Origin of the sequence: Streptococcus parasanguinis, from assembly GCF_015556095.1 — a bacterium.
Lineage (GTDB): Bacteria > Bacillota > Bacilli > Lactobacillales > Streptococcaceae > Streptococcus > Streptococcus parasanguinis_Q.
This window is the reverse complement of the sequence record NZ_JADNLT010000001.1, coordinates 115,344-171,155: the sequence shown is the minus strand read 5'-3', so window position 1 is coordinate 171,155 and position 55,812 is coordinate 115,344. Positions and strand designations below refer to the sequence as shown.

Annotated in this window: 65 protein-coding genes, 1 other RNA gene and 1 pseudogene (1 of these 67 cut by a window edge); 10 read left to right on the top strand and 57 right to left on the bottom strand. The window is 41.5% G+C overall.

The window, feature by feature from the left end; genetic code table 11:
* Positions 1 to 19: 19 nt before the first annotated feature.
* From I2E70_RS00840 to I2E70_RS00760, 17 genes and pseudogenes are all read right to left on the bottom strand, one after another.
* On the bottom strand, positions 20 to 424 hold the full coding sequence (locus I2E70_RS00840) for a transcriptional regulator (protein ID WP_070594929.1): 405 nt from the start codon (positions 422 to 424) through the stop codon (positions 20 to 22).
* Positions 421 to 594: a hypothetical protein gene (locus tag I2E70_RS00835; protein WP_155167822.1), complete on the bottom strand. Its 174-nt coding sequence runs from the start codon at positions 592 to 594 to the stop codon at positions 421 to 423. The genes I2E70_RS00840 and I2E70_RS00835 overlap by 4 nt, the downstream gene beginning before the upstream one ends.
* A gap of 102 nt (positions 595 to 696) precedes the next feature.
* Entirely contained in the window at positions 697 to 978 is a 282-nt protein-coding gene (locus I2E70_RS00830) for a hypothetical protein (RefSeq protein ID WP_195422971.1), read from the bottom strand.
* A gap of 138 nt (positions 979 to 1,116) precedes the next feature.
* Positions 1,117 to 1,497 (bottom strand): hypothetical protein, encoded by a 381-nt coding sequence (locus tag I2E70_RS00825; protein ID WP_195422969.1) that lies wholly within the window; start codon positions 1,495 to 1,497, stop codon positions 1,117 to 1,119.
* The gene (locus tag I2E70_RS00820) at positions 1,494 to 2,186 is read right to left on the bottom strand and encodes a DUF1642 domain-containing protein (protein ID WP_195422967.1); all 693 of its coding nucleotides are present in this window, start codon (positions 2,184 to 2,186) and stop codon (positions 1,494 to 1,496) included. The genes I2E70_RS00825 and I2E70_RS00820 overlap by 4 nt, the downstream gene beginning before the upstream one ends.
* 25 nt (positions 2,187 to 2,211) lie before the next feature.
* Positions 2,212 to 2,622 (bottom strand): single-stranded DNA-binding protein, encoded by a 411-nt coding sequence (ssb, locus tag I2E70_RS00815; RefSeq protein WP_195422964.1) that lies wholly within the window; start codon positions 2,620 to 2,622, stop codon positions 2,212 to 2,214.
* Positions 2,623 to 2,624: 2 nt separating this feature from the next.
* The gene (locus tag I2E70_RS00810; protein ID WP_195422963.1) at positions 2,625 to 2,909 is read right to left on the bottom strand and encodes a hypothetical protein; all 285 of its coding nucleotides are present in this window, start codon (positions 2,907 to 2,909) and stop codon (positions 2,625 to 2,627) included.
* Entirely contained in the window at positions 2,899 to 3,300 is a 402-nt protein-coding gene (locus I2E70_RS00805) for a helix-turn-helix domain-containing protein (protein WP_195422961.1), read from the bottom strand. Before I2E70_RS00805 ends, I2E70_RS00810 begins: the two co-directional genes overlap by 11 nt.
* 4 nt (positions 3,301 to 3,304) lie before the next feature.
* Entirely contained in the window at positions 3,305 to 3,577 is a 273-nt protein-coding gene (locus tag I2E70_RS00800; protein ID WP_229060232.1) for a DUF3310 domain-containing protein, read from the bottom strand.
* On the bottom strand, positions 3,574 to 4,068 hold the full coding sequence (locus I2E70_RS00795; RefSeq protein WP_049483872.1) for a MazG-like family protein: 495 nt from the start codon (positions 4,066 to 4,068) through the stop codon (positions 3,574 to 3,576). The genes I2E70_RS00800 and I2E70_RS00795 overlap by 4 nt, the downstream gene beginning before the upstream one ends.
* A gap of 3 nt (positions 4,069 to 4,071) precedes the next feature.
* The gene (locus I2E70_RS00790) at positions 4,072 to 4,857 is read right to left on the bottom strand and encodes an ATP-binding protein (protein WP_195422958.1); all 786 of its coding nucleotides are present in this window, start codon (positions 4,855 to 4,857) and stop codon (positions 4,072 to 4,074) included.
* On the bottom strand, positions 4,857 to 5,612 hold the full coding sequence (locus I2E70_RS00785) for a conserved phage C-terminal domain-containing protein (RefSeq protein ID WP_195422956.1): 756 nt from the start codon (positions 5,610 to 5,612) through the stop codon (positions 4,857 to 4,859). The genes I2E70_RS00790 and I2E70_RS00785 overlap by 1 nt, the downstream gene beginning before the upstream one ends.
* A 3-nt stretch (positions 5,613 to 5,615) precedes the next feature.
* Positions 5,616 to 6,941 (bottom strand): annotated as a pseudogene (gene dnaB, locus I2E70_RS00780) (replicative DNA helicase).
* Between the two features lie 10 nt (positions 6,942 to 6,951).
* Entirely contained in the window at positions 6,952 to 7,128 is a 177-nt protein-coding gene (locus tag I2E70_RS00775) for a hypothetical protein (RefSeq protein ID WP_155167829.1), read from the bottom strand.
* Between the two features lie 92 nt (positions 7,129 to 7,220).
* Positions 7,221 to 7,523: a MerR family transcriptional regulator gene (locus I2E70_RS00770; protein WP_155168001.1), complete on the bottom strand. Its 303-nt coding sequence runs from the start codon at positions 7,521 to 7,523 to the stop codon at positions 7,221 to 7,223.
* A 15-nt stretch (positions 7,524 to 7,538) separates the two neighbouring features.
* Positions 7,539 to 8,285 (bottom strand): phage antirepressor, encoded by a 747-nt coding sequence (locus I2E70_RS00765; RefSeq protein ID WP_195422953.1) that lies wholly within the window; start codon positions 8,283 to 8,285, stop codon positions 7,539 to 7,541.
* Between the two features lies 1 nt (position 8,286).
* Complete coding sequence (locus tag I2E70_RS00760; protein WP_070594941.1) at positions 8,287 to 8,472, bottom strand: helix-turn-helix domain-containing protein; 186 nt, start codon at positions 8,470 to 8,472, stop codon at positions 8,287 to 8,289.
* 274 nt (positions 8,473 to 8,746) lie between these two features.
* On the opposite strand from I2E70_RS00760, the gene I2E70_RS00755 reads away from it, so the two are divergent.
* From I2E70_RS00755 to I2E70_RS00740, 4 genes are all read left to right on the top strand, one after another.
* Positions 8,747 to 9,091: a helix-turn-helix domain-containing protein gene (locus I2E70_RS00755; RefSeq protein WP_070594942.1), complete on the top strand. Its 345-nt coding sequence runs from the start codon at positions 8,747 to 8,749 to the stop codon at positions 9,089 to 9,091.
* Between the two features lie 11 nt (positions 9,092 to 9,102).
* On the top strand, positions 9,103 to 9,483 hold the full coding sequence (locus I2E70_RS00750) for an ImmA/IrrE family metallo-endopeptidase (RefSeq protein WP_195422951.1): 381 nt from the start codon (positions 9,103 to 9,105) through the stop codon (positions 9,481 to 9,483).
* A gap of 13 nt (positions 9,484 to 9,496) precedes the next feature.
* Complete coding sequence (locus I2E70_RS00745) at positions 9,497 to 9,991, top strand: hypothetical protein (RefSeq protein WP_195422949.1); 495 nt, start codon at positions 9,497 to 9,499, stop codon at positions 9,989 to 9,991.
* A 123-nt stretch (positions 9,992 to 10,114) separates the two neighbouring features.
* Positions 10,115 to 11,197, top strand: a complete 1,083-nt coding sequence (locus I2E70_RS00740) for a tyrosine-type recombinase/integrase (RefSeq protein ID WP_195422947.1) — start codon at positions 10,115 to 10,117, stop codon at positions 11,195 to 11,197.
* Positions 11,198 to 11,351: 154 nt separating this feature from the next.
* Here the strand turns inward: I2E70_RS00740 and ssrA are convergent.
* The 6 genes from ssrA to dnaG all read right to left on the bottom strand — a co-directional run bounded on the left by ssrA (position 11,352) and on the right by dnaG (position 16,784).
* Positions 11,352 to 11,700: a transfer-messenger RNA gene (ssrA, locus tag I2E70_RS00735) on the bottom strand.
* Positions 11,701 to 11,803: 103 nt separating this feature from the next.
* On the bottom strand, positions 11,804 to 12,598 hold the full coding sequence (locus I2E70_RS00730) for a hypothetical protein (RefSeq protein WP_049514914.1): 795 nt from the start codon (positions 12,596 to 12,598) through the stop codon (positions 11,804 to 11,806).
* Between the two features lie 9 nt (positions 12,599 to 12,607).
* Complete coding sequence (locus I2E70_RS00725; RefSeq protein WP_024054676.1) at positions 12,608 to 13,315, bottom strand: ABC transporter ATP-binding protein; 708 nt, start codon at positions 13,313 to 13,315, stop codon at positions 12,608 to 12,610.
* Positions 13,316 to 13,487: 172 nt separating this feature from the next.
* Positions 13,488 to 13,817, bottom strand: coding sequence for a metal-sulfur cluster assembly factor (locus I2E70_RS00720; protein ID WP_004220168.1), 330 nt, complete (start codon positions 13,815 to 13,817; stop codon positions 13,488 to 13,490).
* A 76-nt stretch (positions 13,818 to 13,893) separates the two neighbouring features.
* Positions 13,894 to 15,003: an RNA polymerase sigma factor RpoD gene (gene rpoD / locus I2E70_RS00715; protein ID WP_021152924.1), complete on the bottom strand. Its 1,110-nt coding sequence runs from the start codon at positions 15,001 to 15,003 to the stop codon at positions 13,894 to 13,896.
* 2 nt (positions 15,004 to 15,005) lie between these two features.
* Complete coding sequence (dnaG, locus tag I2E70_RS00710; RefSeq protein WP_195422945.1) at positions 15,006 to 16,784, bottom strand: DNA primase; 1,779 nt, start codon at positions 16,782 to 16,784, stop codon at positions 15,006 to 15,008.
* A gap of 214 nt (positions 16,785 to 16,998) precedes the next feature.
* Between dnaG and mscL the strand changes: the two genes are divergently transcribed.
* Positions 16,999 to 17,379 carry a large conductance mechanosensitive channel protein MscL gene (gene mscL / locus I2E70_RS00705; protein WP_195422943.1) on the top strand — a complete coding sequence of 127 codons (381 nt, stop codon included), beginning with the start codon at positions 16,999 to 17,001 and terminating at the stop codon, positions 17,377 to 17,379.
* A 100-nt stretch (positions 17,380 to 17,479) separates the two neighbouring features.
* Here the strand turns inward: mscL and rpsU are convergent, their stop codons facing one another.
* Positions 17,480 to 17,656 (bottom strand): 30S ribosomal protein S21, encoded by a 177-nt coding sequence (gene rpsU, locus I2E70_RS00700; RefSeq protein ID WP_000048054.1) that lies wholly within the window; start codon positions 17,654 to 17,656, stop codon positions 17,480 to 17,482.
* A gap of 178 nt (positions 17,657 to 17,834) precedes the next feature.
* On the opposite strand from rpsU, the gene I2E70_RS00695 reads away from it, so the two are divergent.
* The gene (locus I2E70_RS00695; RefSeq protein ID WP_045759270.1) at positions 17,835 to 18,803 is read left to right on the top strand and encodes an NAD(P)/FAD-dependent oxidoreductase; all 969 of its coding nucleotides are present in this window, start codon (positions 17,835 to 17,837) and stop codon (positions 18,801 to 18,803) included.
* A gap of 414 nt (positions 18,804 to 19,217) precedes the next feature.
* On the opposite strand, the gene whiA is transcribed toward I2E70_RS00695, so the two are convergent.
* From whiA to I2E70_RS10520, 8 genes are all read right to left on the bottom strand, one after another.
* A complete protein-coding gene (gene whiA / locus I2E70_RS00690; protein WP_155125115.1) occupies positions 19,218 to 20,135 on the bottom strand; it encodes a DNA-binding protein WhiA in 918 nt (305 codons plus the stop codon).
* Entirely contained in the window at positions 20,132 to 21,109 is a 978-nt protein-coding gene (locus tag I2E70_RS00685) for a YvcK family protein (protein ID WP_195422941.1), read from the bottom strand. Before I2E70_RS00685 ends, whiA begins: the two co-directional genes overlap by 4 nt.
* Positions 21,106 to 21,996, bottom strand: a complete 891-nt coding sequence (gene rapZ / locus I2E70_RS00680; RefSeq protein ID WP_155167838.1) for an RNase adapter RapZ — start codon at positions 21,994 to 21,996, stop codon at positions 21,106 to 21,108. Before rapZ ends, I2E70_RS00685 begins: the two co-directional genes overlap by 4 nt.
* Before the next feature lie 76 nt (positions 21,997 to 22,072).
* Positions 22,073 to 22,456 carry a RidA family protein gene (locus tag I2E70_RS00675; protein ID WP_003006514.1) on the bottom strand — a complete coding sequence of 128 codons (384 nt, stop codon included), beginning with the start codon at positions 22,454 to 22,456 and terminating at the stop codon, positions 22,073 to 22,075.
* An 18-nt stretch (positions 22,457 to 22,474) separates the two neighbouring features.
* A complete protein-coding gene (locus tag I2E70_RS00670; RefSeq protein WP_003006512.1) occupies positions 22,475 to 22,639 on the bottom strand; it encodes a hypothetical protein in 165 nt (54 codons plus the stop codon).
* A 51-nt stretch (positions 22,640 to 22,690) separates the two neighbouring features.
* Positions 22,691 to 24,004, bottom strand: coding sequence for a GTPase ObgE (obgE, locus tag I2E70_RS00665; RefSeq protein ID WP_013903339.1), 1,314 nt, complete (start codon positions 24,002 to 24,004; stop codon positions 22,691 to 22,693).
* A 33-nt stretch (positions 24,005 to 24,037) separates the two neighbouring features.
* Positions 24,038 to 24,169 (bottom strand): DUF4044 domain-containing protein, encoded by a 132-nt coding sequence (locus I2E70_RS00660; RefSeq protein WP_195422939.1) that lies wholly within the window; start codon positions 24,167 to 24,169, stop codon positions 24,038 to 24,040.
* A gap of 117 nt (positions 24,170 to 24,286) precedes the next feature.
* Entirely contained in the window at positions 24,287 to 24,367 is an 81-nt protein-coding gene (locus I2E70_RS10520) for a hypothetical protein (RefSeq protein WP_229060246.1), read from the bottom strand.
* On the opposite strand from I2E70_RS10520, the gene I2E70_RS10515 reads away from it, so the two are divergent.
* Complete coding sequence (locus I2E70_RS10515) at positions 24,345 to 24,734, top strand: hypothetical protein (protein ID WP_229060252.1); 390 nt, start codon at positions 24,345 to 24,347, stop codon at positions 24,732 to 24,734. The two genes, I2E70_RS10520 and I2E70_RS10515, sit on opposite strands and share 23 nt — an antisense overlap.
* On the opposite strand, the gene I2E70_RS00655 is transcribed toward I2E70_RS10515, so the two are convergent.
* From I2E70_RS00655 to cdaA, 4 genes are read right to left on the bottom strand one after another with little or no spacing between them, the layout of a single operon-like run.
* Entirely contained in the window at positions 24,684 to 25,649 is a 966-nt protein-coding gene (locus I2E70_RS00655) for an Ig-like domain-containing protein (protein WP_229060231.1), read from the bottom strand. The two genes, I2E70_RS10515 and I2E70_RS00655, sit on opposite strands and share 51 nt — an antisense overlap.
* A 47-nt stretch (positions 25,650 to 25,696) precedes the next feature.
* The gene (gene glmM, locus I2E70_RS00650; protein ID WP_049506452.1) at positions 25,697 to 27,046 is read right to left on the bottom strand and encodes a phosphoglucosamine mutase; all 1,350 of its coding nucleotides are present in this window, start codon (positions 27,044 to 27,046) and stop codon (positions 25,697 to 25,699) included.
* A gap of 22 nt (positions 27,047 to 27,068) precedes the next feature.
* The gene (locus I2E70_RS00645; protein ID WP_195422937.1) at positions 27,069 to 27,818 is read right to left on the bottom strand and encodes a YbbR-like domain-containing protein; all 750 of its coding nucleotides are present in this window, start codon (positions 27,816 to 27,818) and stop codon (positions 27,069 to 27,071) included.
* Positions 27,815 to 28,663, bottom strand: a complete 849-nt coding sequence (gene cdaA, locus I2E70_RS00640) for a diadenylate cyclase CdaA (protein WP_195422935.1) — start codon at positions 28,661 to 28,663, stop codon at positions 27,815 to 27,817. The genes I2E70_RS00645 and cdaA overlap by 4 nt, the downstream gene beginning before the upstream one ends.
* Positions 28,664 to 28,766: 103 nt before the next feature.
* On the opposite strand from cdaA, the gene murT reads away from it, so the two are divergent.
* From murT to I2E70_RS00625, 3 genes are read left to right on the top strand one after another with little or no spacing between them, the layout of a single operon-like run.
* A complete protein-coding gene (gene murT, locus I2E70_RS00635; RefSeq protein ID WP_195422933.1) occupies positions 28,767 to 30,110 on the top strand; it encodes a lipid II isoglutaminyl synthase subunit MurT in 1,344 nt (447 codons plus the stop codon).
* The gene (gene gatD, locus I2E70_RS00630; protein ID WP_045759263.1) at positions 30,110 to 30,898 is read left to right on the top strand and encodes a lipid II isoglutaminyl synthase subunit GatD; all 789 of its coding nucleotides are present in this window, start codon (positions 30,110 to 30,112) and stop codon (positions 30,896 to 30,898) included. The genes murT and gatD overlap by 1 nt, the downstream gene beginning before the upstream one ends.
* 10 nt (positions 30,899 to 30,908) lie before the next feature.
* On the top strand, positions 30,909 to 31,193 hold the full coding sequence (locus I2E70_RS00625; protein WP_195423383.1) for a lipopolysaccharide assembly protein LapA domain-containing protein: 285 nt from the start codon (positions 30,909 to 30,911) through the stop codon (positions 31,191 to 31,193).
* Positions 31,194 to 31,240: 47 nt separating this feature from the next.
* On the opposite strand, the gene I2E70_RS00620 is transcribed toward I2E70_RS00625, so the two are convergent.
* The 21 genes from I2E70_RS00620 to I2E70_RS00520 form a co-directional block, all read right to left on the bottom strand.
* Entirely contained in the window at positions 31,241 to 32,404 is a 1,164-nt protein-coding gene (locus tag I2E70_RS00620; protein ID WP_195422931.1) for an MFS transporter, read from the bottom strand.
* A 108-nt stretch (positions 32,405 to 32,512) separates the two neighbouring features.
* Complete coding sequence (locus I2E70_RS00615) at positions 32,513 to 33,691, bottom strand: MFS transporter (protein ID WP_195422929.1); 1,179 nt, start codon at positions 33,689 to 33,691, stop codon at positions 32,513 to 32,515.
* Positions 33,692 to 33,716: 25 nt separating this feature from the next.
* The gene (locus tag I2E70_RS00610; protein ID WP_195422927.1) at positions 33,717 to 34,589 is read right to left on the bottom strand and encodes an XRE/MutR family transcriptional regulator; all 873 of its coding nucleotides are present in this window, start codon (positions 34,587 to 34,589) and stop codon (positions 33,717 to 33,719) included.
* A complete protein-coding gene (locus tag I2E70_RS00605) occupies positions 34,590 to 36,497 on the bottom strand; it encodes an ABC-F family ATP-binding cassette domain-containing protein (protein WP_070450495.1) in 1,908 nt (635 codons plus the stop codon).
* Between the two features lie 104 nt (positions 36,498 to 36,601).
* On the bottom strand, positions 36,602 to 37,324 hold the full coding sequence (locus I2E70_RS00600; protein ID WP_195422925.1) for a M57 family metalloprotease: 723 nt from the start codon (positions 37,322 to 37,324) through the stop codon (positions 36,602 to 36,604).
* An 81-nt stretch (positions 37,325 to 37,405) separates the two neighbouring features.
* Positions 37,406 to 38,245, bottom strand: coding sequence for a DNA/RNA non-specific endonuclease (locus tag I2E70_RS00595; protein WP_195422923.1), 840 nt, complete (start codon positions 38,243 to 38,245; stop codon positions 37,406 to 37,408).
* 83 nt (positions 38,246 to 38,328) lie between these two features.
* Positions 38,329 to 38,517, bottom strand: a complete 189-nt coding sequence (locus I2E70_RS00590) for a DNA-directed RNA polymerase subunit beta (protein ID WP_003006464.1) — start codon at positions 38,515 to 38,517, stop codon at positions 38,329 to 38,331.
* A complete protein-coding gene (murA, locus tag I2E70_RS00585; protein WP_049474821.1) occupies positions 38,507 to 39,790 on the bottom strand; it encodes a UDP-N-acetylglucosamine 1-carboxyvinyltransferase in 1,284 nt (427 codons plus the stop codon). The genes I2E70_RS00590 and murA overlap by 11 nt, the downstream gene beginning before the upstream one ends.
* A 66-nt stretch (positions 39,791 to 39,856) precedes the next feature.
* Positions 39,857 to 40,087: a DUF1146 family protein gene (locus tag I2E70_RS00580; protein WP_003006458.1), complete on the bottom strand. Its 231-nt coding sequence runs from the start codon at positions 40,085 to 40,087 to the stop codon at positions 39,857 to 39,859.
* A gap of 97 nt (positions 40,088 to 40,184) precedes the next feature.
* Positions 40,185 to 40,604: a F0F1 ATP synthase subunit epsilon gene (locus I2E70_RS00575; protein WP_003002471.1), complete on the bottom strand. Its 420-nt coding sequence runs from the start codon at positions 40,602 to 40,604 to the stop codon at positions 40,185 to 40,187.
* A gap of 13 nt (positions 40,605 to 40,617) precedes the next feature.
* A complete protein-coding gene (gene atpD / locus I2E70_RS00570) occupies positions 40,618 to 42,024 on the bottom strand; it encodes a F0F1 ATP synthase subunit beta (RefSeq protein WP_003006453.1) in 1,407 nt (468 codons plus the stop codon).
* Positions 42,025 to 42,109: 85 nt separating this feature from the next.
* Positions 42,110 to 42,991, bottom strand: coding sequence for a F0F1 ATP synthase subunit gamma (locus I2E70_RS00565; RefSeq protein WP_013903320.1), 882 nt, complete (start codon positions 42,989 to 42,991; stop codon positions 42,110 to 42,112).
* Between the two features lie 15 nt (positions 42,992 to 43,006).
* Complete coding sequence (gene atpA / locus I2E70_RS00560; RefSeq protein WP_003006447.1) at positions 43,007 to 44,512, bottom strand: F0F1 ATP synthase subunit alpha; 1,506 nt, start codon at positions 44,510 to 44,512, stop codon at positions 43,007 to 43,009.
* A 15-nt stretch (positions 44,513 to 44,527) separates the two neighbouring features.
* Complete coding sequence (locus I2E70_RS00555) at positions 44,528 to 45,064, bottom strand: F0F1 ATP synthase subunit delta (protein ID WP_024055549.1); 537 nt, start codon at positions 45,062 to 45,064, stop codon at positions 44,528 to 44,530.
* Positions 45,064 to 45,558 carry a F0F1 ATP synthase subunit B gene (gene atpF / locus I2E70_RS00550; protein WP_155168944.1) on the bottom strand — a complete coding sequence of 165 codons (495 nt, stop codon included), beginning with the start codon at positions 45,556 to 45,558 and terminating at the stop codon, positions 45,064 to 45,066. The genes I2E70_RS00555 and atpF overlap by 1 nt, the downstream gene beginning before the upstream one ends.
* A 19-nt stretch (positions 45,559 to 45,577) precedes the next feature.
* Positions 45,578 to 46,291: a F0F1 ATP synthase subunit A gene (gene atpB, locus I2E70_RS00545; RefSeq protein WP_024055550.1), complete on the bottom strand. Its 714-nt coding sequence runs from the start codon at positions 46,289 to 46,291 to the stop codon at positions 45,578 to 45,580.
* A 33-nt stretch (positions 46,292 to 46,324) separates the two neighbouring features.
* Positions 46,325 to 46,525, bottom strand: coding sequence for a F0F1 ATP synthase subunit C (locus I2E70_RS00540; protein ID WP_003006433.1), 201 nt, complete (start codon positions 46,523 to 46,525; stop codon positions 46,325 to 46,327).
* 228 nt (positions 46,526 to 46,753) lie between these two features.
* Positions 46,754 to 52,708 carry a ZmpA/ZmpB/ZmpC family metallo-endopeptidase gene (locus I2E70_RS00535; protein WP_195422921.1) on the bottom strand — a complete coding sequence of 1,985 codons (5,955 nt, stop codon included), beginning with the start codon at positions 52,706 to 52,708 and terminating at the stop codon, positions 46,754 to 46,756.
* 234 nt (positions 52,709 to 52,942) lie between these two features.
* The gene (gene glgA, locus I2E70_RS00530; RefSeq protein ID WP_195422919.1) at positions 52,943 to 54,370 is read right to left on the bottom strand and encodes a glycogen synthase GlgA; all 1,428 of its coding nucleotides are present in this window, start codon (positions 54,368 to 54,370) and stop codon (positions 52,943 to 52,945) included.
* Positions 54,370 to 55,506, bottom strand: coding sequence for a glucose-1-phosphate adenylyltransferase subunit GlgD (gene glgD, locus I2E70_RS00525; protein WP_003006422.1), 1,137 nt, complete (start codon positions 55,504 to 55,506; stop codon positions 54,370 to 54,372). The genes glgA and glgD overlap by 1 nt, the downstream gene beginning before the upstream one ends.
* Positions 55,496 to 55,812: the 3' end of a glucose-1-phosphate adenylyltransferase gene (locus I2E70_RS00520; protein ID WP_003002477.1), read on the bottom strand. It continues 826 nt past the right edge of the window; only the last 317 of its 1,143 coding nucleotides appear in the window; its start codon lies beyond the right edge, outside the window — the gene reads right to left on this strand; the stop codon is at positions 55,496 to 55,498. Before I2E70_RS00520 ends, glgD begins: the two co-directional genes overlap by 11 nt.

Sequence of the window (55,812 nt, the reverse complement as noted above, 5' to 3'; positions counted from 1 at the left end):
AATATCTTATATTCTCAATTTATAGTACACCTTTCATTCTGGCATACGTTTCCAAGATACCAGCACGCTTGCGGTAAATTGTAGCATTGCTGACAAATTGCTTTTCTGCGATTTCTTCCCAATCAAGATTTGCTTGCCCCCATCTTAGGTAGAAGATGTCAAGCTGTTCTCCTGTCAGTTGCTTCTTGAAAGATTCAACAGTCTCTTTGAACAGCTCAAGATTCTTCAGGGTCACATCAGTAGCGAATTTCATCACTGTGTTTTCTGTGGGCTTGCTGATACCAGACTTACCACCCCCAACAAGATCATCACCGTTCTTTGCCATCAATTCTGCTTTGCGTGTCCAGATCGCCCGGTCAATTCCACGAAAATTGAATAATTCTTGATCTAGGTTAAATAATTCTCGGTTGTTTAATTTTTTCATTCAGTAACCTCTCTTTGATAGATTTCTACTATCCCTTTGCCTTTTAATTTCTCACAGTGAGCAAGTGCTTCATGTCTTGTTTCAAATTCAGCTTCAGTGTATTCAGCTAAATGCTTAGGATCAATCCAACTCGCATGACCGTGATACTTTCTCACAACATACATCTTCATTTCTTTCTCCTGTTTTTAAAAACTATCACGCTAGACCAGATCAGGCCAGAGAGCCAGACTGCTGCAAATAATAAATAGATAAAGTTTTGTAGGTCCATCTTACTACCACAAGACACCTTTCAATCTGTTGAATTCTTCCTTTGTGGTATCTGATTTAAGAGTTATCTCAAAATTTCTAAAGCCAATTTCACCAGTTGACAACTTGCTTGCGTTAACATTCCCAGAGTTAATGTTTCTAGCATCTGGAATACATTCTTCAATAATGTTTCCTATTCCAATGAATGTCTTACCGCCATCTGTACTGAATTTCAGTCCTATCGGACGGCTGTTATACATTTTACGGTACTTTCTAATAAGTCGTTTTCTCGCTTTATTTAATGACATGTCTTGTCTCCTTTGTAATTCTATTTCTTTCTGCTCTCAATTTTAAACTAGTGTTAACGCCAAAATATACCAGTGTTATTTCTTTTTCCCATTGATTCTTTGTGTAAGGGTATCGGTTTGGTCTCACTCTATTACCTCCTAAACTTCTAAATATAGGATTTCCATGTTAAATCCACTATCAATAAACTTGTGTGTCAATTCTTTGTTAATCCCATTTCCTAGACAATGATAAACTACGTCTACATTGATGTCCGCACCTAAATATTTTTCCAAACGCATACGATTGTCTACATAAAATGCAATATTCCTTTTTTGTTGCTGATATGGTCTGGCTTTAGCTATATCCCTAGTACACCACATCAACACCTTTGAGATGATATCTTTCTTTGTAAAACAGTTTTTTAAAGAAAAGTAGGTGTTAGTTTTTGGGATAAGAATTAGTTCCAGTTGTCTATTTATAAATGAATCAGGAAATAATCTCATAAGTTTTTCCAGTTCTTCATATACCTCATTGTTCATTTTCCCACCTTCTCAACTTCCATACCTTCGCAATCGAACACCCAATCTAAATCTAATTTTTCAAGATCAGATTTTGTAAAATTAGATCTAAAACTTGGATCAAAATGAGGCCCTATTTCATCATTACTTAAATACTGTTTAGTAGCTTTGATCTTAACTGTATACTTTGGTTCTTCCTTGACTATGTAGCCATTGATCCAAGCAAGGGCGAATGTTTCCATATTATTGTCTTTATAAAACCAATCAGAAAGCTTCCTATCTTCTTCGCTTGCTATAAAATCTGAATCCATAGCATCTTGCAAATCCCAATCGTTTTCTTTGGCATATTCAATATAATCTGCTATGCCTTGTGTGATCGTGACTTTTTCACGTTCAATTAAACCTTCTAGCTTGCCTTGCTTATATCCTTCATAATATTTATGCAACCCAAAACCGCTTCCCAGCTCATTTAAAATTCCATTGACCCATACTGCTTGAGTGACAAGATCAAAGTATTTAATTCGTTTGATAACATCTTTCAGTTTTATTTCATCCTTCTTGACAATTTTATCTGCACTTATAGCACACTCACTCGGTATTTCTACCCTTTCGCCACCATCAAGCCTTACAGCGATTTGTAGCGATTCAACTGTTGAACGAACGAACCCGTCATATGTTCCGTACAATACAACTCTAGTACTATCATCCATGTTTTTTCTCCTTTTTTAAAAACCCTTAGAATGGTAATTTGTCATCTGTAATGTCCATTGGGCTTGCAAAGCTTGGTGGCATCTGGTCAGTCATGCTATTTTGATTTGCGGTATTATCACGCTTCTCCAAAACTTGGAAAGTTTCTGCGACAACTTCAGTCACATATACACGTTGTCCTTGCTGATTTTCATAATTTCTTGTTTGGATTCGTCCAGTGATTGCCACAAGCATTCCTTTTCTTGTCCAATTGCAGAAGCGTTCTGCTTGTTCTCTCCACATCACACAATTGATAAAATCTGCATCATATTCATCATTTGCGTTTTTGAAGTTGCGATTGCATGCAATATTGAATTGAGCAGTTGCAATGTTGCTAGGTGTATAGCGTAGTTCTGCATCTCTGGTCAATCGACCAATAAGAGTCACATTGTTAATCATTATTATCCTCCTACATTATTCATTTCAGCAGCTTCCTTGAGCGCTTCTGCTTTCTTGCGTTCCTGCATTTGATATTCTTGGTTCAATTTATTCAAGATGACATCTTGTGCAGTGTTGTGTTCTGCCATTCTTTGAATGCTCAATTCATGCTCCTGAATAGTCCATTCCATATCTTTGATCTTATTTTCTTGATCTACTAATCTAGAATTGAGATTGATAGCAATGACTAGTGAAATAACTGCCAATGAGATCAAATTGATGATCAGCCAATTGATTTTACTTTTCATCTTCAATTACCCTTTCTATTCTATACTGGCCAGCTTCTCTTCCTTGTTCGTTCAAGTGTATATAATACTTGAGAATTGACACATCTTTGCCAGTGATCTTGCTTAGTTCTTTGAGTGGAGCAGTACAGATGTATTTTCCTTGATCGAAAAATCTATAATCTGTCAATTCTTCTGGATCTCCCATCAGTGCCTTCTCGTCAATGTTGAAGAATTTGCATAATTCTTGAACTTGAGCTGGATTTATATTATCTTTAGTGATCCATTGCTGAATTGTGTTTTGATGTCTATTCAGTTTTCTTGACAGCTCTTTCCGTGTTAGTCCTTTTACTAAAATCAATAATTGCAATTGTTGACGAAAGTGATCCATCTGATTTCTTGTGTAATCTCTCATGCTGTCACTCCTGTTCATGACTATTTTTCAAATCCTCAATGAGCCATTCAAGATATTTCTTAGCCTGATCCAAATCTTCAAGCCCGTTCTTCTTCTGGAATCTACATAGATACTTGATAGCATTCCCCCAATAGAATCCCTGAACCCCTTTCAGATTTCCTGCAAAGTTCCGGATGACATCAATGGATTCCAGACCATATTCACCGCAATAGTGATTTGGCTTATTCACTGAATCATTCATCTCTTCTAAAATTTGTTCAAATGACCGTTCTTTCATTTCAATCGTTCCTCCTTAATCCAGATGCCATCAACCAATTTTCCTTTGCGGTCCTTGATTTCTTCATAGGCTTTATTTAAGCACTCCACAAAATCATAGTTCAGCATTTGAGAAATTCGCATCAATTCATGTACTACGCTTTTAAGTTGGTAGCCTTGACGGTTGAAATAAGATGCCAGAGCCTGATCCATCATCAATACAAAATAATCTTCTGTTTTTGCAGCTTCTGAGAAAATGAATTTCTCTTGTTCTGGGAAGATTTCTTTTGTGTTGATTCCAAGTTGAAGAGTCAAGCCAATCAATACAACAGTGATGTCTCCAATACTGTCTTTGGTCACTTCTTCATCCTTTTCAGCAATTCCTCTCGATAGCTCCCCAATTTCTTCATAGAGCTTCAGAAATTGCTTATTGGGTTCTTGAGTGTGTAGGTTACGGTCATAAAACCATTTTTGAACTTTTGAAATTAAATCCTTCAGTTTATTGTTTTCCATTCGTTAATACCTCCGACTTTCCATTGTTTCAGGAAATTTAAAAATGTGTTTGCTTGCTCCCTTGAAGATTCGGTCAGCAAGTGCTTGATTGTAAATTTTCTTGATGTCATTACTTGACAGGTTAGTGTTGAAGAATGTTGTTTGACGATTGTCCAAGATTTTAAACAGCACTCGCTGTCTCCAGTCATTCGCTTCTTTGAGATTGGCGCTCATGCTACTTTCTTTACCTAAATCATCCAAGAAGAGGAAGTCAACTTTGCTGAGTAGGTCCACAGCGTAGTTCTCTGTGAAATCTCCTCGACCATTGAAGCTTTCTTCAATCTTATTGAAGAGAGCTGATGTTGAGATGAAGATCACACTTTTTGGATTCTCGCATTCTTTTGATTGCTCATTCAATGCTTTTGCTAACCCAATAGAGAGATGGCTCTTTCCAATGCCAGGCGGTCCACTTAGGATCACATTCCCTGTTTCAAATTTCATATAATCCCTCAACATCCGTTTCATGAAGTTGAGAGCTTGTTCATTAGTTGGATTATCTGCTGTATAATTCTCTAATGTTTTATCACTCAACTCTTGAGAATAGATGCTCTCTCTTTCAAATACTTTGTAAGTGTGAGACAAGAGGGCTTTGATTTTCGCTTCCTGCCTCAAGAGAGATTCCATCTTCAGGATTTCTTCTTTTTCACATTCAGGACAGATCTCAATGATCTGTTCTGATCCACTGATCTTCACTTTTACATGCTGGACCTGACAGCCATGTTTTTCACAAGATGTAATTTCTTCACTCATTAGAATCCCAACCTTTCATCTTGCTTTTGAACATTTGGCTGTTTAGGCATTTGCTGATTACGGTATTTTTCAAATTTACTAGCATTGAAGAGTGTGTCTGGTGTTAAGTATTTAGACATCTTTGTGTTGTTCTTCCACTCATTTGTCTTTACATCAATCACATATTTGAAGTCTTCAATTGTGTAGTTCTCACTTAATCTTCCATTGATTAGTCTTTGAGTTGACTTGCTAGTTGGTTTGAAATGTGAACCAGTTTTCTCATTTAGATATTTGATAATTTCTTCATAGACATCTGATTGGGGCTTCTGCCCCTTATCTATATCTATATCTATATCTATATCTCCGTTGCCTTTTGTTGCAGTGGTGTTGCATTGCAACAGTTTTTGTGTCTCTCGATGCTTACGAGATCTACGGGTGCTTGCTGTTTCACTGCCTACCATCTCAGGAACTTGTTCAAGATTGAACTGGTAATTGTCTGATGTTGTCAACAGTTTCTTCTTAGTCAAGAACATCAATGTCAATCTGATTGCTTCAGGATCTTCATCAATGATGAGTGATAATTCTTCAGCTAGATCTTCAGCTAATCCTTCAAAATACAATTTCCCTTGTTCAGCAAGACTTGCAAGCATCATCTTCAAATAGATGATTGTGATCTCTTCTCCACCGGGAAGCTTCCTCATCAACTTCATTTCCTTGGAATTGAAGAAGTCATCTTTTAGTTGTAACCAGTAATATCTACGGTTTTCAGTTACCATTCATCAGGCCTCCTTGTTTGCAAATTTTGCGTATTCTTTATGGAAGTATAGCTGGACAGTCCCAAGGCTTCCATGCCTGTTCTTCTCAAGAATGAGTTCTGTCACATTGTCTGGCTCTTCCTGTTCATCACGCTTGTAATAGGCTTCTCTGTAAAGAAAAGCTACTATATCAGCGTCCTGCTCAATTGATCCAGACTCCCTCAAATCTGACAGTATAGGTCTTTTATCATTGCGCTGGTCTACCCCACGAGATAACTGACTGAGGGCGATTACAGGGACTTTCAATTCTTTGGCTATGATCTTCAATTGTCTTGAAATTTCAGAGACTTCCTGTTGTCTGTTTTCTCTTCCTCTTCCTTCAATCAATTGAAGATAGTCAATCACAATCAATCCTAGACCGTCATTTTCTTGTGCTAATCGTTTGGCCTTTGATCTAATTTCTGAAATCCTGATTCCTGCTGTATCATCAATGAAAATCTTCCCTCTTGCTAGTCGTTCCTGTGCTGAAATCATTCAGCGCCATTCGCTCTCAGAGAGATTTCCTGTTCTGACATGATACGATGGAATCAAGCCTTCTGCTGAGAGCATACGCTCAACCAAGCTTTCTGCTCCCATTTCCAGTGAAAAGATTGCTACTGCTTTATCTGAATTCTTAGCCACGTTCTGAGCGATATTCAGAGCAAATGCTGTCTTACCCATTGCAGGCCTTGCAGCGATAATGATCAAGTTATCTTCATGAAGGCCTGTTGTGATTTGGTCAAAATCAGTGAAGCCTGTTGAAGTCCCTGTCACATCACCAACCTTCTGAGATCGTTCATCTAGAATAGACTGTGTTGAATCAATCACATCAATGATGGGCCTGAATCCTTTTTTCTGCTCATTTGAGATTGTTGACAAATTCTGCTCAGTTTGAGAAAGAATCTCATTCAAGTCTTTCTGGCCATCATAAACGCTTGAAATGCTCTGGCTCAGATCTTCAATGACTTTTCTGGCTCTTGACTTTTCAGCAACTACTTTTGAATAGTGTTCGATGTGGGCGCTTGTAGGGACTGCATTGATCAGACTTGCAAGAAATGCCATCCCTCCGACTTGTTCAAACTGTCCAATAGAATCAAGGGCAGATTTGACAGATACGGGATCAATTGGATCTCCTTTGTCTGATAGATCCTGCATGATGTTGAAGAGCATCCCATGAGATAACTTGAAGAAACTATCCTTTGTCAAATATTCGGAAGCAATGTGAATCTTATCAGGATCAAGGAAGATGGAACCTAACACAGCTTGTTCAGCTAATAGATCATGAGGCAGTACATTCATATTTTCTGCCATTTAATAGCTCCTATCTGCGATAACCGAAGCGCATTGCTTCCCGTGCTTCTTGGATGCGTTGTTGTTCTTCAATCATTTTCTTGAGTTCACGCTTTGACTCTTTGCATCGTTCACTAATTGCGCTGATGATAATCATTTGAAGTAAGATCACCATGATGAGTAAAGCAATAATAATTTCTAGTAACATTTTTAATTCCTCCAGTATTCTTTTCTAAAAATAATTCCTGTGTTATAATTAAGTTATAGTTCTTTCAAAGCGCCTTTTTCAAAGGGTGCTTTTTATTTTTGTAGTGTTCGACAGAATCGTTGAACATCTTCCAAGTTATATAGATACTTCCCACCTTTGCCGGACTGTTGAAATTGGAATTTCCCTTGATCGCGCCATTCTTCTAGCTTTGTTCTGCCCCAGCCGGTAGATGCTTGCAACTCTTTGATGGACACCCATGTAATCTGTCTACTTGTTCTGCGTTTGGCTTCTTCCATTGCTTTTATATTTAGAGACACAAGTTCTTCAAAGAGTTGATTGATGTAGTTCTCGTTATGTGTTTGAGTTATTTGATTCAGAATAGGATACTGCATCATTTTCATCACTTCCTTCTATTCCTGTTCAATTAATGGCAAAATGTCATGTTTTTTCAATAGTTCATACAAGAACAGACGGCCTTTTTGAGTCCAAACTGTCTGCATTCGGACCCTGCCAGATATTTCAATTGTCTTGCTATCCGTGTATCCTTTGGCCATGTATTTTCTGTATAAAATCCATTGATTATTAACTTTGTGTTGGATGCCTAGAGAATACAATAGTTGATTGAATTTAATGGCGCTCATTCCATAGTCAGCAGCTATTTGAGTGATAACCACAGCGGATTTGCTTTCAATAATTAAATCCAAGTAGCGTGCCTGTTCCTGAGCTTGTTCTAACTCAATTTCCAGACGGCTACTTATTTCACGTTCCTGCTTCAGATCTGTTGCTAATTTGATAATCGTGTCAGGATTTAACAAAGCTTGTTCAATCATCCTATCCGTCAAGTAACCACCGTGTTTCCGTATTGCTGGAAGAACTTCACTTGTAATCCATTTTTTGAACTCTTTCGCTTGTGGTAATTTGCTTGCTAATATTAGAGAATACAAACCTGATTCATTAATGATTATCATATTTCGATTTTGACCTGACGCACTAAATTGGTGCATTAGCTTATCATCATCATCGACATGGCTTCTTATTGCATTGTCTGCTCTTGAATATCCCAAAATATCCGCAACATCTTTCCCAACAAAGAAAGCTTCACTGTCTAAAATTATTGTTCGGACCTGTTTCCCGTTAAAATTAAAAATCTCATTCATTTTATTCCTCCATTAAGTCACTGATTGAGACACCAAGATATTTAGCGACCTTATTCAATGTTTGGGAAAGCGGAATGCTCGAATTCCATTTTCTGATGCTTCCATTGCTAAGATCCAGATCTCTTTCTATTCGATAAATAGAAATATTGTTTTCTTTTGCTATTTTTTTAATTTTGTCATATAGCATTTTTTTCTCCTTTCTTTGGAAAATTTTATAAGAAAATTATCTTTTATATTGACAAATAATAGAAAATATTCTACTATTAGGGTATAGAAAAGAACACTACTAAATAGGTTTTGATATCTACTGTCTTGGCGGACCACGTTGATATGTGTAAAACTTATTTATAGCTTTGAAATTAACTTACAAGAATAGTATAATAGAAAATTTTCCTCTTGTCAATAGACAAAATAGAAAATTTTACATTTTTTGTAAGTTTTTTTAAAAAAAGGAGGAAAAAATGAGTCTACTTGATAGAATCAAGTTGTTAGCAGCTACTCATCAGATGACTATGGCTGAACTAGAAAGAAAGCTAGATTTCAGCAATGGTAGTTTAAGGAAATGGGGAAGCTCTATGCCTAGCGGTGACAAAATAGAAAAAGTTGCTGATTATTTCAATGTCTCTACAGACTACTTATTGGGAAGAACTAATAACCCGAATATCGCAAACAATGGTGATGCTTCTGCACCATTGGATCTGCGTGATATTGCGGCTCAATCCATGCTGTTTGATGGTAAACCATTGACTGAAGAAGATATTGATTTCATCACTGCTGTTCTTGAGGCTCATTTAAAAAATAAATAGAGGTACATTATATGACAGTACAAGAGCTTTGTGCCAAAGAAGGCGTAAATCTCTGCTACTTTGATGGAAGTAATTGGCACAGCCCTGGATTTTTCAATCCTGCTCTAAATATTCTAGCCCTAGACATTAATTTGTCAGTAGAAGATCAAAAACAAGTAGCTCTTCATGAATTAGGGCATAAAGAACATACTCCAGTTCAGTATGAGTTTAATAGGGAACTTTGCGAATTACAAGCTGATAGAAGCATGATTCATCATTTGCTTGAAGAAGAATTGAAGTTAATGGATGATATTAGGGATTTTAATTATCTTTATTTTATGGAAAAATACAGTCTGAAGACCATCGCTAATGAAATGATGGTTAAAGACGAGTATAATTCACTAATTAGTTAAATAGGAGGATCTAATGAAAAAAACTAAGCCTTTTTATAAACAAGTTTGGTTTATAATATTTATTATTTTGGTTGTTATTGGCGGTATAAGCTCTCTAACTAAACCAAAATCAAAAACCGCAAATAGTGCAGAAAAATCTGCTACTATAAAAAACAACAATTTTAAAATGACGGATAAGCTTGGGGAAGAGTTTGCTGTTTATCTGCGAGAAAATGCGGAAGTCTTGGACAATGGTGATAAAATCGAATTTGTTACAGGTGGAAATGCTACTTCTGTTTCTGTCCGTGTTGGAGAATCGTGGAGTGCTGAAAGTGCAAGTCGTAAAATCTATCTTGCTAATTCATTTCTTAAACAAAAAAATGAGCTGTTTAAAAAATGGGCGGCAGAAAATAGCTATGAAGTTAACCTAAATAAAGATAACCCAGAATTAATAGTTAAAGTTTCTGATGCAGATAAAACAACAATTGCTCAAGAGTATAATGGCAAGATGAAGATATTTAATAATTAAGTAAGCAAAAAATCCCCACACTCGCCTTCGCCAAAAATTGAGTGTGAGGATTACAGTATAAGAAAAGCCATTCAAAAGGTCTTTTTCTTATGCCCATTTTATCAAGAAATGAGGTAAAACGCAATGGAGATAAAATCTTATAAAAAGAAGAATGGTGAAACGGCCTACGGATTTAGGATCTATGTAGGCAAGGAGAATGGAAAAGATAAGTATGTAAAGCGTCAAGGCTTCCCAACAAAAGCCAAAGCACGGGCGGCACTCTTACAACTTCAAGATGATTTAGAGAACGGGGAGCAAGCAAAGAAAGAAATCACGGTTGAGGAAATTGCAAAGAAATGGCTCAAAGAGTATGCTGACACTGTTCAGGATAGCACATACATCAAGACTGAAAGAAATATCAAAAATCACATCTATCCTGTCTTTGGCAGTCAAAAAATAGCTTCTATCACTCCTCTTCAGCTACAGGAACAGATCAATGAATGGTCCAGAAAATTAGTGTATGGGCGCAAGCTGAAAGGTCTGATGAATAACATTTTCAAGTATGCCATCCGTTATGGTTATGTTACAACCAATCCTGTTGATAGCGTGACCACACTTGTCAAGAAAGAGAGTGATTCTTCTAGTGATTTTTATGATAAAGATGAATTAAAATCATTCATGAAATTAGTGGATGACACGGATGATCTGAGAAAGAAAGTCATGTTCCGTCTTCTTGCGTTCACAGGGGCCAGAAAAGGGGAGATTTTGGCTCTCAAATGGACTGACTGGATAGATAATACTCTGAACATAAACAAGGCCATTACAAGAGGTTTTGAGGGCGAATCTGTGGGGGCTACTAAAAACAAGAGTAGTGTCCGACTGATTAGCCTTGATCAAAGAACAATTGATCTGCTCTCAGAATACAGAAAAATGGATCCTACTACCACTTTCATTTTTGAAAGCCCTGAAGGAAAGCCTATACCAAGTTCACTGCCACGCAAATGGCTCTTGCAGATTGTCAAAGGGACTGAGGTCAGGCCTATCAAGATCCACGGTTTTAGACATACACATGCCAGCTTGTGCTTTGAGGCAGGCATGACATTGAAGCAGGTCCAGCATCGTCTTGGTCACTCTGATTTGAAGACAACCATGAATGTGTACACACATATCACAAAGCAGGCCAAAGATGATATTGGTGAGAAATTTGCTAATTATATAGATTTTTAAAGCCATCAGCTATCAGGACAGACTCTTTTCAAAAAAAGGGTCTGTTTTTGGGTCTGTTAATTTCAAAAAGGTATGGGAAAGAATAGAAAGTATAAAAATAAAAAACGTTGAATTATCAACGTTTTAAGAAGTTTTAATAAGTTTCAAAAAGTATATATGGAGCCGGTGGGAGTCGAACCCACGTCCAAACACCTGCCAGCATATTTGTCTACAACCATAGGTTATGTTTTCTTTTAACAGCTACATGACACATAACTCAAGCCCTGTAGTTGCGAGTCTATCAATCTCTTATCTAACTCCTAGACCAAGCTAGATCGTATCTCGCTGAAATTAAGACCTGTCATCAAACACGAGCGATTCGAATCGGGTCACGCCTGCTGGTGTTTAGGCAGCTAAAGCGTAAGAATTATTATTTTTTGCAGTTATATTTAACTGGCGTTTTACATCCGCTAGATGAGTTGCAAAATATGCCTCATAATGCCTGTCGAATCCGTAACGACCCCAAAACGAATACATTTAGTATATCAAAATCTAGCTAAAAATGCAAAAGAAAAAAATTGAACAAGAAACCTTCCACTGGGGAGCTCCTTGTTCAATTAACTGTTTTTATTGAAGATTCAACTTATATTTGCTGATATAGTGAATGGTGAAGTACATAGAAACAATCTTAATGACTTCATAGATGAGACCTGGAATGAAGTTTGCTCCCAAATCATCAATATTTCCATAAACCAATGCATACCCGACAGCATATGAATCTTTAAAAGGATTGACTGCTGTACCGATGATACTTAAAACAATGCACAAGAGAAAGAAAAACAGAATAGCCTTAAATCCTCGACGATTTTGAAACAGTTGGCCAAGTGCGATCGATACATAAAATAGGAAGATCCCTGAGGCTGTGGTAAAAATCCACCAAACGATAATCCAATAAGCAATAGAATGACTAAAAGCCTCAGCGATAATACTAAATACAGGAGAGAGGTCTTGTCCAATGACAGCGCCCATCACAAGTATTGTGATAAAACCACTCAAAAATAGAAGGAATAGGCAGTAAAGACTCGCTACTAAAGCTCCCACAAATTTAGATAAAATGATCGCATGCGGGCTAGCTGGAAGGGTCCAGGTCAAGTAACCTTCGCGTCCGTATAAGTTGGAATAGAAACGACGGATAATAATATAGTAGTTACTAAGATAAAGACCAATGACTCCTCCAAAAATGAGAATCCCAAGAGTCCCCGTTATGATTTGCATACTATTGGTTTCCATATTCACAAAACCGTTTGTAGCACTTCCACCAATAACACCTGTAATCACTGACAAACCTAGTGCGATCAGGGTGATCAATAAATACCACTTAGCTGTCGATTTAAATTCATATTTTAATAATTTACCAAACATGGGTTCCTCCTAATAAACACGGAATTGATCACGGAAGATCTCATCGATTGATTTTCCGTGTTGATTGCGCATAACAGTCGTATTTTCATGCAAGAGGATTCTTCCTTGGTTGATGAAAATGGCCTCATCCAAAACTTGCTCAATATCCGCAATCAAGTGAGTAGAAATCAAGACAGAAGAGTTTGGACGTCTGTTTTGAATAATGGTCCGCAAAATATAATCACGCGCTGCTGGGTCAACCCCACCGATTGGTTCATCAAGAACATACAAGTCAGCTTCACGGCTCATCACCAAAATCAATTGCACTTTTTCCTTGTTCCCTTTTGAAAGGCTGTTCAATTTTTGATTTGGCTGCAAATGCAAATCGTTGAGCAATTGGTAAGCTCGTTGGACATTAAAATCTGCATAAAAATCTTGGAAATAGTTAATAGCATCAATAATTTTCATATTTTCATTCAGATAAGTTGTATCTGGCAAATAGGAAACCACTTTTTTAGAAGCTGGGGATGGTAATTGCCCATGAATATAGATATTTCCAAGGCTTGGTTGCAACAAACCATTAATCAATTTAATGATGGTTGTTTTCCCACTACCATTGGGACCCAAAAGGCCAATAATACGGCCAGGTTGGATGTTCAAACTAACATCCATGAGAGCAACTTCATGCCCATAATTCTTTGTCACATGGTCCAAGTAGACCAAAGGATACTGATTCATGTAAATCTCCTTTATTTTCTATTTATGCTATTATACCCTGTCCCCTTGATGATTGCAACTTTATCTGAAAATTTGCTAAGAATTTGAAAATGGTTGTTCAAAAATACAGGTGTAAACAAATCAGAGGTTAGGGAAGCCCCTAACCTCTGATTTGTTTTGATGAATAGAATTTTTAACTAATTCCAAGTGCAATCCGTGCATAGCGGCTCATTTTTTCAACCGTCCAAGCAGGATACCAGACCAACTTCACATCCACAGATGTCACTTCTTCTACTTCTGCTAAAACATCATGAATCTGATCTGTCAGAAGATCCGCTAATGGACATCCCATGGTCGTTAGCGTCATATCAATAATGGTCGCTCCAGTTTCACCATCAAAATGGATCTCGTAAACAAGACCTAAATTAACAATGTCAATCCCAAGCTCAGGATCGATTACCTCTTCCAAAGCATTTAAGATTTTATTTTTAATTTCTTCAATTTGCTCAGTTGTATATGCCATATGACACTTCCTTTTTTTGTTATGTTACTCTCGATAGAATTGCTTGGCTCGGGTTAAAAAGGTCCCCCGGACATTTTTAATCCTCAATAAAATCACGCAATGGTTTGCTTCTGCTTGGGTGGCGGAGTTTGCGGAGGGCTTTGGCTTCGATCTGACGGATCCGTTCACGGGTCACGTTGAAGACTTTACCCACATCTTCCAAGGTCCGCATTTTCCCATCATCCAAACCGAAACGTAAGCGAAGGACGTTTTCTTCACGGTCTGTCAGGGTATCGAGGACTTCATCTAATTGTTCACGTAGAACCACACGAGTGGTGTAGTCTACTGGATTTTCAATCACTTCATCTTCGATGAAATCTCCCAAATGGCTATCGTCTTCTTCCCCGATTGGCGTTTCCAAAGAAACAGGCTCTTGGGCAATCTTCAAGATTTCACGCACCTTATCAGGCGTCATATCCATGCGTTCAGCGATTTGTTCAGGCGTTGGGTCTTGTCCCAATTCTTGCAAGAGATTGCGTTGTTCACGAACCAACTTGTTAATGGTTTCCACCATGTGAACAGGGATCCGAATGGTCCGTGCTTGGTCTGCAATGGCACGAGTGATAGCCTGACGAATCCACCAAGTAGCATAGGTAGAGAACTTGAACCCTTTGGTATAGTCAAACTTATCAACGGCCTTCATCAAGCCCATATTTCCTTCTTGGATCAAATCCAAAAATTGCATTCCACGACCAACGTAACGTTTCGCAATGGATACAACCAAACGAAGGTTGGCTTCTGCAAGACGTTGCTTAGCTTCCAAATCACCTTGTTCCACTAGGATAGCCAATTCTTGTTCTTCTTCATTGGTCAAAAGAGGAACAACCCCAATTTCTTTCAAGTACATCCGTACTGGGTCGTTGACCTTGGCAGAGTTGCTTCCAAGCAATTCCTCATCTGACAATTCTGGCTCTTCTTCATTGTTCAACACACGCGCACTTGGGTTACCATCTTTATCCGTGATCGAAATTCCTGCATCTTGAATCCGTTGCAAAAGATCTTCAATTCCATCTGCATCTAGTGTGAATGGAATAACCAACTTGTCATTAATTTCATCATCTGTTGCAGTTCCACTTTTCTTGTGGCTACGAATAAACTCTGCAATTTGAACGTCCAATGTTGTAATATCTTTTTGTTCTTTAGCCATTCCTACTCCATTCTTCTTTTTTGAGCGATCAAACGCTCGAGTTCCAATAAAGCTTTTTCCGCATTCCCTGTTGAGGAAGCTTCCTTCACTTTATTTCCAATTTGTTGACTTTCTTTGCGAAGAAGCTCACGATTTCGCGTTTCTTCCACTTCTTCTAATTCACCATCCGCTATCTCTTCTGGCAAATCTTCTTCTAACATCCGGTACCAGGCGTGCTGGACCCCTTCAGGTTGCTCGGACAAATCCTGAGATGTGACTTCTCCATTTTGACAGAGTAATTGGTACAAGATCTGTAACTCCGGTGTGTCAAAGACAAAATCAGGTCGCAAACGGTAATCATTAAGCACCATTGGAAAATCTTTCATCCTACTTAATAAATAATTTTCCGCCTTGATCAAGCGCGTCATCCCACGATTAGGCAGGAGATCGACTGAAAAATTCGACGTTCTTGATCGTCCACCACTTTGATCCTCCTGCCGTTGATGCAAGCGACAATTATTGACAATCTGCTCAATCTGCAAATAATCAAAGTCTGGCAATAAATCTGCCAACTTATAAATATAGGTGTTTTGCGCTGTGATGGAGCGCGTCTGGGCGATCATCGGTGCCAGCTTCTCGACAAACTCAATCTGTGCCTGTAAGTTCTCAATATACTGGGGTTTCCAGTAGTGCATCAAGAATTCAACCTTACTGATCCGCGAATTCTTCAAGAGGGAAGCTAGATCTTCTGGGGAGGTCTTTTTGAGGTACTCATCGGGATCCATCTGATCAGGGATACGGACGATCTCCAACTCCAGATCCTGCAAGACATCCAAGGCCTTAGCGGTTGCTTCAAGTCCCGCCTTATCCCCATCATAGGTCAAAATGACCTTTTTGGTAAAATGAGACAGGTGCTGGACGTGCTCTGGTGTCAAGGCTGTCCCCATAGAGGCGACTGCATTTTCAATCCCAGCTCGATAAGCCGCAATGACATCCATAAAGCCTTCCATGATATACATTTCATGTTGCTTTTTGGCGCTCGTCTTAGCTTGATCCAAATGATAAAGTTCATAACTCTTATTAAATAGACGGGTACTTCGACTATTCTTGTACTTGGCTTGATGACTGCCATCATCCGTTAGTTTCCACAGTCTACCAGAAAAAGCAATGACACGTCCACTATCATCCGTCAAAGGAAACATAATCCGATCCTGAAAGGCATCAAAAACTGTTCCAGCATCTGAGATTGTGAATAACCCCGAATCGGTAATCACTTTCTCAGAGAACTTCTCAGAGAGATTTCGATAGAGATAATTCCCTTCTGCTGGGGCTAAGCCCAATTGAAAATGTCGGATGACCTCATCCGTCAATCCACGTTCATGCAGATAATTTCGCGCTTCTTCTCCCATCTTTGTCGTCATCAGAATCGCCTGGTAGAACTTACTGGCTTCCTGATGAATCTCATAAAGTTCTTGGTTGGGATTGATAGACGTTGGTTGAGCCGGCCTTGCTTGGTACTGAAGCGCAATACCCGCTTTTTCTGCTACGATCTGGACCGCATCCATAAAAGCCACTCCACGGTATTCCTCAATAAACTTAAAGACATCTCCCGAGCGACCACATCCGAAACAATGGTAAAACTGCTTGTCTTCAACGACATTAAAAGAAGGAGTCTTTTCACCATGAAAAGGACAGAGCCCTAAAAAATTACGGCCAGCCTTGGTCAAAGAAACAACTTCTCCAATAACTTCAACAATGTTTACACTGTTTTTAATTTCTGCAATTAGCTCTTTATCAACCATAAACAGTGCCTCCATTTTACCATAGATTATCACTTTATATTTTATACTAAAAGTTAGTAAAAGTAAATTTTTTCCTACCGATTTCACACATAAAAGAAAAGATTTTCAACCTTTATCACTAATTTTAAAAAAATGAGGCATATTCCTTGTCAGTCGAATATTTTTCCGTTATACTATCATAGTAAAAATTATTATGAAAGGACATATTTAGGATATGTTAAAAGATTTGAAAGCTTTTCTCCTTCGTGGGAATATTGTTGACCTTGCTGTAGCAGTCGTTATCGGAGCTGCATTTGGAGCTATCGTAACATCACTTGTTAACGATATCATCACTCCACTTATTTTGAAACCAGCTATGAAAGCTGCTGGTGTTGATAAGATTGCTAATTTGTCATGGAACGGTGTTGCATACGGTAGCTTCTTGAGCGCTGTTATCAACTTCCTTGTTGTTGGTACTGTTCTTTTCTTCGTAGTGAAAGCTGCTGAAAAAGCTCAAAACCTTGGTAAAAAAGAAGAAGCTGTCGAAGAAGAAGCTTCTGCTCCTACTCAAGAAGAGTTGCTTACTGAAATCCGCGACTTGCTTGCAAACAAATAATCAGATAAAAAGATCCGATCTTCTAGCTAGAAGATCGGTTTTTTTGTCTTTAACGGATGAAAAAAACAAAAAACAGACCGAAGTCTGTTCTTGTATTCAATTAGAATTTTTTACGTTTACGAGCTGCTTCTGATTTACGTTTACGTTTTACAGAAGGTTTTTCATAGAATTCACGTTTGCGTGTTTCTTGAAGAGTACCAGCTTTAGTAACCGCACGTTTGAAACGACGAAGAGCATCGTCAAGAGATTCATTCTTACGTACTACTGTTTTTGACATATTTTTCACTCCCTTCAAGCCTAAAATCTTAATAATTTTATCACACTTTAAGGACGCTGTCAAGATCTTTTGAAACTTTTCTAGCCCTCCTAGCCTTCATATCTTTTCTTTTTCCAACTTTTTCATTCTTCCCATTTTATGATACAATGGAAACAAAGAAAACCCTGAAGGAGATACTATGTCAGAAATTTATGATATTACAATTGTTGGGGGCGGACCAGTTGGTCTGTTTGCTGCTTTTTATGGCAATATGCGCCAAGTTAAAGTCAAACTGATTGATTCCTTGCCTCAACTTGGAGGGCAACCAGCCATTCTCTATCCAGAAAAAAATATCCTCGATGTACCCGGATTTACCAATTTAACAGGTGAAGAATTAAGCGACCGCTTGATCGAGCAAGTCAAACGATTCGATACACCGATCTTCCTCAATGAAACTGTAGAGGATATTCAAAAAGAGGGTAACCTCTTCACTATCACTACTTCTCGCCAAGTGCATCAGTCTAAAGCCGTCATCATTGCCATGGGTGGCGGTGCCTTTAAACCACGTGCTCTTGATATCGAGGGGGCTGAAGACTTCGATAATGTCCACTACCATGTTTCAAATATCCAGCAATATGAAGGACAGCAAGTGACCGTCCTTGGTGGTGGGGACTCTGCTGTGGACTGGGCTCTTGCTTTTGACAAGATTGCTCCAACTACAATCGTTCACCGTCGGGACAACTTCCGTGCCTTGGAACATAGCGTAGAAGAACTCAAACAATCTTCTGTCAGCATCAAAACACCATTTGTTCCTAGCCACTTGATTGGAGAAAATGGTCATGCCACACACCTTGAAATCACAAAAGTCAAATCCGATGAAACCGAACTTATCCCGATTGATCACTTATTTGTCAACTATGGCTTTAAATCTTCAATCGGAAACTTGAAAGAATGGGGTGTAGAATTGCAACGCCATAAAATCAAGGTCAACCAAAAACAAGAAACCAGCCTTCCTGGAATTTATGCTTGTGGAGACTGCTGCTTCTATGAAGGAAAGATCGATCTCATCGCTACAGGTCTGGGGGAAGCTCCAACAGCTGTAAACAATGCCATTAACTACATCTATCCAGATAAGAAAGTCCAACCAACGCACTCAACCAGTTTATAATAAAATAAGTTAATCGATTCTGCAAAGAAGTAAAAATGAGTTCCTATTTTTAGTATGAATCAAGAAAATAAAAAACTTTCCGCTGTGAGAAAAGTGCCTGAAACAATACGTTTCAGGCACTCGGGAGTTTTGAGAGTAAAACAGTTTGGGAAACTGTTTTAGCCTGAGCCCAGAAAATAAAGAGCGAAGGAGCTCAATACGAATTGAACACGGGCTGCGGCTTGTGTCAAAAAGATAAGTTTTCCTAGAACCTAAGGTTTCTGCGTCAAACTTCCTATTTTGACTTGATCCGCAGACGCCCTTAGTATCTTGATTTAGTCATGGAACTTCTATGAAGTTCGCTGACGTCCGTACTCACCTAAGGAAAGTTTTTAAAAAGACTTTATCCTCATTATGAAAGGCCTTTGGCCTTTTTTATTTGTCTAAATCGTCTGCGATCTTATTGATCTTACGCAAGCGGTGATTGACGCCGCTTTTTGAAATAGGCTTTTGCAAACTATCAGCGATCTGCTGGATAGAATAATCTGGATGGTTCATTCGAATGTAGGCAACTTCTTGCAGGTCACTTGGTAAACTTCCTAGACCGACTGTATCCACAATTTTACTGATATTATTGATGGTTTTCATACTAGCTGTGACCGTGCGCTGGATATTGGCCATCTCGGCATTATTGGCCCGATTGAGGTCATTACGCGTCTCTCTCATAACCTTGATGGACTCAAATTCCTGCATGGCTTGCATGGCCTCTACGACAATGAGAAAATCAATAATATCTTCCGCTCGTTGCAAATAGGTTACGACTCCCTTTTTACGCTCGATGGTTTTGGCGTCTAGTAAAAATCCTTGCATGAGAAGGGCAATTCCTTCCGCGTGGTCTGTATAAACAGAATGAATTTCCAGCTGATACTTCCCTTTTTCAGGATCTTTTATTGAACCACTCGACAGAAAAGCTCCCCGAAGATAAGCACGACTGGCTACTTCATCCTCTAAAACACTAGCATCAATGCCTGTCTCAATCCCAAAGAAGGCATCTGCCAAATGCAAGTCAGCTAAAATTTCTTCTACCTTTTCATCCAAGAATACTGTGTAGACACGATTCTTTTTCAAATTGGTTTTTTGATGGTGGCGAATATCTGATTTGGCCTCATAAAAATGATGCAATAATTCATAGATATGGCGAGCGATCTTGGCATTTTCTGTCGTTACCGAGAGCGTCAAGCCGCCCATTGATATGCCGAGGCTCCCAGACATCTTGATAATAGCAGCTAATTCACTCTTTTCAAATCGCTTGAGAGACAATAATTCTTCTTTGACACGAACCGTAAAACTCATTTTCTCACCTGCACGATCTGCATCAGCTCTTCGACCACTTTTTCACCATCATGAAAAGCTCCCCCGTTGACCAGCTTTAAGAAATCGGAAGAAATCACTTGAGGCACTTGCGATCGCAAGCCCTTAAAATCGTGCTCTACCTGGACCAAGTATTCATCAAATTTATTGCTGTTCATATAAGCTGTGGGAACCTGATTGATATTGACAAGGACGGTGTCGATGAACTTTTCTCCCAAATGTTTGTGGAGCACGGCCACGTGGTCACTATCTGTGAAATGTTCGGTTTCTCCTCTTTGGGTCATGATATTGCAAACATAGGCTACTTGGGCTTTGGTTTCAAGGATGGCTTTCCCAATCTCATCGATCATCAAATTAGGAAGGATCGAGGTAAAGAGCGAACCAGGACCCAAGACGACCATATCACTTTCAAGAATCGCTTCCACCACTTTCTTACTAGCCTTTGGACGCTCTTGATCATAGGTATTGGTCACATAAACATGATCAATCATGCCGGTATAGTTGGCAATGTGGCTTTCTCCTACTATTTCTTTTCCATCTTGAAAGACAGCATGAAGGGTCAAGGGACTATCACTCGACGGATAGATCTTACCGGTTGTATGGAAAAATTTCGTCAACAACTGCATGGCATTATAGGTCGAGCCTTGCATCTCTGAAATCCCTGCAATAATTAAGTTTCCCAAAGGGTGCCCAGCCAAAGGACCATCATCGTCTGCAAAGCGGTATTGAAAGACTTTCTCATAAAAACGAGGCATATCTGACATGGCAACCAAGACATTTCGAAGATCCCCAGGTGGTGTCAATTTTTGGATGTTCTTCCGCAATTCACCTGAGCTACCGCCATCATCTGCAACAGTTACAATGGCAGTGATCTCGACCGGTTTCTTTCTTAGACTATCGAGAATAACAGAAATCCCTGTCCCTCCTCCAATAACGGTTACTTTAGGTTTTCTCATGAGCGATTCACCGTTTCTTTCCGTCTGTCCTTGTCTCTATGACTGCAATTGACCTGCCAATTTTTTTCTAAATCATGCGCTAAGCGCTCTGCAAAGGCTACTGAACGGTGTTGACCTCCAGTACAGCCCATGGCGATGGTGAGAACGGATTTACCTTCTCGTTTATAAGACGGTAAAATAGGAACGATTAAGTCATGGAGATGACGGTAAAAGTCCTCTGATTCAGGGTGATCCATGACATAATCATAGACAGCTGGATCTTGACCGGTTAAATTCCGAAGCTCCAATTTATAGTAGGGATTTGGAAGAAAACGCACGTCAAAGACGAGGTCAGCATCGATCGGAAGGCCGTATTTGAAACCAAATGACATGACCTCAACCCGAAAATCTGGCTGATTATCTTGACTGGCAAATTGCTCTGCAATCGTTTTTCTCAGATTACGGGGCGTCAACTCAGTCGTGTCCACCACATTTTGACTGATATTTTTTAAAGGAGACAAGAGCTCGCGCTCTAGGGTAATCCCATCTAAAACACGGCCATCTGCTGCTAGTGGGTGGCTACGACGTGTTTCCTTGTATCGTGCTACCAACTCACTGTCAGTAGCATCCAAGAACAGAACCTTGAAATCGAGGTCTTCTTGGTTGTCCAATTCATCCAAAATGGTGCGAATTTCATTGAAAAAAGAACGGCTCCGCATGTCCACAACAACGGCTAATTTATTGTTATCTGGGCTAAGGCGCATGAGCTCAATAAATTTCAGCAAGAGCGCCGGTGGCATATTATCGATGGTAAAGTAACCCAAATCCTCAAACGATTGGATAGCGACGGTCTTGCCAGCACCGCTCATCCCTGTTACCATGACTAGTTGAATCTTACTTTCTGTCATTTTCTCCTCCCAAAATAAAACAGAGTGGCCTACAGTTTCCTGCTTTCCACTCTGTCTTTTTGTCTTTGAATGGTTATTAGGCCTTGATTTCCGCAATAACTTCAATTTCAACCTTCACATCACGTGGCAGGCGTGCTACTTCAACAGCAGATCGAGCTGGAAACTCTGTGGTAAAGACTGTTTTATAGACCTCATTAAAAGGTACAAAGTCATTCATATCACTTAAGAAACAAGTGGTTTTCACCACGTGGTCGAAGTCTGTCCCAGCCTCTTCCAAAATAGCCCCAATATTTTTTAAGACTTGCTCTGTTTGTTCTTGGATGGTTTCGCCAATGATTTCTCCTGTTTCAGGTGACAAGGGAACTTGTCCGCTTGCAAAGAGAAGATTGCCTACGATTTTCCCTTGAACATAAGGTCCAATTGCTGCAGGTGCTTTATCTGTATGAATTGTTTTTGCCATAGTATTCTCCAAGTCTATTTACTTCTGCTGGTTTTCTTTTGCTAATTTTTCCCTTTGTAAGCGCAACTTGCGCTTAGGATTTAGCGTATTAAAGAGTTCTTCTAATTTTTCAGCATTCCAAACATCAGCTGCTGAAACAAAATTTCCATTTTCATCTCGAAAAGATATTGGTTTATCTCCCACTGAAAAAGCCTCATTTCTTATTTGGAATCCTTGACCCGCTCAGGATCACCCTTAATCTACAAACTCAAATTCAAATTTACCGATCCGGACGATATCGCCATCTTTTGCCCCACGTGCACGGAGAGCTTCATCAACACCCATTCCACGCAATTGACGAGCAAATTTCATGACTGCTTCATCCCGATCGAAATTCGTCATATTAAAGAGTTTTTCAAGTTTTTCACCAGATAAGACCCAAGCGGCATCGTCATCACGACTGATGTCAAAGGCTGGCTGGTCTTCATCAAAGCCATAGTAGACTTCTTCTTGGGCCATGTCGTCTTCTGAATACAAGAGGAATTCTGGTGTTTTGTCTAACAATTCTGCCGTTGCATCTAACAAATTGTCTAAACCTTGATGAGCCAAACTAGAGATCGGGAAGATCTGTGGCAGTTCATCAAACTCATCGTAATTGGCTGCCAATTTCTTCTTGAACTCTTTCAAGTTTTCTTGACTTTCTGGCATATCCATTTTATTTGCCACGATAATCTGAGGTCGCTCCATCAAACGAAGATTATAAGTTTCAAGCTCTTTATTGATTTGAACATAATCTTCGTAAGGGTCGCGTCCTTCGCTCGCCGACATATCAATAACATGCAAGATAACCCGGGTGCGCTCGATGTGACGAAGGAACTGGGTTCCGAGTCCAACACCTTGGCTAGCTCCTTCAATCAATCCAGGAAGGTCTGCGACTGCAAAGGATTCACCTGACGGCGTCCGAACCATGCCTAAGTTTGGAACGATGGTTGTGAAATGATAAGCTCCAATCTTTGGTTTGGCTGAAGTGATGACACTAAGAAGGGTTGATTTCCCTACTGATGGGAAGCCAACCAAACCAACGTCTGCCAAGACCTTGAGCTCTAATTCGAGTTCGCGTTCCTGACCAGGTTCCCCGTTCTCAGAAATCTCTGGAGCTGGATTTTTAGGAGTAGCAAAACGAATATTTCCACGTCCGCCACGGCCACCGTGGGCGACAATGTACTCTTGTCCATTTTCAACTAGGTCTGTAATGACCTTACCAGTCTCTGCATCTCGGACGGTCGTTCCTTGAGGGACTCGTACATAGAGATCTTCTGCTCCCCGTCCGTGCATCCCTTTGGTCATTCCTTTTTCCCCATTTTGGGCTTTGAAATGTCGATTATAACGGAAGTCCATCAAGGTGCGCAAGCCTTCGTCTACTACGAAGATGACATTGCCACCACGACCTCCATCACCACCCCAAGGTCCGCCATTAGGGACATATTTTTCACGGCGAAAAGCCACCATGCCATCGCCGCCATTTCCAGCCTTGACCTTAATCTTGGCTGTATCTAAAAACATACTCATAAATAGATGATTTCCTTTATTTCTGCGTGCGTCTTAGTAAGAAAGAGCACCAATTGCGGTTGCAAAGATTGCACCAATCGTTACAATCAACATAATCACAATAACCACCATCGTGATCATTTCAAATGGTGTTTTTTTACGTTTTCCGTTATCTCCAAAAGCCACTTCTAATACCTCGATTACTATAAATTCATTAGCCCTATTTTACCACGAAATAGGGGATTTTTCAAATCGAGCCTACACAAAAAGACCAGACAGATGTCTGATCTTTCATTGATCATTTTAAGAATCTTTTCTTACACGTAAAACTCCAACCGATAGAACTGCTAGGAAGACACCCATGACAAGAACCACCGGTGTCATCTTTTCACCTGTACTTGGAAGAACTTTTTTCTTACCAGGTTTTGGAGCTTCTTCTTTAACAGAAGATGAAGATGATTTCAATGAAGAACTTGATGTGGATGTTGAGTTCGATGTAGAACCAGAACTCGATGAAGATGATGAACTTGATGATGAACTAGAACTCGTTGAAGATGATGAGCTTGATGATGAACTAGAACTTGATGAGGATGATGAGCTTGATGATGAACTAGAACTTGATGAGGAGGTTGAGCTAGGTGTCGGTGGTGTTTGTTCTTTCTCACCTAATCCCTCTCCAGATCCTGTTTCCAATCTCACCTCACGGGTCAAGGTACGAGGGTGCTGGGAAATTGGTTGCCGTCCATGTTAACGTATTATGGACAATATCGCCGACTTTCGTTCCAGGAGCTACTTTTGTAGAATATTCAATATACATTGGCCAATTGTAGTTATCACCAAATTCAATTGTAAAACCAGTGGTCTTTCCATCTGCATTCTTATTGAAAACAGCTTTTTTAGTAAAGTTATCTAGAACTGGGAGACTCAAGATCTGAGCTTCGTTCTTGATCCCACCTTCTACAGGAGCATAGCGAACCGCACGTAAGCTCCCTTCAACCAATGTTAAACCATCTCCGAATTGGTCTTTAATGACCATTCCTCTCAGCATATCTTGACGGGCATTTAAGAGAATCCGCCATTTGATAATGGTTGGATCAGACTTATCTTGGTAGCCGTATTTCATCTCATAGTCTCCAGCTTCTCCATCAGTCTTTTCATAATTCAATGAAAAATCTGTATTGCCTAGTTTAAATTGGATTGGGGATGTTTTAGTGACCACTTCTGAGTCTACTTTTACATCAAAATGCAAGGCAACTCGCTTGTTAAGTGGATGAGATGCGAAATAATCATTAAAGGTAACGGTCACTGTTTTCTTACCTGTATCAACGACAGCTTTCCCCACAGTTTGACCATTTGATTGGCCTTCCTCAAGAACATTGAATTCCAATGCTGTGTAGAGGGTTAATTCTTTTGGTAAGCTAATTGTTAAAGTATCACCAGCTTGAATGGCTTGCGAATCAGGGAAGGTCAAAGAAATGCTTGCTGACAATTTTTCATTCGTCAACACCTTGCTGCCATTCGTTAAAGGATTGCCATCTTTCGTTAAGCGTGCTGTCTGTGTATAAGACGAGACTTCAGCGGCCTGAATTGTTTTAGTCAAACCAGCTGTGAATAGAATCGTTAGCACTAAGGCAAGTGCCCATACAATTTGACGAACCTGTTTCATATATACCTCCTCTGCTCGCCTATTTTCGAGCCGTGTTTTTTACAAGGTTAAAGTCCGATTTCTGCTTGAACAACTGCAGCAATGGTATCTACATAGTAGTCCACTTCTTCATGGGTAGGTGCTTCTGCCATCACACGAAGGAGGGGTTCAGTTCCACTTGGACGCACGAGGATGCGTCCATTTCCTGCCATTTCCGCTTCCATTTTTTCAATGATTTCACGAATAGCAGGGACTTCCATCGCCTTGTCTTTCATGCTATTTTCAACCCGGATATTGACCAGTTTTTGTGGATAAATGGTTACTTCAGCAGCCAATTCAGATAATTTCTTGCCGGTTTCTTGCATGATTTTCGTCAATTGAACTCCTGTTAATTGACCATCACCAGTTGTATTGTAATCCATGATGACGACATGACCAGATTGTTCACCACCAAGATTGTATCCTGATTTGCGCATTTCTTCGACCACATAACGGTCTCCGACAGCTGTGATTTCTTTTTGAATCCCCTTCGCATCTAATGCCTTGTGGAATCCGAGATTGGACATGACGGTTGTGACGATCGTATTTTTTTCGAGCAAGCCCTTGCTTGAAAGATAAGAACCGATGATGTACATGATCTTATCGCCGTCCACGATCTCTCCATTTTCATCCACAGCAATCAAGCGATCGCTGTCTCCGTCAAAGGCAAGACCAATCGCTGCACCTACTTCTTTGACTTTCTCTTGCAAATGCTCTGGGTGAGTAGAACCAACCCCATCATTGATGTTCAAACCATCTGGGTTTTCACCGATGACGGTCAATTGAGCTCCCAAATCTGCAAAGATTTGACGGGCACTAGTAGAGGCTGCACCATTTGCTGTATCTAAGACTACGTGCATGCCCTCGAGTTGGATACCTGTCGATACAAGGAATTCTTGATACTTACGCAAGCCTTCCGGATATTCCATGACCGTTCCTAAACCTTGCGCACTTGGACGTGGAAGCGTATCTTCAGCAGCATCAAGCAAGGCCTCAATTTCAAGTTCGCGATCGTCATCCAATTTGAAACCATCACCACCAAAGAATTTGATGCCATTGTCCAAGGCTGGATTGTGGCTAGCAGAAATCATCACTCCGGCGCTGGCTTTTTCCGTACGAACTAGATAAGCGACACCTGGTGTTGCAATCACACCCAACTTGTAGACGCGAATTCCAACAGATAAGAGGCCAGCAATTAAGGCATGCTCTAACATTTCACCAGAAATACGTGTATCACGTCCAACAAATACCAAGGGCGTTTCTTCTTCGTGTTGGCTCAAGACATAGCCACCGAAACGGCCTAGTTTAAAAGCCAATTCTGGCGTTAATTCTACATTTGCTTCTCCACGGACACCGTCCGTTCCAAAATATTTACCCATTCTTCATTACCTTTTTTACTTTCTAATTACTTGAACTGGAGGAGGTCGACGACGAACTGCTTGAGCTTGACGTAGACGAGCTACTCTTTGTGCTTACTTTAATCCGTGTTTCACTCGGATTTACCAGACCTGGTAGAACATTTCCTTGGGCATCTACTGCATTTAAGGAAATAGTTCCGCTATAATTTCCACTAATGATCTCACTGGATGGGAAGACCGCTTGGACATGATCAATGCGACTCAAGGTTTCTTGATCGCTGGTCACTTCTACCTTGGTGGTTTCAAGAGAAATATCCGATACCGTGATTCCATCCACAATTTGATTGTCCGGGATCGTAGCCCTGACCGCAAACGTTTTTTTCGCTTTCTTCCCGATTTTTACAGAAACTTTCTGAGGCTCAACGGTTGCGGTCAAACCGGCTGGAAGATCTTCTACAATCAATGGCACTTCGACGGTACCTTCCTTGGCCTTACGAAAATCGGCTACCACGCGAAATTTTCGCGTTCCCGGCTGCATTTCGCTTGCAAGAGCGACCCGGTTTGAACCCTTTAGAAAGACCGTTACCTCCGATGTTAACCCACTGACAAAGTATGTCTTATCATTGTACTTAGCATCAATCGGAATATTGGTCAAGGTATTGGTGTAGGTCTCTGAACTCACTTGTCTAGCGCTGCTATTATTTTGAAAATTAAAGGAAGATGCATTGATAAACAAGATAAAGGACAATAAGACGGAGGCAAAAACATAAAGAAATTCTTTTTTCGATCTCATTTTGTTACCCTCCCAAATAGACGCTCTTTCCAACTAGTCGTTTTATTCTCTTCAGGAACCAAGAAGGCTCTCAATTCTGCCTCGAACTCGTCTAAGGTTAAATCATGTCGGAAGGTTCCATTATAGGTCACAGAGATCCCGCCCGTTTCTTCTGATACCACAAAGGTAAAGGCATCCGAAACTTCAGATAAACCAATAGCCGCGCGGTGACGCGTTCCGAACTCTTTTGAAATTCCAGTATTTTCGGTCAAGGGCAGGTAGGCACAAGAAACAGCGATTTTATCATTGCGGACAATGACGGCTCCATCATGCAAAGGAGTATTAGGAATGAAGATATTAATCAGCAATTCTCCTGAAATCTCTGCATCTAGAGGAATCCCTGTGGAGATATATTCCTGAAGGGTTCTGGCTCCTTGAATAGCTACCAAGGCACCAATCTTACGTGGGCTCATATAAGCTACTGCCTTGACATAGGCCTGAACCATCTTCTCTTCCTGACTGACTTCACTCGTCGTAAAAAATTCTGTCGCCCGACCTAGACGCTCTAGGCCAATCCGAATTTCAGGGGAGAAAATCACAACCAGCGCAATAACCCCATAGGTAATCACTTGATTGATCAGCCAAGAAATAGTCGTTAAACCCAAAAAATTGGCTAAAAATTGAGCCAAGAAAAAGATAATGACCCCACGCACCAAAATCATGATCTTGGTCCCGACGATGGCCTTGATCAAAAAATACAACAACCAAGCCACCAGGGCAATATCGATGATATTGATAATAACACTCCACCAATTCGGGAACAAACTGGTCCAAAATTGTGGATTTGAAAACTGTTGAATATTCATATTCTCATACCTACCACTTCTCTAAAAGACATCATCTTATTATAACACGTTTCAACAGATTTTTCTGTAACCTTCTGATGCTTTTTATGATAAAATATGATTTATGAAGATAAATACAACCTTGGGCCTTCTGGCAGGAAAGCTTTCCGGCTCTATTCTAGAAAAAATGGGGCGGGGATCAACCCTACCAGGTAAAGTAGCCCTCAAATTTGATAAAGATATTCTCAGTCAACTGGCCAAAAACTATGAGATTGTTGTGATTACAGGAACAAATGGAAAAACCCTGACCACTGCGCTAACCGTAGGTATTCTCCAAGAAGCTTTTGGACCGATTTTAACCAATCCAAGTGGGGCCAATATGATCTCTGGGATTACAACGACCTTCTTACGGGCTAAGCATTCGAAATCAAATCGACCGATTGCGGTACTTGAAATTGACGAGGCCAGCCTCTCTCGGATTTGTGATTATATTAAGCCCAGCCTTTTTGTGGTCACCAATATTTTCCGAGATCAGATGGACCGCTATGGAGAGATCTATACGACCTACCAAATGATTTTGGATGCCATTCACAAGGTCCCAACTGCGACGGTTCTGTTAAATGGAGATAGTCCGCTCTTTAATAGTCAGACCTTATCCAATCCGATCCAATATTATGGATTTGATACAGAAAAATCAGAGCCACAACTAGCCCATTACAATACCGAAGGAATCCTGTGCCCGCATTGCCACAACATCCTCAAGTACAAGCTCAATACCTATGCTAACCTGGGAGATTATATCTGTGAACACTGTGGTTTCCACCGGCCCCCTCTGACCTATGCCGTATCGGACCTCATCTCTTTAACCCATCGATCTTCCAACTTCCGGATCCAAGGGCAAGATTACCACATCAATATCGGTGGTCTCTACAACATCTACAATGCCTTAGCAGCTGTCTCTGTTGCTGGATTCTTTGGGGTTCAACCTGAAGTGATTAAGCAAGGATTTGATCGCAGCCGCGCTGTCTTCGGTCGTCAGGAAACCTTTAAGATTGGGGATAAGGAATGTACCCTAGTCCTGATCAAAAATCCAGTTGGAGCTACTCAGGCTATTGAAATGATCAAACTAGCGCCGTATTCCTTCAGCTTGTCTGTGCTTCTCAACGCGAATTATGCAGATGGGATCGACACCAGCTGGATCTGGGATGCGGACTTTGAGCAAATCACCCAGATGGACATCCCAGAGATTAACGCCGGAGGAGTACGCCACTCTGAGATCGCTCGGCGACTCCGGGTCACTGGCTATCCTGCTGACCAGATCACTGAAATGGCTGAATTAAAAGAGGTCTTCCAACGTATCCAGCAACAGGAAACCCCTCATGCTTACATTTTAGCTACCTATACAGCCATGCTAGAATTCCGTGAACTCTTGGCCCAAGAACACCTGATTGAAAAGGAGATGCACTAATGACTTATACTTCCCTAGAATCTTCTGATCAGGCACAGTATCCCTACAGCCTGCGCATTGCCCATCTCTATGGCAACTTAATGAATACCTATGGGGACAATGGAAATATCCTCATGCTCAAGTACGTTGCGGAAAAGCTTGGAGCCCATGTCACTGTTGATATCGTCTCTCTCAAAGACCGGTTCGACCCTGATGCCTACGATATCGCCTTTTTCGGCGGCGGGCAAGACTACGAACAGACCATTGTATCCGAGGATCTACCAGATAAAAAAGAAGACCTCGAACGCTTTATTCATGACGATGGGGTAGTCCTTGCTATCTGTGGTGGCTTTCAACTTCTAGGCCAATACTACATTGAAGCTTCTGGCAAACGCATTGAGGGCCTCGGTATTATGGGCCACTATACGCTCAACCAAGTCAACAACCGCTATATCGGTGATATCAAAATCCATAACGAAGAATTTAACGAAACCTATTATGGTTTTGAGAACCACCAAGGTCGGACCTTCTTGGCTGAGGATGAAAAACCACTGGGCAAGGTCGTCTATGGAAATGGGAACAACAAAGAAGATGGATGCGAAGGGGTTCATTACAAGAACGTCTTTGGCAGCTACTTCCACGGTCCTATCTTGTCCCGAAATGCCAATTTGGCCTATCGCCTAGTGAGCACTGCTTTAAAAAATAAATATGGCAAGGACCTTTCCCTACCGGCTTATGAGGAGATTCTAAGCCTAGAGCAGCCGGAAGAGTACGCTGATGTGAAAAGCAAGGCCCCTACTGAACAATAAGGAGATAATGATGAACAAAAATAATCTACACTACATTGCTTTATTACTTTTAATTTTATTGATTGCTGGTATTTCCCTTGCAAACATGCAATCGGTTACCGTAAATTTCCTCTTGGTCCAATTTAAATTGCCCTTGATCATTCTGATCTTGCTCTGTGTCCTCTTGGGTGCATTCGTCATGACCTTGGTTAATTTTTCAAAGGGATTCTCCCTAAAAAAAGAACTCAAGAGCACTCAAAAGCAACTGGAGGAAGAAAAGAAAGAAGTTAAAGCAGAAGACAAAGATAACAACTAAAAAAGCACCGATCGGTGCTTTTTTCATGCTGATTTACCTTCATTTGATTACAGTTGCTTGGCGACTACTTGAGCTAGGAGTGAAAAGAGGATGACACCAGCTCCTATCAGGAGAAAAGATTCTACACGGACACTTGGTAACCAGGTCATCAATCCTTTAGCCACAGGCATAAAGAGAATAGCCAAGGTAAAAATGGTGCTTAAGACCCGTCCCAGATAGTCTCCTTCTACCTTTGTTTGAACCTGGGTAAAAAAGTGGATGTTAAAAATTGTCATAAAGAGTTCACAGACCAAATTTCCAGAAAAGGAAAGAAGAGGCGGAAGGGGCAAGCCCATCATGAAGACTCCTACTCCTGTTAAAATCAATAAGAAAAGTAGCATTTCCATGCTTGATTTAAATTTATTAGCAATCAAGGCTCCGATGATAGAGCCAATAGCGCCCAAGGTTAAGATGGTCGCATATGCTCCTTTGACCCCGTAAAGGCGATTCGAAAAAGGAATCAAAAACTCAAAAGCTGCAAAAAAGAAATTGACGGTGGAAGCCACCAACAAGAGAAAGAAAATCTCTTTCTGATGCCAGATATAGTCTAGTCCATCTTTCATATCCGAAAAAATATCTTTTCCCGTAAGCCGTTTCTTTTCCTGAACCTTGGCTTCTTCTTTCGGAAGGAAAGCGACCAGAACAAAGGCGATGAAAAAAGTTAGCGCATCTAGTAAGAGAGTCGCATGGAGACTGGCAAATTGTAAAACAAGGAAAGAGAACACAGGAGAACTAACACCGACCACTTGTAAGGTCAACTCCAAGCGGGCATTATAGGTCACAATCTCATCCTTTTCTACAACTTCTGTGATAATGGCTTTATTAGCCGTACGAGAGAAAGCAAAAGCAATGGCCTGGACAATATTGGCAACAATCAGGGCCGCAATCATCCAACGATCATTCCTGATAAAAGAAATGCCCAAACAAAGGAGACCACAAACCAAGTCGGTCGTCATCAAAATCTTGCGACGGGAAAAACGGTCTGAGATCACGCCTCCAAATGGATTGACTAGAATGGAGGTGACGAGTTCAGAAATCTGATAAATCCCCAACACTGTCTTTCCTACCGTCCCCATCGAAGCCAGCCAAACACTGTTCCCATAGTCATAGAGCATATTTCCCATTCTATTGATCGCCCCACGAGCAATCAACTGGATAGCATGTCGATTCATAAAAAACCTCCTTCATTTTCTGAAACTATTGTATCAGTTCATGAAAGAGGTTTTCATTTTGTCCCCTATTTGGGAAAATTAATGCTTTACAAATTTATCAAAGGATCCCTACTGTTCTTTTGATTGAAGTTGCTTAGCTACTAGCTGAGCCAAGAGTGAAAAGAGAATAACCCCAGCTCCAATCAAGAGAAATGATTTCATACGGACGCTTGGCAACCAAGTCATCAACCCTTTGGCGATGGGCATAAAGAGAACAGCCAAGGTATAAATTGTGCTCAATACTCTACCTAGATAATCATCTTCCACCTTGGTTTGTACTTGGGTAAAAACGTGGATGTCGAAAATGGTCACAAAAAATTCACAGACCAGATTTCCTGAAAAGGAAAGATAAGGCGGAAGAGGCAAGCCCATTATGAACACTCCGACCCCTGCCATGATCAGTAAAAACAGGAGAATTCTCATACTTGATTTCATTTTATTGGCAACAAGCGCTCCTAGAATAGATCCAATAGCTCCCAGCGTTAAAATAGTCGCATAAGCTCCTTTAACCCCGTATAGACGATTCGAGAAGGGAAGTAAAAACTCAAAAGCTGCAAAAAAGAAATTGACGCTAGAAGCCACCAACAAGAGAAAGAAAATCTCTTTCTGATGCCAGATATAGTCTAACCCATCCTTGATATCAGAAAAAATATCTTTCCCGGTAAACTGTTTCCTCTCTTGCACCTTAGCTTCTTCTTTCGGAAGGAAAGCCACTAGGACAAAAGCAATGAAAAAGGTCAGTGCATCTAATAAGAGGGTCATATGAAGACTGGCAAATTGTAGAACTAGGAAAGAAAAAACAGGTGAACAGACACTAACAACCTGTAAGACTAACTCCAAGTGAGCGTTATAGGTCACAATCTCTTCTTTCTCTACTACCTCGGTAATAATGGCTTTATTGGCAGGTCGAGAAAAACCAAAGGCAATGGCCTGAACAATATTGGCAAAAATAAGAGCCGCAATCATCAAGCTATCATTTGTGATAAAAGAAATCGCCAAACAAAGGAGTCCACAAACCAAGTCGGTCGTCATCAAAATCTTGCGACGAGAAAAACGGTCTGAAATCACTCCTCCAAAAGGATTCACGAGAATCCCTGTCACTAACTCAGAAATCTGATAGATCCCTAATACCGTCTTTCCTATAGTCCCCATCGAGGCCAGCCAGACACTATTCCCATAATCATAGAGCATATTTCCAATTTTGTTAATAGCTCCACGACTAATTAATTGGACCGCATGTCGGTTCATAAAATCTCCTTTATCACTGTCCTATTTAGGAACATTCATTTTTTACAAATTTATCAAAGTGTTCTTGATAATAGGCCACCTGCTCTGGCAGTCCCAGCACATCAAAAATGTGCATGGCTTCCCTCATTTGCTGCCGCCCTTCTTCTGTTTGCCCCTTCTGATAGAGGGCAAATCCTTTGAGATAATGAAAGACATTGCGTTCGTAGAGCTTGATGCTCTTGCCGATAATCTTTTCTACATAGGCTTCAAAATAGCTGGCGTTTTCAAAAGAACGATGTTCTAAACAATGTTGGTAGCAATTCAGGGCTAGAATCAAGACCAGTTTGCGATGGCGACCAATTTCTTTGTAGAAATCTTCACGCTCCATCACTTCTCTCCCAAGCCGTGTGACATAGTCCACCTCATAAAAGCTGTATAGATTGCCAAAGAGGATCAATTCATACATGGTCCACTCTTCCGTTTGAAAGAGGTAATCCGCCACCTTATCCAGATCACGCTGCTTCATGGTGTAGCTGGCATCTCTCTGGCAAATCAGCCCTTGTAGCAGGATCCAGTTCAGCTCAAAATAGAGAGGATTGGTCGAACTCTTGGCTTTTTCAAGTTGTTCTCTTTGAAGCTTTTTAAAACCTGCAATATCATTTGAGTAGTAAAGCGGAATAATCTGAGCCATTATGGCGACATGCTCATGGTGTTGAAAATTTCTGGCCTTATCCATAAAATTCTCAATCGTCACATGGATATTGTCCAAAATGTCAAAGAAGCGCGAAGCAGCTAGATCCGACTCCCCTAATTCAAAACGGGATAATTGGGAGGTCGAGCAAGCTTCTCCTGCAGCTTCTTTTAACGAATAATTCTTACTGATTCGAAATTCACGAAAAACTTTTCCAAGATTGTCCATCTATTCCACCTGCTCTGACAGTTCTGCCCACTCTTCCATAACCGCTTCCTGCTGGACAGTTAGTTGATCCAGCTCGCTCTGGAGTTGAACCAAGTCAGCTGCATCATTGGTGCTATGCATGGTTTCGGTGATGTCTTGGATTTTTTGATCCAACTCTTCCATCTCTGCTTCCAATTGCTCAATGCGACGAGTAATTTTCCGGAGTTCCTTTTGGTTTTGCTTCTGCAAGTGATAATCATTGCTGGTGACTTCTTCGGTCGAAGAAACAGGCACAGCTTCTGCTTGTGCTGCAGCTAGGGCTTCTAACTCAGCTTTTTTCTCCAAATAATAATCGTAGTCTCCTAGGTAAAGGGTTGAGCCTTCTTCTGAGAGTTCCAAAACTTGAGTAGCCACCCGATTGATAAAGTAACGGTCGTGGCTGACAAAGAGCAAGGTCCCATCAAAATCAATCAAGGCATTTTCCAGCACTTCCTTGCTATCGATGTCCAAGTGGTTGGTCGGCTCGTCGAGAATCAAGAAATTGTTATTCTCCATGGACAGCTTGGCTAGAAGCAAGCGGGCCCGCTCTCCACCTGACAGCATGCCGACGGTTTTCTTAACATCATCCCCAGAGAAAAGAAAGGCTCCTAGGCGATTGCGAATTTCTACTTCTGGTGTCAGTTTAAAGTCATTCCAGAGCTCATCCAAGACACTGTTGTGAGGGGTTAGTTTACTTTGGGTCTGGTCATAGTAGCCCACCTCGACATTGGCCCCAAAACGAGCTTCCCCCTTGATAAAAGGAATCTGTCCGACGATAGACTTGATAAGAGTAGATTTCCCGATCCCATTTGGTCCCACAATAGCGACTGCATTCATCTTGCGGATGTCCAGATTGATAGGCTCTGACAGGATTTGATCGTCATAGCCGACGGCTGCCTCTTCTACTGTCAGGACGACATTTCCCGAGGTCTTATCGGCATGGAAGGTCATATGGGCAGACTTGGTCCCAGCTTCCGGCTTGTCTAGACGCTCCATTTTTTCTAACTGCTTGCGCCGAGACTGAGCCCGCTTGGTAGTCGACGCCCGCACCAAATTGCGATTAACAAAGTCTTCCAGCGCCGCGATTTCTTTTTGTTGTTTCTCGTAGTTCTTGGCTTCGGTCAGCAATTTTTGCTCTTTTTGCTCCACAAAACTGGAGTAATTACCGACATAGCGATCTAAAGAATGCTTGGTCAAGTCCAGTGTAATGGTTGCGACCTTATCTAGGAAATACCGGTCGTGGCTGACAATGAGAAGGGCCCCACTATAATTGACCAGATAGTTTTCCAACCAGGCGATGGTCTCAATATCCAAGTGGTTGGTCGGCTCGTCCAGTACCAGGAGATTTGGTTTTTCTAAGAGCATCTTGGCCAGAGCTAGACGGGTATTTTGCCCTCCAGACAGCTCTTCAATCTTCATCTGCCACATAGACTCATCGAACTTAAAGCCGTTGAGAATGGCGCGGATATCTGCTTCATAGGTGAAGCCACCAGCCTGACGGAATTCTTCCGATAGACGGTCATAGTCCTGCATGAGTTTTTCTAAGTCAGCCCCAGTTTTTTCCCCCATCGCAAGCTCCATCTGCCGCAAAGTTTTCTCCGTTTTACGGAGGTCGTCAAAGACATGGAGCATCTCATCGTAGATAGTATTGGACGACTCAAAGCGACTATCCTGGGCTAAATAAGAGAGAGAAAGATCCCGCTTTTTATTGATTTCTCCTGAAGTTGGTTCTTCTTCTCCCACCAAGATTTTTAAGAGGGTAGACTTACCGGCTCCGTTCTTTCCGACCAGGGCAATCCGGTCCCGTTCATCCACTTGCAGGCTGATATTATCAAAAAGAACCTCCCCTGCAAAAGAGCGTTCAATTTTGTTGGCTTGTAAAATAATCATGTCCCTATTTTACTATCTTTTTACGGATTAAACAAGAAAAGACGAGCCATCAAAAAAATCCTGAGCCCCTTGAGGCTCAGAACTTTTAGAAAGTATTTTAAAACTTATTCTTCCTTATACAATTGTCGAACTGCTTCCACATCTGTATCCTGAATACTGTAGAAGGAACCAGCCGGTTGCATGACCGATTCTCCATCAGTGTGGTCCAGCCCTATCGCATGGCCTAGCTCATGCTCAGCTGTATTGACAATTCGATCATAACTATAGTTATAGACATAATTTAAAAGATAATGGCGATTGAGACGCACTGTGATGTGGGTGAACCGGTTGGTTAAAAGGTTAGTCTGAGAGGCAGTCTCTCCTGCAGCAGAAACCGATGCGTTATCCATTTCCGTCAAGACCACATTAGCCTCTTTTTCATTTGTAACCAATTTGAAGGTAAAGGCGCCTGTTTGGTTCCAAGCCTCAATAGCATCCCGATAAGCTTTTACAAAAGTTTGACTGATATTGGGATCCAGGTAGACCGTGGCCTCCGCTTTTTCCCAGCGAGCACCGCTATGCTCATGATTGTCCGTCTGCGTGGTCTGTGAGCTAGGTGTCATCCCGAAGCGCGATGCAAAACCCTGATCACCAAACAAATTCCCGACTTGATAGACAACCTTTTGGGCAGCTCGTCCAAACCCATCCATACCAGAACTAGGAGAATCTGTGAAATAGATGATCCCCTCTAGAACGAGAAAACTGATGGCAATGGTCCAGAAAAATCCCCAAAAAAGACTCCAAGCCATACGAAGGATTCCTCTGAAAAATCGAAAAATGGTTCTCATACATTCTCCTTTCTCTTAAAGAAGGTATGCAATTGTAACACCCCATTCTTAAAAATAACTTAAATAACTACGCTTTCCAGCTTATTGATGAACGGTTACTTTTCCTGTCTGGTAATCCAGGCTAATCCCACTTTGAACATTGGGAACAAAGACATTGAACTCAAGGGTCCCATCACTCGATTTAGCTTCGATCTGAGAACCTAATGGAATCAGATCTTCTGGATGGTTGTAGATCAAGGTCACCCGATAGCGGATCCGCTTGTTCTTATCCAGTGCTTTTCGGACCAGGGTCTCATAATAGTTTTGACCAGTGGAATGAGGATCATTGGCTTGATTGGACCAAGCCGTTTGCACAGCGATGTTTTTGGGATTACTAGTCGAAGCATCAAAAACTTTGAGATTGCCGATCAAGGCGTAGCCCAATAGATGGCCCCGATCCACAGCATGGTCATACTCACCGGATAGATTGTGGACCTGATGCCAACCTGCTGGTTTCCAATCGGTTAGGCCACTACCTGTTGCATCTCGATCTCTGTACTGGCGAGTCGCTTTGGTCATGATGGCATTGGCAACCGTAGGCACAGTCTTTCCATTGACTTCTTTTGTCTTGTTATCCGCATAGGGTTGACTAGCCACACTGGCATCCAGATCTGTTCGATTTCCCTTAACTACAAAGGCTCCAGCACCATTCCATTCCAAGTCATTTCCTAATTGTGAACGAGCAGATTTCGTTAATACAGAGCTAGCTAACTCTTTACTAGGTGTTTCTTGTTGGCTACTCGTCACCACCGAAACAACCTGATCTGTCGCTTCTTTTACCGTCGGTTGATTGAAATAATAGCCCCCAATAGCTAGGGCCGTTGCCACCACAAAACCTGCTAGGGTTTGTTTGGTTCGTTTGCTTACTGTTTGTTTTGCCATACATCTCTCCAAAAAAGAGCAGCGCTAGATGGGTCACTGACTCGATTCGCTGCTCTCCTTTTTACTCAATTTTAGTTAAAAGCTTATTTGCCTGTTAGTTTTCCAATGATCTCTGACCAAGTGTCCGGAGAGAGAATGGACCATGGATTTTTTCCATCTCCAATCACTCCATAACCAATGACCAAACCAACTGCAAAAATGATGATTCCAATCACAGCCAACAGGAGGACAATTCCTAGCTGTTTTCCAACATAGCGAAGATTAGTTTTCATCGTCTTCTTCCTCTACACGTTTCACGTCTGCACCTAGTGCCACTAATTTCTCATGGAATTGATAATAACCACGATCTAAGTGACTTAATTTGCTGACTTTCGTCTCTCCTTCTGCTACCAAGCCCATCAAGACCAAGGTTGCACTTGCTCGTAAATCTGTCGACATGACCTCTGCACCTTGGAAGCTTTCCCCTCCAACGATACGAGCTGTATCACGCATAATATCCGAGTGAACGCCCATCCGACGCATTTCTTCCAAATGCTGGAAGCGATTCTCAAAGACCGTTTCAATCATGGTAGACTCACCTTTAGCCATGGCCATCAAGGCTGTGAATTGAGCCTGCATATCGGTTGGGAATCCTGGGTAGGGAAGAGTTTTAACGGTCACTGGACGGAGCTTACTGATATCCGACTGAATCCGAATGCCATTTTCTTCTTCGGTTACCGTTACACCCATCTCCTGCATCTTAGATAGAAGTGGACGGTTGTGTTCCCAAATGGCATCTTCGATCAAGACATCTCCACCAGTCATGGCTGCCCCAATCATAAAGGTTCCGGCCTCGATGCGGTCTTGCACAACATTGTGGTTTGCCCCATGCAAGCTCTCCACACCAACAATGGTCAAGGTCTCAGTTCCTGCCCCCTTAACATTAGCCCCCATTTTATTCAGCAAGAGAGCTAGGTCAACAATTTCAGGTTCCCGAGCTGCATTTTCAATCACCGTGACTCCATCTGCCAAGGTTGCCGCCATCATAATATTTTGTGTCGCCCCTACTGATGGGAAGTCCATATAGATGTGTGCACCCTTGAGACGATCTGCTTTTGCTTCAATATAGCCGGCTGTTTGGGTAATTTCAGCTCCCATAGCTTCCAGACCTTTGAGATGAAGGTCAATCGGACGACTCCCGATCGTACAGCCTCCAGGCATGGAAACTTTGGCATGGCCATTGCGTGCCAAGACAGGACCTAGGACAACGATAGAAGCCCGCATCTTGCTCACATACTTATAAGGTGCTTCCTCTGATAATTTTGCTTGCGCATCTACGACAACCGTATTGTCTTCTTCATTGAAGGTTACTTGTGCATTCAACCCACGAACAACATTGTTCATTGTAAAGACATCTGATAAAACAGGTACATTTTTCAAGGTTGTCACGCCCTCGCTTGCTAGAACTGTTGCAGCAAGAAGAGGAAGGACAGCATTTTTTGCTCCTTCGATTTTGACGGTTCCAACCAGTCGATTATGACCACCATTAACGATTATTTTTTCCATACGGGATTGTTCTCCAATTTCTTAAAGTCACGCTTTCTATCATACCATATTTTTTATAAAATGTGGCTAGAATTGGCCAATAAAAATCTGCCGACTCATCTCATAGACACTGATAAAAAATGAGCTGGCTAGATAGCCTATTCCAACACTGATCATCAAGATCAAAAAACGGATTTTAACCGCATTTTCAGCACTTACTTTTAAAAACTTTTCCCATTGAACCAGGTTCATCAATAGGTAATAGGCAAAAAAGATAAACAATAGATGGCTTGAAAGATTAAAAATCATTTGAATCATACAGCTATTATACCATATTTGGTCCGTACTTTCTTCTTTTGATTCTCTCCCAACAAAAATAAGGTGAGGACAAAACCTCCACCTTATTTTGAATATCTTATAAACGATTTCCGACATTAATCCGGTTAATGGCGCGTTGAAGAGCAATTTTAGCACGACGTTCCATATCAACCGAATGCTGATCTTTGGCTTCTTCAATCGCTTTTTCAGCTCGCAGTTTGGCACGTTCTGCACGACTAATGTCGATATCTCGAGCACGTTCGGCAGAATCGGCAACAATGGTAATGACATTATCAGCTACTTCGATAATCCCACCATTGACTGCAATCCAATCAATATGTTTGTCATCGTCGACACGACGAACCTTTACTTGGTCTACAGCCAAAACCGCAATGGTATTGATATGATGAGGTAAAATCCCTAATTCACCATCAATTGTCTTGACAGATACAAATGCGGCATGATGATCATAAACCAGTCCATCCGGTGTAACGATTTGGACGTTCATTTGACTCATCTTTCACCTCTTCTTAGAATCCCATTTTTTCAGCTTTGGCGATCACATCTTCGATCGATCCAACACCACGGAAGGCATCTTCAGGAAGATGGTCATATTTCCCATCCAAAATTTCTTTAAAGCCACGAACAGTTTCTCCAACTGGGACATAAGAACCAGGTTGACCTGTAAATTGTTCCGCAACGTTGAAGTTTTGTGACAAGAAGAATTGGATCCGGCGAGCACGAGCAACCAAGGTCTTTTCTTCGTCAGACAATTCATCCATCCCCAAGATAGCAATAATATCTTGCAATTCATGGTAACGTTGAAGGACGCGTTTGACTTCAGAAGCGACTGCATAGTGTTCTTCTCCTACGATTTCTGGAGAAAGGGCACGTGAGCTTGATGCCAATGGATCCACCGCAGGGTAGATCCCCAATTGTACCAATTTACGTTCCAAATTGGTAGTTGAATCCAAGTGGGCAAAAGCGGTTGCTGGCGCTGGGTCTGTATAGTCATCGGCTGGCACATAGATGGCTTGGATGGATGTAACAGAACCTTTCTTCGTTGACGTAATCCGTTCTTGCAATTGACCCATTTCAGTTGCCAAAGTAGGTTGGTAACCAACGGCTGATGGCATCCGTCCCAAAAGGGCTGATACTTCAGATCCGGCTTGGGTGAAACGGAAGATATTGTCGATAAACAAGAGAACGTCCTGACCTTCGACATCACGGAAGTATTCCGCAATGGTCAAACCAGTCAAAGCAACACGCATCCGTGCTCCAGGTGGCTCATTCATTTGTCCAAAGACCATGGCTGTTTTTTCAATAACGCCAGATTCTTTCATTTCCCAGTAAAGGTCATTCCCTTCACGTGTCCGTTCCCCAACACCGGTAAATACAGAAATACCACCGTGTTCTTGGGCAATATTATGGATTAATTCTTGAATCAAGACAGTCTTCCCAACTCCGGCACCACCGAAGAGTCCGACCTTCCCACCTTTCAAATAAGGGGCTAAGAGGTCAATGACCTTGATCCCTGTTTCAAGAATTTCTTCTGAAGTAGAGAGCTCGTCAAAGGATGGAGCTTTTTTGTGGATGGAGTCACGAGGAGCATCCTCAGCAAAAGGTTGATCCAAGTCAATGGTATCTCCAAGAACATTGAAGACACGTCCCAAGGTTTCTTTTCCGACAGGAACAGAGATTGGACGACCTGTGTCCAAGACTTCCATTCCACGGGTTAAACCATCGGTTGATTCCATGGCGATGGTCCGTACGACCCCATCACCAAGTTCCAAAGCTACTTCAAGAACGACTTTTGATTTTTGTTGGTCATTTTTATAGACTACAAGCGCATTATTGATCTCAGGAAGTTTATCTCCAACGGAAAAGGCAACGTCTACGACGGGACCTACGACCTGAGAAATTTTGCCTAAACTCATGTCATTCTCCTATTCTAAGTAATTTCTACTGCTCAAAAGTTCTCTTTCAAGCATCTGTTTTTGTATTTAAAATTGTATCCGACAACTATTCAAGGGCGCTAGCACCCGCAACGATTTCGGTAATTTCTTGTGTAATCGCTGCTTGACGAGCACGGTTGTATTGAATCGTTAATTCATCAATGACTTTCTTGGCATTGTCTGTTGCAGTTTGCATGGCCATCATCCCAGCAGCATTTTCAGCTGTTTTAGCATCAATAATGGCACCATATATCATGCTTTCAGCAAATTGAGGAAGCAATTGATCCAAAATGGCATCTCGACTAGATTCCAATTCTAGATTCAATACATAGTCCTCATCCGCTTCATTGGGGTCCAAATCAATAATTGGAAGCATTTGTTCCACCCGCATTTGACTCGTCAAACTGTTGACGTGGTGGTTGTAACAGACGTACAACTCATCAAACAAGCCTTCCTGATACATTTGGACTGTTTTCGAAATGATCTTGCGAACTTCCTTAAAGCTAGGCTGATCAGGCAAACCACGCAATTCATAAACCGGCTGAATCCCACGGGCACGGAAGAAATCCGCACCGACGCTTCCAATACAGATCACTTCAAAGTCATCTCCAGTTGGATGGTATTCTGCCTTCATTTCCATCATGGTTTTAAGGATGGAGGCATTGTAACCTCCAACCAAACCACGATCGGATGTAATCACGATATAAGCTGTCTTTTTTACCGGGCGACTCACCAACATCGGATGGGACTTGGTATTTTCTGTTTCATGTCCATGGAGCAAGTCTGTTAAGAGCTTACGAACCTTAGCAGCATAAACCTGAAAATCCTTGGCTGCCTGCTCAGATTTACCAAGTTTGGCAGCGGACACCATCTGCATGGCATTGGTAATTTGACTGGTATTTTTAGTGGATGCAATTTTATTTTTTATATCATTTAATGAAACTGCCATCTTCCACTCCTATTTCTATTTGAAATTTGACTGGTTGACAAATTCTGTAAGGGCTGCATCCAGTTCTTCTTCTGCTGGAAGATCATGTGTCGAACGAATCGTCTCAAAGATTTGGTTATAATGTGCTTCAAAGTAATCAAACAACTCTTCTTGGAAACGAAGAATATCGTCTACTGGAACACTATCTAAGAAACCATGAGTCAAGGCATACAAGATCACGACTTGTTTTTCAACTGTCAATGGTTCATGAACAGGTTGTTTCAAGACTTCAACTGTTCGGCGACCACGGTTCAATTTCGCTTGAGTCGCAGCATCCAAGTCACTACCAAATTTCGTGAAGGCTTCCAATTCACGGTAGGAAGCGAGGTCGATACGAAGAGTACCCGCAACTTTCTTCATAGCCTTGATTTGGGCAGCTCCCCCTACACGGGATACAGAAGAACCTGCATCAATGGCCGGACGAATACCAGCATTGAACAAACTATCTTGCAAGAAGATTTGTCCGTCTGTGATCGAAATCACGTTGGTTGCGATATAAGCAGAAATATCTCCTGCTTGGGTTTCAATGATTGGAAGAGCTGTAATAGAGCCACCACCCAATTCATCTGAAACTTTAGCTGAACGTTCCAACAAACGGCTGTGGAGATAGAAGACATCCCCTGGGAAGGCTTCACGTCCTGGTGGACGACGAAGAAGAAGGGACAATTCACGATAGGCTACGGCTTGTTTTGACAAATCATCATAGACGATCAAAACGTGTTTACCGTTATACATGAACTCTTCTGCCATGGCAACCCCGGCATAAGGTGCCAAGTAGAGCAATGGAGATGGTTGAGAAGCCGAAGCGGTTACCACAATCGTATAATCCATGGCTCCGTATTTACGAAGAGTTTCTACTTGCGTACGAACTGTTGATTCTTTTTGACCAATCGCCACATAGATACAGATCATGTCTTGACCCTTTTGGTTCAAGATGGTATCGATGGCAATCGAAGTTTTCCCTGTTTGACGGTCCCCGATAATCAATTCCCGTTGACCACGTCCGATTGGAACAAGGGCATCAATGGCTTTCAAACCAGTTTGTAGGGGTTCTGAGACAGATTTCCGTTGCATAACACCAGGAGCTGGTGTTTCGACTGGACGGAATTTATCTGTCACAATCTCACCCAAACCATCTACTGGTTGGCCAAGTGGGTTAACAACCCGACCAATCAAGGCATCCCCTGCAGGGACTTCCATGATTTTACCTGTACGACGGACAGAGTCTCCTTCACGAATATCCGTGAAATCACCTAAGATGATGATCCCGACATCCGTTGTTTCTAAGTTTTGGGCCATCCCGTATGAGCCATTTTCAAAGATCAACAACTCACCACTCATGGCATTTTCAAGACCATGAGCACGGGCAATCCCGTCACCAATGTAGGTTACAACACCTGTCTCAGTGACGTCAAAGTTTGGCTTGAAATTTTCAATTTGTTGCTTAATTAAAGCGCTGATTTCTTGTGCGTTAATCGCCAAAATTCACACCACTTTCTATTTCAATTTAGATTTTATAACTTGCAATTGGTGTTTGAGACTGGTATCCAACGTTTTATGATTGGCTGTCACGACAAAGCCACCAATTAAATCTGGATCGATCTTTTGTTGGATCGAGCGAACTTGAATCCCAAATTTTCTTTCGATAATGGGGATTAGCTTTTGCTCTTGAACAGGATCCAAACCAGCAACCGTCGTAACAGTGACGACAAAAGCGTTGCTCAACAGTTGAATCTGATCCAAACAAATCGTTACAATGTCATAAAATAAGGCTTCACGATGATTGAGAATAACCACTTCAATCAAATGGTCGAGTAATTGTGAATCCGAGGGTTGAAAAAGTCTGAGACTTTTTGCTTTCTCTTCATCCTCTACACCGATATGAGCTAAGAAGTTAGCAAGTCCAGTCTCCTCAAAAATCCCCTTGATTTGGGTCAATTTTTCAAAGACTAGATCTTGTTCTCCTTTTTCAAAGACCAATTGAACAAAAGGCTGGGTATATTTCTCAATCACCATCAGTTGCTTTTTGTCCATTAGGCTTCTCCTAATTCATCAAGATAGCGATCGATCAGTTGGCGTTGACCTTCAGCATCCAGCTGTTGGCTCAACAATTTGCTGGCAAGATTGACAGTGAGATCTGCCACATCACCTTTGATACTGTTCAATGCTTCTTCTTTGTTATGCGCAATTTCTTGTTGCGCTTTTTCTTTCAAACGTACTGCTTCTTGAGTGGCTTCTGAAAGGATCTGAGATTTATTCTTTTCTGCAGTTTCCTTTGCATTTTCGACGATAGACGCAGCTTCTTTGCGGCTACCTGCCAACTCTTCTTCACGTTTACTTGCTAGTTCCTCAGCTTTTTGACGAGCTGATTCAGCTCCATCAATATCATCTGTAATCTTTTTGGCACGCGCTTCTAAAATTCCATTGATATTGTTCCATGCAAATTTCTTTATTAAAAAGATTAATAATAGGAAGGAACCAGCAATGAGAATAAAGTCACCAATAATTTCACTCATTGATACATGCATTCTTCTACTCCTCCTCTACTTACTCTTCACCATTAATTTTCTTACCAATATAAATTGATGACAACATGGTAAACACATAGGCTTGGATACATGAAATGAAAATCGAAAACGCTGTCCACGCCATGCTTCCAATAAAGGCAAATGGATACCAATAAACAGCTTGATGCGACAAAGTCACAAGCAAGCTTGCTAGTACCTCACCCGCAAAGATATTTCCGAAGATCCGAAGTGCCAAGGAGGCAAAGTTCGTTAATTCTTCCAAAATATTCATGGGGGTCATAAATCCGGGTGTCACAAAAGCCTTTAAATATTCCTTCACACCACGTCTGCGAATTCCTTCTACATGGGCGATTAAGGTGATCAAAAATGAAAAGGCAAAGTCATAACCCAGGTTAGCGGTTGGTGATGTCCACAAATTGTAACCATTGGTCGTTTCGATTTTAGCCATCAATCCAATGTTATTGGCTACTAAAAGAAAGAGGAAAAGAACAAACAAGAACAAGGAATAGTCCTTTATGTAATGTTCCCCAATATTTCCTTTTGTAAAGCCTACGACAAAGTCATATGCGTATTCCAGCACATTTTGTTTGCCTTTTGGTCGGATCGACATTTTTCGACTGGCCCAATAAATGAAGCCAAAAACGGCGAAAACAGAAATCAGGGTCATAGCAAGTAGGGTCAAATTAAAAGATACAGGTCCAAGAGTAATCGTTGGATTGATACTTTCTTCCAAGGTTTGACACCTCCTTTTCTAAAATAGAAGCGTCTATTTGATAATAAAGGCCATAACCAAGGTTACGAAGAAAGTACCTTCGACAAAGGCAACACCAAGAATCAAGAGGCTACGCAATTGACCGATAATTTCTGGTTGACGAGACGCAGATTTCAATAAGCTACTCATCATCAAACCTTCTGCCAGTGATACACCAAAACAGGCTAAACAAAGACCTAAAAATGTTAAATTCATGATGAATTCTCCTTTTATAAATTTTACCTCCTTAGTTTACTCCTAAAAGATATAATAGTCAAATATTTCCTATAAAAGTAAGCGTTTTAGTGAAATTACGTTATTTTTTTAATATGATAATTTTTCCTATCTACGATTGATTTCTTTTAATTTTTAGACGCTTTGTCCACCTCTATTCATTTTTCCTTCTAAAAAACTCTCACCTGCTCAGCAGATGAGAGAATTCGATTATTTAAAGATAGACGTTTTGAAACTGTCTGTTTGTTGCAGTAATTTCTTAAAGATTTTTTCTTTCAAGGCAAGGGTATTGTCAAATTTGACAGAACCGTTACTTAGAGTAACCTTATCTTTATCCACTGCTTCAGCAAATGCACGTTTCAAGCCTTCATAGCTATTGTAGGTCTTCCCATCGATGTCAATAGCCTGAATTCCATTTTTGGCACTGGTCACCACTTCATTGAAGTAAGCTTTCTTCCAGTCTTCAAGGGTACTGAATCTTCCATCAGAAATCTTCTGAATGACGAAGTCATCTCCTAGAGTGGCACGTCCAGCTTGTTTGGACTCTTGTTTATACTTGTTTGAAGCATAACCCAGGAATCCTTTTTCATAGCCATAGTAACCCCAGAGTCTGAAGGTATTGTGTTTGAAGGACATGGCTCCAGGAGCCCCTTCACTGGTGTTCCCACCATAGATACCTGTCATCATCGGTACCGTCACATAGGCTGAACCAAAGTCTGATGGATTATAGACCCCGTTTCCAGGACCACGGTTGGTCATGAAATTGTTGGTGATGAGGTCATCTACTGTATTTAAAGCAATCGCTTTTTCCTCATCACTCAAAGCCCGAACCTTATCGAATTGATTCTTGGTGTTCGCTCCTCGGTATTGTTTATCAACCTTCTTGAACCAAGCATTGTTTAAGTCCTTACTATGTTTGTCCAATACAGCTTCCCCTTCTAGGTAATCCAGAAGCATGAGCGTATCGTTATAACCTTTCATGTAGCGATCAATCTCATCACGTGATTGAAGATTGTTTGGATTGGTATTGTACCATTGGTTGCCATCGTTAGGACGTTCATAGGCCATGTTGAGACCTAAGGCTTTGTATTCCCCATTTGGATTAGATACAGATGGTGTTTGGAGCATTCCTTGGGCAAAGGCTTCAATATCTGTTCCTTCGCGGTGTCTCCAACCACCTAAGTAAACCATACGGTCATTGACATGCGTCGTTTCGTGGGTAAAGGCAGAAACCCCAAAGTCACTAATCATATCGGTCACCATGAAGAAGACAGAGTCGTCTTTATATGGATTTCCGTAAATTCGAGCTACAGCCCCCATGCGCCAATCTGTCGCATGGTAACGATCGGTAGGCCCGTACAATTCACGGATTGGAGCGACATCTTTGCCACTATCTGTATGTCCATAACGATCTGTGCTAATGCCTTTATAGTTTTGGTTATCGAGAACAGGGGTCGGCACCATATTGTTGCTCTTCAGGAGCTGATTGCGAACCTTATCCGTTGCGAGACGTGACCAGAAATCCAGGTAATCCTGTTGTCCTTTAGCCACCTTGTCGATTTCCGCTTTGAAGGCATTTCGTTCCGCTTCCGTGTTCTTACCATATTTCTCGAAGGAACTATAGGCCATGGTATTGTAGGTTGAAATCAAGAACATATGGGCATCTTTTAAGTTCAAGAGTGGCAAGATAATTTTACCGTGAACATCATTGTTTAAGCCTTCGTATGCTCGATGTTTCTTATCGGCAAACTCAGGAGTTGTTGTTTTTGGCTCTACAATATAGACATTGTCTTTGGTTGCTTTGATAAACCAATCATTCAAGTCTGTGTCACTTGTAAAGAGCTCCATGTTGTACTTCAGGAAGTCATTAAGATTTCCAGAAAGAGTCGATTTAGCCACGACTTCACGGAAGGCATCATGGGTACGAGTTCCTTTGATATAGTCTTCTTTTGAACCGATTTCAATCAAGCGGTCTAAGACATCAACATTCTTACCATAGAAGTCTGGCTTGAACAACATGAGCTGTTTGAGATGGACATCATCAAACTTCACTCCGTAATAACGGTTGAGATAAGAGAGACCCAGGAGAACCGCTGCCTTGTTATCCTCAATTTTCTTGATAAGCGCCCGTTTGGCAGTCTCATCCGTGTTCAATTGATGGTCTTGGTTTTCAACCAGTTGTTTCACAAAGTGAGTCAGATTGTCTTTGACTTCTTGGAAGCTTTCTTCGAGGTAAAGGTTCTTAATGGCATTGACTTTGTTAGGTCCTGTTCTACCAAGATGAGTGTAGATTGGGTCAGATTGTAATTCGACGGGATTTAATTTATCAACGATCGCATGAATGAGATCACTCCGGTCTTTGTCCACCATATTCGGCGTGTAAACCACTTCACCGAGCTCCGCTACACTGTACTCTTTGACTTGTTTGACCTTAGAGTCTTTCGGTGTCATGCTAAAGATATCTTTTGTCTTATCCGCATAATGGATCAGGATGTGATCAGCATCAGCCAATTCTGTTACAAAATCATTGCCCTTCATGGCCGTCACAGACAAGACTTCCTTGGTCAAGAGAGGACTAGTCGCAGCCAATTTATTTCCTTGATCCACAATCCACTCTTTGTTGTAGAATGGTTGCAGTTTAGCAATATTGCGGTAAGCTAGCTCACGAGTCGCATCATAAGCAGTGATTGAATTGTATTGATCGTCTTTGTTAACAAGGTTATTAAGCGTATCTTCAACAGGTTTCGTGCTTTCAAATTTATCAGCAGTAATCCCCATTGCTTCAATTTTCTGCTCAGCTTCTGCAAGGGAAATGCTAGGGATTTTACGAGAGTTGTTATAGGTTTTCTTCCCTTCACTCACGCCCTCTACACTGTAGTTGCGCTTGGTTCTTGAATAGGTAAAGTAATCATCCGCGTCAATATCTGAGTGACCAAAGACCATCTCACCAGTTTTGACTTTCATCATGGTGATGTTGTCTTCAATAGTCCCCAAGGCCCAGTTGGTCCCTAGTAATCCACCAGACTGAACTGCTTCTTTGAGTTCAATTGAACCTTTAGCAACGGAGTTTCTGAGAACCCCTTCTTTACCCACTGTGTGGTTATTTCCACCATTTTGAGAGGAATAAACGAGACCTGCAGCTTTGGCTTTGTTCCCAGTGATTTCAGCATCAACGTAAGCTTTTTCAACGACACCTTTCCAGTTCTCACCAACAACACCCGCTAGATAGCCACCTTTGTTGCCAGTAGCGTGCAGTTTCCCGATAAAGGCAACATTGCTGACCTTCCCACTACCATCAATTTTATTGACGATCCCTGCTACGTCATTGTTCCCAACAACACTTCCTGTTACTTTAACATTTTCAACAGTTGCATTGTTTTTGATGACACCTGCGATTGGTGCTACTCGATCTGTCCCAGGTAGGTCAATATTGACATTTTCAAGCAAGAGATTCTTAACCGAGCCACCTTCGATGTTTCCAAATAATGGTCTTGTAATGTTATGGATGGCAAATTTATTTCCATCCGTACTTTCCAAAATTCCCTTGAAGGCATTGGTCACATAGGATTTCCCTGCTGGCTGGACATTAGCCGCATTCATATTGCTACCCAGTTTAAAGGTTCCAGTCGGATTGGCTTGCATGGCTTTTACAAGTTCGTTGAAATTGTAGTAGACATCACCTTCATGTGCTTTTGGTTTCGCAATATAGTGGATATAGTCCTCACTGAACTGGTTGTCCGCAGTCCGTTGGATGAGATCAGGAGCTTTGGCTGTTACTTTGTAGAGGGTCACGCCATCTACCGTTACTTCTTCGATTTTATCAACGGCCAGTTTTGTGACCTTATTATCATGGGTGGTAACCTTTAAGTAATAAGGTTTCACATCTGAAGGCGTTTCTGACAAGAGGCTACGATCAGTCTCAAGGCCTTGGTCATCCACGCTAATCAGACTAGTTTCCTTGATGTTTTTGACTTCAACTTTTTTAAGGTCAAGCCTTAGTGGTTCTTCCTTGAGAACTTCTTCTTCATCCCCATTTCCACGGTCATAGACCATGGTCGTTGCCAGCGTATAATCTTTGTAGTAGTCCAAGTCCGCTAAGGCAGCTGCCAAATCTGTCTCAGAAAGGGCAAAAGTTTTCACCACTTGATCACCCTTCTTCAATACAGCCTGGATGGACTTGATGGTCACACCGTCTGGTTTATCCAAATGATAAGTAGCTTTAGCACTGCGCTTCAATTCTTCCTTATCGACCTGGGTCAAAGTTAAGGTAGGCTTATCAAGTTCTTTGGTCCCTTGTTGAATGATCTGATCTTGGGCTTGTTCTACTACTTCTTCAGAAATTGTAGGAGCATCCGTTGTTTTGACACCTTTAATGGTCTTATAGACCTTGGTGATTTTTTTCTTCCCATTTTTACCGACTTGAGAAACCCTTTCGGTTCCTTTTAGCAAGGTGGCATCTTGTTCGGTTACCGTCTTAAATGGAATTTCTTCAAACGAAACATCCTCTGTTTGGCCTTCAATCGCCTTAGTCCCACGACTAATTTTTTCTGTCACAGGAGCTTTTACCGTTTCAGTTGTCGTACTGAGAGGCTCACCAATCTTCTCACCATTGACCGTCTTATAAACACGGCGAATTTCCTGGCTACCGGTCTCTCCTTTCTGAAGAAGGCTTTCTTCATCGGTATAACGATTGGCATCCGCTACATACTCGGTTGTATATGGAAGGAGCACCGTTTCTGTTTCTGTAACTGTTCCTTCCGTTATTTGGTAAACTGGGTTCTCAGGCTGAATTGGAGCTTCACCAACATGGCCTTCTTCCTGTGTTCCCTTGGCTTCCACTACTCCTGTATAGGCTGGATTCTCTGGCTGTACAGGAGCTTCACCAACATGGCCTTCCTCTTGTGTCCCTTTAGCTTCCACTACTCCTGTATAGGCTGGGTTCTCCGGTTGAACAGTAGCTTCACCCACGTGACCTTCTTCCTGCGTCCCCTTGGCTTCCACCACACCTGTATAGGTTGAGTTCTCCGGTTGAATAGGGGCTTCGCCAACATGGCCTTCTTCTTGTGTCCCTTTGGCTTCCACCACACCTGTATAGGCTGGGTTCTCTGGTTGAACAGGGGCTTCGCCAACATGGCCTTCTTCTTGTGTCCCCTTAGCCGTTACAACTGGAGAAGGATTGGGTTGAGGGGTTGGTTGGGCATCTTCTTTTGTCCCGACAGCAAGAATTTGTGAAACTGGTTCTTTGGTGACCTTGCTTTCAACGACTCTGCGAACTTCTTGTCCATCTACCACACTCACTTCTGTCAATAGGGTCCGCTCCCCATTTTGGCCAGCAGTCAGCACCTTGGTTTGCCCTTTGGCTAATGTAGGATCAGCTTGCTTGACGGTTTCAAATGGCACAGGCTCAGTAGAGACTTCCAGGCTTGGTTTTTCAACTTGAGGAAAGGCTGGAGCGACTTCTGGCGTCACACGCGCTTGTGGTTCCACTTGTGGAATCCCTGTACTTGTTTTGATCGTTCCTTCTACAGAAGGTTTCGTTTCCTGCATAGCCTTTGGCTCTTGTAAGCTCGTCTTTTGGACTGACGGGTAGCGCAAATAACCAATATAGTCATAGCCGTCAATTTGAATCACGCCATTTGCAAGATCTTTGCTCGATGCGATCGCAAGATCCTGATTATAGGCGCGCAAAACTTGATTTTGTAGGGCTGCGACTTCAACTGGAAGTAGAAGACTTTGTCCCATGGCTCCAATCAAAAGGACGCCCATGACCTTCTTCCGGTGCTTTTTAGAAAGTAAGAGGACCGCAAAGGAAGCTGTAGCTAAACTTAGGCCAAAGAGGGCAACTTCCTGACTTCCTGTTTGAGGAAGAACCGACTGAGTTACTTCCTTCTTCTTATAGACGAGATAGAAAGTATCTTCATTTTGATATGCTTCAGGGATTGCATGAATCACCTGTGCTTTTTCTTCAGCAGTCAGCTCTTCTTCTGTCACATATCCTAAGTGCACATGAGCAGGTAGAGTCATCTGATCAGCTTGGACAGGACGAGCTCCTAACAAGCTTCCTCCTAATAAAAAGGCTCCAATGGCTACCGGACCAACACCGACAGATAATTTTCGAATCGAATATTTGGTCATTTTTTCAAACGTTTGTTTCGCTTTTTTCATCCTAAAATTCCTATATAGTAATATTTAATCCTCGAGCAGGGACCTGATTATTTTTAGAGAGGCTGGGATCCTTTCCAGAAATAAGAACCTTCCCGGGATTTTTTACCTTTACCTATCTTATCTTTTTTCTTCTATTTTAGCAAGCTCTAAAACTCAAAAATATAAACCGTTTTCTTTATAGGAAGAAAGCAACACAAAAAAACGCCTCGAAAGGCGTTTGTATCATAGATCTATTTATAAAGATTGGTACAAATCATTGTATCGTTGACTAGCCGTATCCCATGAGAAGTCACGCGTCATAGCTTGCTCTTGGAGACCATACCAAGCCTGTTTGTCATTGTAGTAGACAGCCAAGGCTTCATCAACTGCCCAGTTGAACCAATAGCCAGACAAATTATTGAAGCTAAAGCCTGTTCCACTTCCATCAACAGCATTAAACGGTTGAACGGTATCACGGAGTCCGCCGACTTCATGCACCAAAGGAAGGGTTCCATAACGCATGGCCATCATTTGAGAAAGGCCACACGGTTCAAAGCGACTTGGCATCAAGAAGACATCCGACGCTGCATAGATTTCTTGAGCCAATTGGACATCAAATGTGATATTCGCTGAAAGTTTATCTGGGTAGGCTTGACCAAACCAAGCAAAGGCATTTTCAAATCCAGGATCTCCTGTACCGAGCAAGACAATCTGAATATCCTTTTGCAAAAGTTGATGCAACTCTTCTACCACCACATCAAAACCTTTTTGACGTGTCAAACGAGAGACGATCCCAAACAAAGGAACATCATCGCGAACAGGTAGACCAACACGTTCTTGAAGAGCTCGTTTGCTAGCTGCTTTACCTGAAAGATCTGAGAGACTGAAGTGATACGTCAAGAGTGGATCCGTTTCAGGATTATACAGATCCGCATCAATCCCGTTAACAATTCCGGTCACCTTGCCAGACTCCATTCGAAGGATCTGATCCAAGCCACAACCATATTCAGCAGTCATAATCTCATGCGCATAGCTAGGAGAAACGGTTGTTACACGGTCAGCATATAGAATACCAGCTTTCATCCAGTTCAGGCAATCATTCCACCGAAGCGTTCCATCTGCATAGCGTTCAAATCCAACTCCGAATAGGTCCCACAACATTCCTGGGTCGAACTGACCTTGGAATTCCAAATTATGGATGGTCAATACTGTTTTAATTCCATGATAAGCTTGAATCCAACGGTATTTTTCCTTCAGCAAGAAAGGAATCATCGCCGTATGGTAATCATGGGCATGAAGAACATCTGGAACGAAGTCAACTCGTTCCATCGTTTCTAAGGCCGCGAGCTGGAAGAAGGCAAAGCGTTCGCCATCATCGAAGTCACCATACACATGTCCTCTAAAGAAATAGTGTTGGTTATCAATAAAGTAAAAGGTGACGCCATCGCGCACAATGCGTTTCACACCAACATATTGACTTCTCCAGCCAACCTTGGTCTCAAAATGCAAGATATCTTCAATTTGATCTCCAAACTTAGCCTCTACCATATCATAGTAAGGGAGGATCACACGCACATCATGACCACTTTTCGCTAAGGATTTAGGAAGAGCGCCAATAACGTCTCCCAAACCACCTGTTTTAGAAAACGGTGCTCCTTCAGCTGCAACAAATAATAGTTTCATTAGACAATATCCTCTGTAACAATCGTTCCTTTTTTAACCACGACAGGTGCTTCTTCTGTCCCACGAATCGTCACACCAGCAGCCACTTCGACACCCTTATCCAGGATGGCATGTTCGACGATTGCATTTTCATGAATCACAACACCAGGGAAGAGAAGACTACTGCGGACCTCTGAACCTTGATGAAGGTGTACCCGACGTGAAACAACGGATCGTTCAACGGTTCCTTCTACAATACTACCCGAAGCAAATTGAGACGATTTAATATGTGAAGTCTTGGAATAATACGTTGGTTCTTCATTCTTCACTTTCGTATACACTTTTTGATTTGGTGAAAAGAGCTTCATGAATTTTTGGTTTTCCAACATATCCAAGTTTGCATGGTAGTAGGATTCCACTGAATGAATATTGGCAAGGTAGCCTGTATATTCAAAGGCAAAAGCATTGTATTCCACTGCCAAATCACGCAAGATATAGCGCAATTTTTGTGGGTATTCTTTCTTGGCTTCTTCTTCAATTTTTTCAATCAACCAAGGAGTGTCCACAATAAAGACATCTGTTGACATGTTGTAGACTTCGTCAGGATCCTTGCCATCAAAAAGTCTTTGCTCTGTAACATGGTCTGTTTCATCAATTTTCAAGACAGCATTGACTTCAGAGATATTTTGAAGATGCAACTTTTTGTAAACAACTGTAATCGGACGGTCAACGCTATTATGCAAGTGGAAAACTTGATTGAGGTCAATATTCATCAAAACATCACAGTTTAAAGCAACTGTTTGGTTGGAACCAGACCGTTTCAAATAGGTCAATAATTGTTGGTAGTATTCTGGCCCTACCGTTGTATTTTCAACTGGAGTATTATAGATTCCGAGGTAATAGTGGCTCAATAAAGTAGACAAGCCCCACTCACGACCTGAACGAATATGGTCAAAGACCGAACTAATATTTTCTTGTTGGAAAATCCCAAAAACACTACGAATACCAGCATTCGCAAGACTAGACAACGGGAAGTCAATCAAGCGGTATTTCCCATCAAACGGTAGGGAGGCTACCGGACGATGGCTGGTCAAAGTGGACATATCATGATACCCAACTGTATTTCCTAAAATGGCTGAATATTTATCAATCTTCATCTGTTGCTACCCCCACTTTTTCATTGTAACCGACAACTTGTACTTCCTCTGTTCCATCAATCACGACACCTTCTGCAATGATTGCACCTTCTCCGATAATCGCGCGTTTCACGACAGCTCCTTTACCGATAATGGCATTGCTCATCACGACAGCATCTTCAACAACTGCTCCTTCACGAACTTGAGCTTCTGTTGATAAGATGGAGTGTTTGACTGTACCGTCTACCGAACAACCGTCGACGACAAGAGAATCTTCGATGTGACCATGTTCTCCAAAGAAGTTTGGTGGTGAAATAAGGTTGCGTG

Excerpts from the sequence above, each read along its gene's own strand:
- I2E70_RS00720 (WP_004220168.1), bottom strand. The coding sequence starts at position 13,817 with ATGGCATATACAACTGAGCAAATTGAAGAAATTAAAAATAAAATCTTA.
- I2E70_RS00790 (WP_195422958.1), bottom strand. The coding sequence starts at position 4,857 with ATGAGTGAAGAAATTACATCTTGTGAAAAACATGGCTGTCAGGTCCAG.
- I2E70_RS00555 (WP_024055549.1), bottom strand. The coding sequence starts at position 45,064 with ATGGACAAAAAGCAACTGATGGTGATTGAGAAATATACCCAGCCTTTT.
- I2E70_RS00605 (WP_070450495.1), bottom strand. The coding sequence starts at position 36,497 with ATGATTATTTTACAAGCCAACAAAATTGAACGCTCTTTTGCAGGGGAG.
- I2E70_RS00565 (WP_013903320.1), bottom strand. The coding sequence starts at position 42,991 with ATGGCAGTTTCATTAAATGATATAAAAAATAAAATTGCATCCACTAAA.
- I2E70_RS00770 (WP_155168001.1), bottom strand. The coding sequence starts at position 7,523 with ATGATGCAGTATCCTATTCTGAATCAAATAACTCAAACACATAACGAG.
- gatD (WP_045759263.1), top strand. The coding sequence starts at position 30,110 with ATGACTTATACTTCCCTAGAATCTTCTGATCAGGCACAGTATCCCTAC.
- atpF (WP_155168944.1), bottom strand. The coding sequence starts at position 45,558 with ATGCATGTATCAATGAGTGAAATTATTGGTGACTTTATTCTCATTGCT.
- I2E70_RS00610 (WP_195422927.1), bottom strand. The coding sequence starts at position 34,589 with ATGGACAATCTTGGAAAAGTTTTTCGTGAATTTCGAATCAGTAAGAAT.
- dnaG (WP_195422945.1), bottom strand. The coding sequence starts at position 16,784 with ATGGTTGATAAAGAGCTAATTGCAGAAATTAAAAACAGTGTAAACATT.
- I2E70_RS00775 (WP_155167829.1), bottom strand. The coding sequence starts at position 7,128 with ATGTTACTAGAAATTATTATTGCTTTACTCATCATGGTGATCTTACTT.
- obgE (WP_013903339.1), bottom strand. The coding sequence starts at position 24,004 with ATGAGTATGTTTTTAGATACAGCCAAGATTAAGGTCAAGGCTGGAAAT.
- I2E70_RS00535 (WP_195422921.1), bottom strand. The coding sequence starts at position 52,708 with ATGAAAAAAGCGAAACAAACGTTTGAAAAAATGACCAAATATTCGATT.
- glmM (WP_049506452.1), bottom strand. The coding sequence starts at position 27,046 with ATGGGTAAATATTTTGGAACGGACGGTGTCCGTGGAGAAGCAAATGTA.
- I2E70_RS00730 (WP_049514914.1), bottom strand. The coding sequence starts at position 12,598 with ATGTTTGGTAAATTATTAAAATATGAATTTAAATCGACAGCTAAGTGG.
- I2E70_RS00695 (WP_045759270.1), top strand. The coding sequence starts at position 17,835 with ATGTCAGAAATTTATGATATTACAATTGTTGGGGGCGGACCAGTTGGT.
- glgD (WP_003006422.1), bottom strand. The coding sequence starts at position 55,506 with ATGAAGATTGATAAATATTCAGCCATTTTAGGAAATACAGTTGGGTAT.
- I2E70_RS00725 (WP_024054676.1), bottom strand. The coding sequence starts at position 13,315 with ATGAATCAGTATCCTTTGGTCTACTTGGACCATGTGACAAAGAATTAT.
- I2E70_RS00590 (WP_003006464.1), bottom strand. The coding sequence starts at position 38,517 with ATGAAAACTAATCTTCGCTATGTTGGAAAACAGCTAGGAATTGTCCTC.
- I2E70_RS00800 (WP_229060232.1), bottom strand. The coding sequence starts at position 3,577 with ATGAAAGAACGGTCATTTGAACAAATTTTAGAAGAGATGAATGATTCA.
- I2E70_RS00580 (WP_003006458.1), bottom strand. The coding sequence starts at position 40,087 with ATGATTCAAATGATTTTTAATCTTTCAAGCCATCTATTGTTTATCTTT.
- I2E70_RS00810 (WP_195422963.1), bottom strand. The coding sequence starts at position 2,909 with ATGAAAAGTAAAATCAATTGGCTGATCATCAATTTGATCTCATTGGCA.
- I2E70_RS00645 (WP_195422937.1), bottom strand. The coding sequence starts at position 27,818 with ATGAGATCGAAAAAAGAATTTCTTTATGTTTTTGCCTCCGTCTTATTG.
- I2E70_RS00625 (WP_195423383.1), top strand. The coding sequence starts at position 30,909 with ATGAACAAAAATAATCTACACTACATTGCTTTATTACTTTTAATTTTA.
- whiA (WP_155125115.1), bottom strand. The coding sequence starts at position 20,135 with ATGAGTTTTACGGTTCGTGTCAAAGAAGAATTATTGTCTCTCAAGCGA.
- I2E70_RS10515 (WP_229060252.1), top strand. The coding sequence starts at position 24,345 with ATGACAAGAACCACCGGTGTCATCTTTTCACCTGTACTTGGAAGAACT.
- rapZ (WP_155167838.1), bottom strand. The coding sequence starts at position 21,996 with ATGACAGAAAGTAAGATTCAACTAGTCATGGTAACAGGGATGAGCGGT.
- I2E70_RS00830 (WP_195422971.1), bottom strand. The coding sequence starts at position 978 with ATGTCATTAAATAAAGCGAGAAAACGACTTATTAGAAAGTACCGTAAA.
- I2E70_RS00655 (WP_229060231.1), bottom strand. The coding sequence starts at position 25,649 with ATGAAACAGGTTCGTCAAATTGTATGGGCACTTGCCTTAGTGCTAACG.
- ssb (WP_195422964.1), bottom strand. The coding sequence starts at position 2,622 with ATGATTAACAATGTGACTCTTATTGGTCGATTGACCAGAGATGCAGAA.
- mscL (WP_195422943.1), top strand. The coding sequence starts at position 16,999 with ATGTTAAAAGATTTGAAAGCTTTTCTCCTTCGTGGGAATATTGTTGAC.
- cdaA (WP_195422935.1), bottom strand. The coding sequence starts at position 28,663 with ATGAATATTCAACAGTTTTCAAATCCACAATTTTGGACCAGTTTGTTC.
- glgA (WP_195422919.1), bottom strand. The coding sequence starts at position 54,370 with ATGAAACTATTATTTGTTGCAGCTGAAGGAGCACCGTTTTCTAAAACA.
- I2E70_RS00575 (WP_003002471.1), bottom strand. The coding sequence starts at position 40,604 with ATGAGTCAAATGAACGTCCAAATCGTTACACCGGATGGACTGGTTTAT.
- I2E70_RS00840 (WP_070594929.1), bottom strand. The coding sequence starts at position 424 with ATGAAAAAATTAAACAACCGAGAATTATTTAACCTAGATCAAGAATTA.
- I2E70_RS00600 (WP_195422925.1), bottom strand. The coding sequence starts at position 37,324 with ATGAGAACCATTTTTCGATTTTTCAGAGGAATCCTTCGTATGGCTTGG.
- rpsU (WP_000048054.1), bottom strand. The coding sequence starts at position 17,656 with ATGTCAAAAACAGTAGTACGTAAGAATGAATCTCTTGACGATGCTCTT.
- murT (WP_195422933.1), top strand. The coding sequence starts at position 28,767 with ATGAAGATAAATACAACCTTGGGCCTTCTGGCAGGAAAGCTTTCCGGC.
- I2E70_RS10520 (WP_229060246.1), bottom strand. The coding sequence starts at position 24,367 with ATGACACCGGTGGTTCTTGTCATGGGTGTCTTCCTAGCAGTTCTATCG.
- I2E70_RS00765 (WP_195422953.1), bottom strand. The coding sequence starts at position 8,285 with ATGAATGAGATTTTTAATTTTAACGGGAAACAGGTCCGAACAATAATT.
- I2E70_RS00685 (WP_195422941.1), bottom strand. The coding sequence starts at position 21,109 with ATGAGAAAACCTAAAGTAACCGTTATTGGAGGAGGGACAGGGATTTCT.
- I2E70_RS00760 (WP_070594941.1), bottom strand. The coding sequence starts at position 8,472 with ATGCTATATGACAAAATTAAAAAAATAGCAAAAGAAAACAATATTTCT.
- I2E70_RS00675 (WP_003006514.1), bottom strand. The coding sequence starts at position 22,456 with ATGGCAAAAACAATTCATACAGATAAAGCACCTGCAGCAATTGGACCT.
- I2E70_RS00835 (WP_155167822.1), bottom strand. The coding sequence starts at position 594 with ATGAAGATGTATGTTGTGAGAAAGTATCACGGTCATGCGAGTTGGATT.
- I2E70_RS00825 (WP_195422969.1), bottom strand. The coding sequence starts at position 1,497 with ATGAACAATGAGGTATATGAAGAACTGGAAAAACTTATGAGATTATTT.
- I2E70_RS00745 (WP_195422949.1), top strand. The coding sequence starts at position 9,497 with ATGAAAAAAACTAAGCCTTTTTATAAACAAGTTTGGTTTATAATATTT.
- I2E70_RS00820 (WP_195422967.1), bottom strand. The coding sequence starts at position 2,186 with ATGGATGATAGTACTAGAGTTGTATTGTACGGAACATATGACGGGTTC.
- I2E70_RS00750 (WP_195422951.1), top strand. The coding sequence starts at position 9,103 with ATGACAGTACAAGAGCTTTGTGCCAAAGAAGGCGTAAATCTCTGCTAC.
- I2E70_RS00620 (WP_195422931.1), bottom strand. The coding sequence starts at position 32,404 with ATGAATCGACATGCTATCCAGTTGATTGCTCGTGGGGCGATCAATAGA.
- I2E70_RS00805 (WP_195422961.1), bottom strand. The coding sequence starts at position 3,300 with ATGAGAGATTACACAAGAAATCAGATGGATCACTTTCGTCAACAATTG.
- I2E70_RS00595 (WP_195422923.1), bottom strand. The coding sequence starts at position 38,245 with ATGGCAAAACAAACAGTAAGCAAACGAACCAAACAAACCCTAGCAGGT.
- murA (WP_049474821.1), bottom strand. The coding sequence starts at position 39,790 with ATGGAAAAAATAATCGTTAATGGTGGTCATAATCGACTGGTTGGAACC.
- I2E70_RS00795 (WP_049483872.1), bottom strand. The coding sequence starts at position 4,068 with ATGGAAAACAATAAACTGAAGGATTTAATTTCAAAAGTTCAAAAATGG.
- rpoD (WP_021152924.1), bottom strand. The coding sequence starts at position 15,003 with ATGGCTAAAGAACAAAAAGATATTACAACATTGGACGTTCAAATTGCA.
- I2E70_RS00540 (WP_003006433.1), bottom strand. The coding sequence starts at position 46,525 with ATGAATTTAACATTTTTAGGTCTTTGTTTAGCCTGTTTTGGTGTATCA.
- atpD (WP_003006453.1), bottom strand. The coding sequence starts at position 42,024 with ATGAGTTTAGGCAAAATTTCTCAGGTCGTAGGTCCCGTCGTAGACGTT.
- I2E70_RS00615 (WP_195422929.1), bottom strand. The coding sequence starts at position 33,691 with ATGAACCGACATGCGGTCCAATTAATTAGTCGTGGAGCTATTAACAAA.
- I2E70_RS00740 (WP_195422947.1), top strand. The coding sequence starts at position 10,115 with ATGGAGATAAAATCTTATAAAAAGAAGAATGGTGAAACGGCCTACGGA.
- I2E70_RS00785 (WP_195422956.1), bottom strand. The coding sequence starts at position 5,612 with ATGGTAACTGAAAACCGTAGATATTACTGGTTACAACTAAAAGATGAC.
- I2E70_RS00755 (WP_070594942.1), top strand. The coding sequence starts at position 8,747 with ATGAGTCTACTTGATAGAATCAAGTTGTTAGCAGCTACTCATCAGATG.